The 56,959-nt window shown below is 67.2% G+C and carries 49 protein-coding genes and 1 tRNA gene (2 of these 50 cut by a window edge); 26 read left to right on the top strand and 24 right to left on the bottom strand.

From position 1 onward, the window contains the following. On the top strand, positions 1-565 hold the 3' portion of the coding sequence (locus tag ABE485_RS03725; protein ID WP_346513550.1) for a Bug family tripartite tricarboxylate transporter substrate binding protein. The gene continues 404 nt to the left of window position 1, outside the view; 565 of the gene's 969 nt are visible here — the last part of the coding sequence; the start codon falls outside the window, past its left edge; it ends in the stop codon at positions 563-565. A gap of 87 nt (positions 566-652) precedes the next feature. Further along, positions 653-1,057 (top strand): GCN5 family acetyltransferase, encoded by a 405-nt coding sequence (locus ABE485_RS03720; protein ID WP_346513548.1) that lies wholly within the window; start codon positions 653-655, stop codon positions 1,055-1,057. A gap of 30 nt (positions 1,058-1,087) precedes the next feature. On the opposite strand, the gene ABE485_RS03715 is transcribed toward ABE485_RS03720, so the two are convergent. Both ABE485_RS03715 and ABE485_RS03710 read right to left on the bottom strand, forming a co-directional pair. Further along, on the bottom strand, positions 1,088-1,828 hold the full coding sequence (locus ABE485_RS03715; protein WP_346513546.1) for an SDR family oxidoreductase: 741 nt from the start codon (positions 1,826-1,828) through the stop codon (positions 1,088-1,090). A 39-nt stretch (positions 1,829-1,867) separates the two neighbouring features. Continuing rightward, positions 1,868-3,208: a CitMHS family transporter gene (locus tag ABE485_RS03710; RefSeq protein ID WP_346513544.1), complete on the bottom strand. Its 1,341-nt coding sequence runs from the start codon at positions 3,206-3,208 to the stop codon at positions 1,868-1,870. Between the two features lie 175 nt (positions 3,209-3,383). On the opposite strand from ABE485_RS03710, the gene ABE485_RS03705 reads away from it, so the two are divergent. The 3 genes from ABE485_RS03705 (at position 3,384) to ABE485_RS03695 (ending at position 6,603) form a co-directional block, all read left to right on the top strand. Continuing rightward, positions 3,384-4,088 (top strand): response regulator transcription factor, encoded by a 705-nt coding sequence (locus ABE485_RS03705; protein ID WP_346513542.1) that lies wholly within the window; start codon positions 3,384-3,386, stop codon positions 4,086-4,088. Between the two features lie 72 nt (positions 4,089-4,160). Continuing rightward, positions 4,161-5,525, top strand: a complete 1,365-nt coding sequence (locus ABE485_RS03700) for a sensor histidine kinase N-terminal domain-containing protein (RefSeq protein WP_346513662.1) — start codon at positions 4,161-4,163, stop codon at positions 5,523-5,525. Next, positions 5,518-6,603, top strand: coding sequence for an ABC transporter substrate-binding protein (locus ABE485_RS03695; RefSeq protein ID WP_346513540.1), 1,086 nt, complete (start codon positions 5,518-5,520; stop codon positions 6,601-6,603). Before ABE485_RS03700 ends, ABE485_RS03695 begins: the two co-directional genes overlap by 8 nt. 35 nt (positions 6,604-6,638) lie before the next feature. On the opposite strand, the gene ABE485_RS03690 is transcribed toward ABE485_RS03695, so the two are convergent. Beyond that, a complete protein-coding gene (locus ABE485_RS03690; protein ID WP_346513538.1) occupies positions 6,639-7,400 on the bottom strand; it encodes an SDR family NAD(P)-dependent oxidoreductase in 762 nt (253 codons plus the stop codon). 24 nt (positions 7,401-7,424) lie between these two features. Further along, on the bottom strand, positions 7,425-8,165 hold the full coding sequence (locus ABE485_RS03685) for an SDR family oxidoreductase (RefSeq protein ID WP_346513661.1): 741 nt from the start codon (positions 8,163-8,165) through the stop codon (positions 7,425-7,427). 169 nt (positions 8,166-8,334) lie between these two features. Here ABE485_RS03685 and ABE485_RS03680 point away from each other — a divergent pair, with 169 nt between their 5' ends. From ABE485_RS03680 to ABE485_RS03650, 7 genes are all read left to right on the top strand, one after another. After that, positions 8,335-9,279 (top strand): AraC family transcriptional regulator, encoded by a 945-nt coding sequence (locus ABE485_RS03680; RefSeq protein ID WP_346513536.1) that lies wholly within the window; start codon positions 8,335-8,337, stop codon positions 9,277-9,279. Between the two features lie 62 nt (positions 9,280-9,341). Continuing rightward, a complete protein-coding gene (locus tag ABE485_RS03675; RefSeq protein ID WP_346513534.1) occupies positions 9,342-11,042 on the top strand; it encodes a DUF6138 family protein in 1,701 nt (566 codons plus the stop codon). A gap of 297 nt (positions 11,043-11,339) precedes the next feature. After that, on the top strand, positions 11,340-12,425 hold the full coding sequence (locus ABE485_RS03670) for a LuxR family transcriptional regulator (RefSeq protein ID WP_346513532.1): 1,086 nt from the start codon (positions 11,340-11,342) through the stop codon (positions 12,423-12,425). 307 nt (positions 12,426-12,732) lie between these two features. After that, positions 12,733-13,089 carry a DUF4148 domain-containing protein gene (locus ABE485_RS03665; protein ID WP_346513531.1) on the top strand — a complete coding sequence of 119 codons (357 nt, stop codon included), beginning with the start codon at positions 12,733-12,735 and terminating at the stop codon, positions 13,087-13,089. A gap of 161 nt (positions 13,090-13,250) precedes the next feature. Next, the gene (locus ABE485_RS03660) at positions 13,251-13,700 is read left to right on the top strand and encodes a hypothetical protein (RefSeq protein WP_346513530.1); all 450 of its coding nucleotides are present in this window, start codon (positions 13,251-13,253) and stop codon (positions 13,698-13,700) included. 7 nt (positions 13,701-13,707) lie between these two features. Further along, on the top strand, positions 13,708-14,259 hold the full coding sequence (locus tag ABE485_RS03655) for an NADAR family protein (protein ID WP_346513529.1): 552 nt from the start codon (positions 13,708-13,710) through the stop codon (positions 14,257-14,259). Further along, entirely contained in the window at positions 14,256-15,077 is an 822-nt protein-coding gene (locus ABE485_RS03650) for a hypothetical protein (protein WP_346513528.1), read from the top strand. The genes ABE485_RS03655 and ABE485_RS03650 overlap by 4 nt, the downstream gene beginning before the upstream one ends. A gap of 18 nt (positions 15,078-15,095) precedes the next feature. Here the strand turns inward: ABE485_RS03650 and ABE485_RS03645 are convergent, their stop codons facing one another. After that, positions 15,096-16,145 (bottom strand): hypothetical protein, encoded by a 1,050-nt coding sequence (locus ABE485_RS03645; RefSeq protein WP_346513527.1) that lies wholly within the window; start codon positions 16,143-16,145, stop codon positions 15,096-15,098. A gap of 330 nt (positions 16,146-16,475) precedes the next feature. On the opposite strand from ABE485_RS03645, the gene ABE485_RS03640 reads away from it, so the two are divergent. Then, a complete protein-coding gene (locus ABE485_RS03640) occupies positions 16,476-18,938 on the top strand; it encodes a penicillin acylase family protein (RefSeq protein ID WP_346513525.1) in 2,463 nt (820 codons plus the stop codon). Positions 18,939-19,061: 123 nt separating this feature from the next. Continuing rightward, positions 19,062-19,505 carry a CopD family copper resistance protein gene (locus ABE485_RS03635; RefSeq protein ID WP_346513524.1) on the top strand — a complete coding sequence of 148 codons (444 nt, stop codon included), beginning with the start codon at positions 19,062-19,064 and terminating at the stop codon, positions 19,503-19,505. A gap of 10 nt (positions 19,506-19,515) precedes the next feature. Here ABE485_RS03635 and ABE485_RS03630 read toward each other — a convergent pair whose 3' ends face one another. The 8 genes from ABE485_RS03630 to ABE485_RS03595 form a co-directional block, all read right to left on the bottom strand. Beyond that, positions 19,516-20,238, bottom strand: coding sequence for an META and DUF4377 domain-containing protein (locus tag ABE485_RS03630; protein WP_346513659.1), 723 nt, complete (start codon positions 20,236-20,238; stop codon positions 19,516-19,518). 336 nt (positions 20,239-20,574) lie between these two features. Further along, positions 20,575-26,622 (bottom strand): DUF3320 domain-containing protein, encoded by a 6,048-nt coding sequence (locus tag ABE485_RS03625; RefSeq protein WP_346513523.1) that lies wholly within the window; start codon positions 26,620-26,622, stop codon positions 20,575-20,577. A 156-nt stretch (positions 26,623-26,778) separates the two neighbouring features. Then, on the bottom strand, positions 26,779-27,600 hold the full coding sequence (locus tag ABE485_RS03620; RefSeq protein WP_346513522.1) for a lysozyme inhibitor LprI family protein: 822 nt from the start codon (positions 27,598-27,600) through the stop codon (positions 26,779-26,781). Between the two features lie 98 nt (positions 27,601-27,698). After that, complete coding sequence (locus ABE485_RS03615; protein ID WP_346513521.1) at positions 27,699-29,783, bottom strand: DUF4387 family protein; 2,085 nt, start codon at positions 29,781-29,783, stop codon at positions 27,699-27,701. Between the two features lie 134 nt (positions 29,784-29,917). Then, positions 29,918-30,844, bottom strand: coding sequence for a LysR substrate-binding domain-containing protein (locus ABE485_RS03610; protein ID WP_346513519.1), 927 nt, complete (start codon positions 30,842-30,844; stop codon positions 29,918-29,920). Positions 30,845-30,857: 13 nt separating this feature from the next. Continuing rightward, on the bottom strand, positions 30,858-31,286 hold the full coding sequence (locus ABE485_RS03605) for a VOC family protein (protein WP_346513518.1): 429 nt from the start codon (positions 31,284-31,286) through the stop codon (positions 30,858-30,860). 201 nt (positions 31,287-31,487) lie between these two features. Beyond that, positions 31,488-32,087 carry a nitroreductase family protein gene (locus ABE485_RS03600; protein ID WP_346513517.1) on the bottom strand — a complete coding sequence of 200 codons (600 nt, stop codon included), beginning with the start codon at positions 32,085-32,087 and terminating at the stop codon, positions 31,488-31,490. Positions 32,088-32,301: 214 nt separating this feature from the next. Continuing rightward, the gene (locus ABE485_RS03595; protein WP_346513516.1) at positions 32,302-32,820 is read right to left on the bottom strand and encodes a hypothetical protein; all 519 of its coding nucleotides are present in this window, start codon (positions 32,818-32,820) and stop codon (positions 32,302-32,304) included. A 127-nt stretch (positions 32,821-32,947) separates the two neighbouring features. Between ABE485_RS03595 and ABE485_RS03590 the strand changes: the two genes are divergently transcribed. Further along, positions 32,948-33,319, top strand: a complete 372-nt coding sequence (locus ABE485_RS03590; protein ID WP_346513515.1) for a tRNA-binding protein — start codon at positions 32,948-32,950, stop codon at positions 33,317-33,319. Positions 33,320-33,342: 23 nt separating this feature from the next. Here ABE485_RS03590 and ABE485_RS03585 read toward each other — a convergent pair whose 3' ends face one another. Genes ABE485_RS03585 through ABE485_RS03575 form a run of 3 tightly spaced genes read right to left on the bottom strand, consistent with a single transcriptional unit; the run spans position 33,343 to position 36,100 of the window. Further along, positions 33,343-34,308: a Bug family tripartite tricarboxylate transporter substrate binding protein gene (locus ABE485_RS03585; RefSeq protein WP_346513514.1), complete on the bottom strand. Its 966-nt coding sequence runs from the start codon at positions 34,306-34,308 to the stop codon at positions 33,343-33,345. Between the two features lie 44 nt (positions 34,309-34,352). Next, positions 34,353-34,838: a DUF3237 domain-containing protein gene (locus ABE485_RS03580; RefSeq protein ID WP_346513513.1), complete on the bottom strand. Its 486-nt coding sequence runs from the start codon at positions 34,836-34,838 to the stop codon at positions 34,353-34,355. Beyond that, the gene (locus ABE485_RS03575; protein ID WP_346513512.1) at positions 34,835-36,100 is read right to left on the bottom strand and encodes a flavin-dependent oxidoreductase; all 1,266 of its coding nucleotides are present in this window, start codon (positions 36,098-36,100) and stop codon (positions 34,835-34,837) included. Before ABE485_RS03575 ends, ABE485_RS03580 begins: the two co-directional genes overlap by 4 nt. 135 nt (positions 36,101-36,235) lie before the next feature. On the opposite strand from ABE485_RS03575, the gene ABE485_RS03570 reads away from it, so the two are divergent. Then, complete coding sequence (locus ABE485_RS03570; RefSeq protein ID WP_346513510.1) at positions 36,236-36,727, top strand: MarR family winged helix-turn-helix transcriptional regulator; 492 nt, start codon at positions 36,236-36,238, stop codon at positions 36,725-36,727. 55 nt (positions 36,728-36,782) lie between these two features. Here the strand turns inward: ABE485_RS03570 and ABE485_RS03565 are convergent, their stop codons facing one another. The 3 genes from ABE485_RS03565 to ABE485_RS03555 are packed head-to-tail and all read right to left on the bottom strand — an operon-like array spanning position 36,783 to position 41,468. After that, complete coding sequence (locus tag ABE485_RS03565) at positions 36,783-37,886, bottom strand: patatin-like phospholipase family protein (RefSeq protein WP_346513509.1); 1,104 nt, start codon at positions 37,884-37,886, stop codon at positions 36,783-36,785. Further along, positions 37,879-38,808, bottom strand: a complete 930-nt coding sequence (locus ABE485_RS03560) for a diguanylate cyclase regulator RdcB family protein (RefSeq protein ID WP_346513508.1) — start codon at positions 38,806-38,808, stop codon at positions 37,879-37,881. The genes ABE485_RS03565 and ABE485_RS03560 overlap by 8 nt, the downstream gene beginning before the upstream one ends. Beyond that, positions 38,805-41,468, bottom strand: coding sequence for a dynamin family protein (locus ABE485_RS03555; RefSeq protein WP_346513506.1), 2,664 nt, complete (start codon positions 41,466-41,468; stop codon positions 38,805-38,807). Before ABE485_RS03555 ends, ABE485_RS03560 begins: the two co-directional genes overlap by 4 nt. Before the next feature lie 297 nt (positions 41,469-41,765). Between ABE485_RS03555 and ABE485_RS03550 the strand changes: the two genes are divergently transcribed. The 10 genes from ABE485_RS03550 to ABE485_RS03505 all read left to right on the top strand — a co-directional run bounded on the left by ABE485_RS03550 (position 41,766) and on the right by ABE485_RS03505 (position 52,692). Beyond that, positions 41,766-42,902 carry an NAD(P)/FAD-dependent oxidoreductase gene (locus ABE485_RS03550; protein WP_346513504.1) on the top strand — a complete coding sequence of 379 codons (1,137 nt, stop codon included), beginning with the start codon at positions 41,766-41,768 and terminating at the stop codon, positions 42,900-42,902. 26 nt (positions 42,903-42,928) lie between these two features. Further along, on the top strand, positions 42,929-43,342 hold the full coding sequence (locus ABE485_RS03545) for a RidA family protein (protein ID WP_346513502.1): 414 nt from the start codon (positions 42,929-42,931) through the stop codon (positions 43,340-43,342). Positions 43,343-43,458: 116 nt separating this feature from the next. Next, entirely contained in the window at positions 43,459-44,904 is a 1,446-nt protein-coding gene (locus tag ABE485_RS03540; protein WP_346513500.1) for a M81 family metallopeptidase, read from the top strand. 55 nt (positions 44,905-44,959) lie between these two features. Continuing rightward, complete coding sequence (locus ABE485_RS03535; protein WP_346513498.1) at positions 44,960-46,531, top strand: ABC transporter substrate-binding protein; 1,572 nt, start codon at positions 44,960-44,962, stop codon at positions 46,529-46,531. Positions 46,532-46,583: 52 nt separating this feature from the next. Then, complete coding sequence (locus ABE485_RS03530; protein WP_346513495.1) at positions 46,584-47,519, top strand: ABC transporter permease; 936 nt, start codon at positions 46,584-46,586, stop codon at positions 47,517-47,519. A gap of 13 nt (positions 47,520-47,532) precedes the next feature. Continuing rightward, positions 47,533-48,408: an ABC transporter permease gene (locus ABE485_RS03525; protein ID WP_346513493.1), complete on the top strand. Its 876-nt coding sequence runs from the start codon at positions 47,533-47,535 to the stop codon at positions 48,406-48,408. Positions 48,409-48,416: 8 nt separating this feature from the next. After that, positions 48,417-49,424, top strand: coding sequence for an ABC transporter ATP-binding protein (locus ABE485_RS03520; protein WP_346513491.1), 1,008 nt, complete (start codon positions 48,417-48,419; stop codon positions 49,422-49,424). A gap of 8 nt (positions 49,425-49,432) precedes the next feature. Further along, positions 49,433-50,431, top strand: a complete 999-nt coding sequence (locus tag ABE485_RS03515; RefSeq protein ID WP_346513489.1) for an ABC transporter ATP-binding protein — start codon at positions 49,433-49,435, stop codon at positions 50,429-50,431. Positions 50,432-50,453: 22 nt separating this feature from the next. Continuing rightward, positions 50,454-51,914, top strand: coding sequence for an N-acyl-D-amino-acid deacylase family protein (locus ABE485_RS03510; protein ID WP_346513487.1), 1,461 nt, complete (start codon positions 50,454-50,456; stop codon positions 51,912-51,914). A gap of 148 nt (positions 51,915-52,062) precedes the next feature. After that, positions 52,063-52,692, top strand: coding sequence for a helix-turn-helix domain-containing protein (locus ABE485_RS03505; RefSeq protein WP_346513485.1), 630 nt, complete (start codon positions 52,063-52,065; stop codon positions 52,690-52,692). 4 nt (positions 52,693-52,696) lie between these two features. On the opposite strand, the gene ABE485_RS03500 is transcribed toward ABE485_RS03505, so the two are convergent. The 5 genes from ABE485_RS03500 to ABE485_RS03480 all read right to left on the bottom strand — a co-directional run. Beyond that, the gene (locus tag ABE485_RS03500) at positions 52,697-53,401 is read right to left on the bottom strand and encodes a YrbL family protein (RefSeq protein ID WP_346513483.1); all 705 of its coding nucleotides are present in this window, start codon (positions 53,399-53,401) and stop codon (positions 52,697-52,699) included. A 48-nt stretch (positions 53,402-53,449) separates the two neighbouring features. Beyond that, on the bottom strand, positions 53,450-54,595 hold the full coding sequence (locus tag ABE485_RS03495; protein WP_346513481.1) for a glycosyltransferase family 4 protein: 1,146 nt from the start codon (positions 54,593-54,595) through the stop codon (positions 53,450-53,452). Between the two features lie 345 nt (positions 54,596-54,940). Then, a tRNA-Leu gene (locus tag ABE485_RS03490) sits at positions 54,941-55,025 on the bottom strand. Positions 55,026-55,161: 136 nt separating this feature from the next. Next, a complete protein-coding gene (locus ABE485_RS03485; RefSeq protein WP_346513479.1) occupies positions 55,162-56,151 on the bottom strand; it encodes a Bug family tripartite tricarboxylate transporter substrate binding protein in 990 nt (329 codons plus the stop codon). An 86-nt stretch (positions 56,152-56,237) separates the two neighbouring features. Beyond that, positions 56,238-56,959 carry the 3' portion of an alpha-hydroxy acid oxidase gene (locus ABE485_RS03480; RefSeq protein ID WP_346513477.1) on the bottom strand. It continues 472 nt past the right edge of the window, so 722 of the gene's 1,194 nt are visible here — the last part of the coding sequence; its start codon lies off the right edge, out of view; it ends in the stop codon at positions 56,238-56,240.

The following is a 56,959-nucleotide window of genomic DNA, read 5'->3' as shown; positions in this document are numbered from 1 at the left end:
CAGCCTGCAGGACGTGCTGGCCGACGCGAAGCGCCGGCCCGAGGCCTGGAGCTACGGCAGCTCCGGCAACGGCACGTCGCAGAACCTGGCCGGCGAATTGCTGAACCAGTACGCCGGCACCCGCATCGTGCATGTGCCGTACAAGGGCGGCGGGCAGGCGGTGGCGGACGTGGCCGGCGGCCAGATCCCGCTGGCCATCCTGGGTTCCGCGCCGGTCATGCCGCAGATCAAGGCCGGCGCCTTGAAGGCCTACGCGGTGACGACGCCCTATCGCCTGGACAGCCTGCCGGACGTGCCCACCGTGGAAGAATCGGGCTTCAAAGGCTACGCCGCCACCCAGTGGTTTTCCGTGGCGGCCAGCAACGCAATCACCGGCGAGCAGCTTGAACCCATCAATGCCGCGCTGCGTGCCGCCGTCGCGACGCCGGAGTTCAAGGCCGCGGTCGACAACGCCGGCATGCTGGCCGGCGGCGGATCGCGGGAAGACCTGCTGAAGTTCATCCAGGCCGACAACGCCAAATGGAAAGAACTGATCGACAGCGGCGCGGTGAAGCTGGTGAACTGAGCCGCGTGGCCCTGCGCCGCATAAATGGGCTAAGGTGTCGCCCTGCCCATTTCCGCGGCGCACCTACAGCCGCCGCCGTTCACCGCCATGACGTCAGATTTTTCTTCCGCCCATCCCATCGCCATCGATCCCGACCAGATCGGCGAGTACCCCGCCATGACCAAATCCGGCGGCGGCTATTTCTATGACGACGTGCTGGAATACCGCGTGTGGGTGCACCCGCATGCGGGCGGCGAAGACCTGCACGAGGGCGACGATTATTACTATGCCTTCGTCACCTTCGAAGACGCCGCGGCGTTTTCTGATGAAACGCCGGGCGCGGAAAGGCCTCTGGTGCTGGTGCGGCAGATCGAGTCCATCAACGAACCGACGCCGGGCGTGTTCGAGCACTACACCGCTGAACGCATCACCGAATGGCGCGTGGAATGGCTGGCGGACAGCAAGCGCACCGCGGCTTCCATTCCGGACTTCCTGAAAAGCCACGGCCATTGAGCCGTCCGCCGGCCCCGTCCCGCCGCCGCGTCAGCTCATGTACACGCCGCCGTTGATGGCGTAGTTGGCGCCCGTGACAAAGGCCGCCTCGTCCGACGCCAGCCAGGCGCACAGGCCGGCCAGGTCCTTGGCCGTGCCCAGCCTGCCCACGGGCACGCTTTCCACGATGCGGTCCAGCAACGCGGGCGGGAATGCCTTGACGGTATCGTCGGCGATGAAGCCCGGCGACACCAGGTTCACCGTCACGCCGCGCGCCGCGACCTCCTGCGCCAGCGACCGGGTGAAGCCGATGACCGCGCCCTTGGCCGTGGCGTAGTTGATCTGGCCGATCTGGCCTTTCTCCGCCGCGACCGATCCGATGTTGATGATGCGCCCCCAGCCCCGGTCCGCCATGCTGTCGACCACCTGCTTGGTGCTGTTGAACAGCGTGTCCAGGTTGCTGCGCAGCACCGCCGACCAGTCCGCGTGGCTCATCTGGCGAAAGCGCATGTCCAGCATCGAGCCGGCGTTGTTGACCAGCACGTCGATCTGGCCGACTTCGCGCCGCACCTTGGCGAAGGCCGCCTCGGTGGACGCCCAGTCCGTGGCGTCCCCTTCCGATGCGATGAAGTCATATCCCAGGGATTTCTGTTCCTTCAGCCAGTGGTCCTTGCGGGACGAGCGCGGCCCGCAGCCCGCGACGACGCGATGCCCCGCGTGATGCAGCGCCTGGCAGATCGCGGTGCCCGTGTGGCCCATTCCGCTGGTGACGTAGGCAATGCGCAAAGCCATGGATGTTCCTTTGAAAGTTGTGCGGCGGGCGCCGCGGGATCAGGCGGCCGAACCGACCAGCGGGAACAGGCCGAAAGCCAGGGCGGCGGCCAGCATCACCAGGCAGACCATCGTGGCCCATTTCAGCGAATAGCGCTGGTGGTCGCCGAACTCCACGCCGGCCAGGCCGACCAGCAGATAGGTCGACGGCACCAGCGGGCTCAGCAGGTGCACCGGCTGGCCGATCAGCGAGGCGCGCGCCATCTCGACGGGCGAAATGCCGTAGCCCTGCGCCGCTTCGCTCAGGATGGGCAGCACGCCGAAGTAGAAGGCGTCGTTGGACATGAAGAAGGTGAACGGCAGGCTGACCAGCGCCGTGATGCCCGCCAGATAGGGCCCCAGGGCATCCGGAATCACGGCGAGCAGGCTGCGCGACATGGCTTCGACCATGCCCGTGCCGGACAGGATGCCCGTGAAGATGCCCGCGGCGAAGATCAGCGACACCACCGACAGCACATTGCCCGCGTGCTGCGCCACGCGGCGGCGCTGCTCGGCCAGGTTGGGATAGTTGATGATCAGCGCGACCGCGAAGGCGATCATGAACAGCACCGGCAGGGGCAGCACGCCCAGCACCAGGCTCACCATCAGCGCCAGCGTCAGGCCGGCGTTCACCCACAGCAGCCTGGGCCGGCGCAGGTCGTGGTCCACCTCGATCTCGGGCAGGTTCTTGGGGCCGTCCTCGTCGTAGCCGGCATGCAGCGACGCGCCCTCGGGCAAGGACAGGACGCCCAGGCGGCGGCGCTCGCGCAGGCCCAGGAAGACGGCCAGCACCAGGATCGCCACGATGGACACGCCCATCACCGGGACCAGCGGCACGAAGATGTCGCCGGCGTCCACGTGCAGGGCGCTGGCGGCGCGCGCCGTCGGCCCGCCCCACGGGGTCAGGTTCATGACGCCGCTGGCCAGCATCGCCAGGCAGGTCATGGACAGCGCATTCATCTTCAGGCGCCGGTACAGGGGCAGCATCGATGCGACCACGATCATGTAGGTGGTCGAACCGTCGCCGTCCAGGGAGATCACCAGCGCCAGCACCGTGGTGCCGACGACGATCTTGAGCGGATCGCCCTTCACCGCGCGCAGGATGCGGCCCACGATGGGGTCGAACAGGCCGGCGTCGATCATCACTCCGAAGTACAGGATGGCGAACATCAGCATCACGCCCGTGGGCGCGATCTTGCGGATGCCGTCCAGCATCATCTTGTCGATGCCGGCGCCAAAGCCGCCCAGCAGGGCGAAGATAATGGGGACAAGGATGAGCGCAACCAGGGGCGACAGGCGCTTGGTCATGATCAGCGTCATGAACGTGATCACCATGCCGAAGCCAAGCAGGGTCAGAAGCATGAGGGTTATCTCCGGCTAGTCGTTGTTATGTGTGGCTGCCTCCGGCGGGGGAAGCAGGACCGCAAGACTAGGAAGAAAAGCTGTCTGGAACCTGTCGTTTTTGTACGCACCCTCCGGGGGCAGCAAGCGCAAAGCGCGCGGCGTGGGGGCCCTTCCCTCATGCGACAATCGCCGCATGCGCATCCTGGTAATCGAAGACGACGAGGACCTGTCCGACGCACTCGTGCGCCGGCTGCGTCGTCTCGGCCATGCGGTCGACAGCCAGAGCGACGGCCTCAGCGCCGACGGCGTCCTGCAGTACGAGACCTTCGATCTCGTGATCCTGGACATCGGCCTGCCCCGCATGTCGGGCTTCGACATCCTGCACCGCCTGCGCGACCGCGGCAGCAAGACGCCCGTGCTCGCGCTGACCGCGCGCATCGACATCGAAGACCGCGTGCACGCCCTGGACACGGGCGCCGACGACTACCTGGCCAAGCCTTTCGACTTCCGCGAACTGGAAGCCCGCTGCCGCGCCCTGCTGCGCCGTCCCAGCGCCCAGGCGGCGGGCGTATTGCGCTTTGGCGAGCTGGTCATCGACAGCGCCGCCCGCCAGGTCACCCTGGCCGGCCAGCGCATCGAGCTGCCCAAGCGGGAATACAGCCTGCTGGAGATCCTGCTGGCCGGCATGAACCGCGCCGTCAGCAAGACCGAAATCGCCAACAAGCTGTTCGCGTTCGACGACGAGGCCGCGCCCAACGCCATCGAGGTCTACATCGCCCGGCTGCGCCGCAAACTCGAAGGGTCGCCGCTGCGCATCGAAACGCAGCGCGGCACCGGCTACCTGCTGACGGCGACGGACGGCGCGGACAGCGCGCCGCCCGACGAGCCGCGCGGCTAGGAGTCCTGCCGCGTGAACCGAACGCCTGGGGCGCAGCCGCGCCGAATCTCCGTCCGCCGCCGGCTGCTGGCCATGCTGCTGGCGCTGTTCGTGGCCGGCCTGGGCGCGATCTACCTGCTGGTGCGCGGCTATGCCCATCAGACCGCCGACACCACCTACGACCAATTGCTGCGCGCGTCGGTCCTCTCCATGGCCGACAGCCTGCAGCTGGTGCAGGGCGAATGGCAGATGGACATGCCCTATGCGTCGCTGGCGCTGCTGGAACAGGCCCCGCGCGACCGCGTCTTCTACCGCGTCGCCGCCGCCCGGGGCGCGCTGATTTCGGGATATGGCGACCTGCCGGCCCCGCCCCCGCGCGGCAACGCCGGCGCGGCGGACTCGCCCCGGCTCTATGAAGCCGTCTACCAGGGCCAGCCCGTGCGGATCGCGTGGATGGAGCGCAAGGTCGCCGGCCCCCTGGAAACCGAGACCGCGGTCATCCAGGTGGCGCAGACGCGCGAAGCGCGCAATGCGCTGGCCGAAGGCATCCTGTGGCAGGGCACGCTGGCGCTGATGGGCTTCACCGCCGCCGCGCTGGCGCTGGCCTACTGGGGGCTGCACCGTTCCCTGTCGCCCATCCAGCGCGTCGAGCGCGAACTGGCCGGGCGCAGCGCGTCGGACCTGCACCCCATCGCCGCCCCGGTGCCCGAGGAACTGGACATGCTGGTGCATTCGCTGGACGGCTTCATGGCGCGCCTGTCCGAGAACCTGGACACCCTGCGCCTCTTCATTGCGGAAGCCGCGCACCAGCTGCGCACGCCCCTGGCCGCGCTGCATGCGCAGATGGAAGTGGCGCTGGACGAGGACGATCCCGCCGAGCAGCGCCGCAGCCTGCTGGCCGTGTTGCGCAATGCCGAAAAGCTGTCGCGGCTGGTCAACCAGCTGCTCAGCGACGCCAGCGTCATCCACCGCAGCAACGTCAGGCAGTTCCAGCCCGTCGACCTGGCCGAACTGCTGAGCCAGGCCGTGTACGACACGGTGCCGCAGGCCGATCCCCAGCCCGACGTGCGCCTGCGCCTGCCCGCTGCCGCCGGCCATCCGCCGCGCGTCCTGGGAGACAGCCTGATGCTGCGCGAAGCCTTCAAGAACCTGATCGACAATGCCCTGCGCCACGGCGCCACGGAAGACGGCCACATCGAAGTCCGGCTGGACCGGCAAGGCGCCGACTGGCGCGTCACGGTGTCGGACCAGGGGCCAGGCATTCCACCCGCGCTGGCCAACACCGCCTTCGAGCGCTTTGCGCGCGGGCCCAATCCCCGCGCGCCCGGGGCCGGCCTGGGGCTGTCCATCATCAAGCGGGTCGTCGACATCCACCAGGGCAGGCTCAGCCTGAGCAACCGGGTGGGCGGCGGCCTGGACGCCGTCATCGCGCTGCCGGCGCTTCCCGATCATGCCTAGCGCCCTGTCCAGCCTTCGCCGCCTGGCCGCCGCGGCCGCCCTGGCGCTGGGCGCGGCCGGCCACGCCGCCGAAGTCAGCGGGAGCGGCCTGAGCCTGGGCCCCGCCGACAGCGGCAACGTGCTGGTCGTGCACGCCTCCAACAGCGTGCAGGTGTTTCGCGGCGTGCTGGAAGACTTCAGCCGCCTCAATCCCGGCGTGCGCCTGGAATACACCGAACTGTCGACGCAGGATCTCTACGCCCAGGCCGTGGCCCGCGCCGCCAAGGCGCCGGCGGCCCGGTCCGGGCCGGACCTTGTCATCAGCAGCGCCATGGACCTGCAGACCAAGCTGGTCAACGACGGCTACGCCCAGGCGCACGTGTCGCCGGAAACGCGGGCCTTGCCCGCCTGGGCCAATTGGCGCGACGAGGTCTTCAGCATCGGCACCGACCCCATCGTGATGGTCTACAACACGCGCAAGCTGGATCCGGCGCGCGTGCCGCACACGCGCCGCGAACTGCTGTCGCTGCTGCAGGCGCCCGACCAGCCCCTGGCGGGCCAGATCTCGACCTACGACGTGCAAGGCAGCGGCATCGGCTATCTGGCGGCCACGCAGGACACGCGCCTGGACAGCATGGCGGGTGCGCTGCTGGCAGCCCTTGGCCGCAACGGCGTCGCCATCCACGAATCCACGGAGCACGCGCTGGACAGGCTGGAACGCGGCGAAATCACGCTGGCCTACAACCTGCTGGAGTCCTACACCCGGCACCGCATCGCCCAGGGCGCGCCGCTGGCCATCATCTACCCGCAGGACTACACGCTGATGCTGTCGCGCTCGGCCATCATTCCCCGGCAGGCGCCGCGCGGCGACCTGGGCGCGCTGTTCCTGGACTACCTGCTGTCGCCGCGCGGCCAGGAGATGCTGGCCCGGCAGTCCGGCATGCGGCCCGTCAGCGCGTCGGTCATACCCGCCGCAGGCGTGCGCCCCGTGGGGCTGGGCGTCGGCCTGCTGGTGTACCTGGACCCGCTGAAGAAGCGCCACTTCCTGGACCTGTGGCGGGCGGCGATCCTGCCGCCTGGCCAGGCCCCGGCGCGCTGAAGCGCGACTCCGCAGATGCTGGCCGCCTTGCTCGGCTATCTCAGCGCCACGCTCATGCCGCCGTCCGCCATCACCACCGAACCCACCAGGTAGCTGGCCTTCTCCGACGCCAGGAAGGCGATCACCTCCGCGATCTCGCGCGGCTCGGCGGCGCGCCGGATCGGCGCGTTCCTGCCGTGCTCGGCCAGGAACTTCTGTCCATCCCCGTGTATGTGGTTGGCGATATTGGTGACCACGTCGCCCGACCCCACGGCGTTCACGCGGATGCCATGTTCGATCGCTTCCAGCGACAGCGCGCGGGTCAGTTGCGCCAGCGCGCCCTTGGATGCCGCGTACGCGGCCAGCGTCGGAAAGGCCTGGTAGCACGCGTACGAACCCACATTCACGATCGCGCCCTGCCCGGCGGGCACCATCACGCGCATGGCCTCGCGGGAAAACAGGAATGCGCCGGTGGCATTGACGGCCAGGACGCCGTTCCACTCGTCCAGGGTCATCTCGATCACAGGCTTGTTCAGCAGGATGCCGGCGTTGTTCACCAGGATATCCAGCCTGCCGTAACGGTCCACCGCCGTGCTGGCCGCCAGCGCGGCGCTCGCTTCGCTGGCCACGTCGGCCACCAGGGGCTCGACGCCGGGGCGCGCCAGGGCGAGCACATCGCCGTGCCTGTCCACGGCCACCACGCTGGCGCCCCGGGAATGCAGCAGTTCCAGCGTCGCCAGGCCGATGCCGCTGGCCGCCCCGGTCACGATGGCCACCTTGCCGGCGAAAGTGTTATCCACGGAATTCAATGTTGTCATGATGCTTGCTCCTTCAGTTGATGATCAATACGGGCTGGCGGTCGGACGGACGACCACCTCGCTGACGTCGACGTCGTCAGGCTGTTCAATGGCGTAGGCGATGGCGCGGGCGATTGCGTCGGGGTCCAGCGCGACACGGCGGAATTCCCGCATGGCCGCGGCGGCCGTCGCGTCGGTGATGGTGTCCGCCAGCGCCGACTCGACGACGCCCGGGCAGATCGAGGTCACGCGGATCTTGCGGGTCTCCTGGCGCAGTCCGTCGGAAATCGCGCGCACCGCGAATTTGGTCGCGCAGTAGACGGCGGCCGTCGGCGACACGCTGAGGCCCCCGATGGACGACACGTTGATCACCTGGCCATGCCCCTGCCGTTCCATCACCGGCAACACCGCGGCGATGCCGTGCAGCACGCCGCGGATGTTCACGTCGATCATGCGGTCCCATTCGTCCAGCTTCAGCGACGACAGCGGCGAAAGCGGCATGACGCCGGCGTTGTTGACGATGACGTCGACCCGTCCGCAGGCTTGCTCGGCGTGCCGCACGAAGGCCTGCACATCCTCGGCCGACGTCACGTCCAGCGCTCGGAAGTCGGCCGCCCCGCCGTTTGCCCGAATGTCTTGAACCAGCGTTTCCAGCTTGCCGGTGCGGCGCGCGCCGGCGAACACGCGGTGGCCCTGGGCGGCGAGCAGCCGCGCGGCCGCTTCGCCGATGCCGCTGCTGGCGCCGGTGATCAGCACCACCTTGGGATGCTGCGTTTGCGAAATCATGGTCATGGTCATGCTCCGATTGGTTGCCATGACGCCATGCTAGGAACTACGGCCCGGCGCGCGAATACACGCGCCTATCGTGGGATTGCCCATTCCTATCGGACGCCGCGTGAGCCGGGTTGGGAGCCGGTAGAATTCCCTGCACCCCAACCGGATTCAGGGACACCCGATGACAACCGCGTCCAACCCGCTTTCCCGCGAAATGGTGGCCTTGATCGACCGCCTGGCGCCCAACGAGGGCTACAGCCTGTCGGCCCTGGACGGCGTGCGCTTGATGCGTTCGGACCGGCCGCTGGGACGCACGCCGGTCCTGTACGAGCCCAGCATCGTCATCGTGTGCCAGGGCCGCAAGCTGGGATTCCTGGGAGACCAGGTCTACGTGTACGACGCCCAGCACTACCTGGTGCTGTCCGTGCCCCTGCCTTTCTCCACCGAAACCCAGGCCAGCAAGGAAGAGCCCATGCTGGCCGTGGCCATCCGCCTGGATCTCACCGACGTGGCCGACCTGGTCCTGGCCGTCGACGCGCGCAACGGCGCGCCCCCGGACAGCGCGCCGCTGGGCATCGTTTCCACGCCGCTGGCGGGCGATCTGGCTGAAGCCACGGTGCGCCTGCTGCGCGCGCTGTGCGTGCCCCTGGACGCCGAAATCCTGGGCCCGGCGCTGGTGCGCGAGATCTGCTTCCGGGTGCTGGGCGGCGAGCAAGGCGGCGCCATCCGCGCGGCGCTGGCCCACCAGGGCCGCTTCGGCCGGGTCGCCAAGGCGCTGCGCCGCATCCACACCGACTATTCCCGGCCCCTGGACGTCGCCCACCTGGCCCGCGAGGCCGACATGAGCGTTCCCGCCTTCCACGTCAATTTCAAGGCAGTCACGCAGACGTCACCGATCCAGTACATCAAGTCCACGCGGCTGCACCACGCCCGGCTGATGATGATCCGCGACGGCCTCACCGCGGCGTCGGCTTCGGCGCGGGTCGGCTATGAAAGCCCGTCGCAGTTCAGCCGCGAGTTCAAGCGCTTCTTCGGCCGCACGCCGGTCGAGGAAGTGCGCGACATGAAGGCGTCGTTCTCCCTGTCGCCCGCCGTGGCCATCGACGAGTTCGCCGTCAGCCACTGAAGGCTGGGGGCTCTGGCGCCTTCGTGTAGCATGCGGGCCAGTTTCCGCAACAAGCCCGCATCATGACTTCTGAAGCTTCCGGCGCCATCGGCCTGCACCACAAGACCGCCCAGCAGATACAGGACGAGACGCTCGCCGCCATCCATGGCTGGTTCGACCAGCTGGAAGGCCGCCAGGACATCGACGCCATCGTGGCCCGCACGCCGCTGCAGGCCGGCATCCACGATGAAATCCTGCTGGAATACGAGCCATCGCGCATCGTGTTCGATGTCATGCCCGGCTGGGAACCCGACGATGAGGACGGCCTGCGTTCCGAGGGCCGCAACGGGCCGCTCAGCCCCGAGCAGGTGCGGGACGAGCTTGCGCCCGTGCTGGGCGAGGCCGTGCGTGCACGCATCGCGCGCCTGGCGGGCAAGCCCCACCTCAACCACCACTTCCGGTTCCGCGCGCAGTTTCCCACCACCGGGGGCCGGCTGCGCCTGACGCTGGCCGACCACACGGACGCCGGCAAACAGCAATGGCTGCGCGAACGCGTGACGCAGTACGTGGACGACACCCTGTTCAATGGCAGCCATCCCACCAAGCGCCTGCACATCAGCCTGCTGTGCCGGCACCTGCTGGACGAGCACCTGTTTCCCGAACCGGGCGCCGCCTGGCTGATCTCCGTCTTCAAGCGGGTGCTGGAGCTGAACGCGGGCCAGCAGTCCCTGGCCGAGCAGCGCGGTTCCATCATCCACGCACTGCGCCGCTGGTCCGAGGAGCAGTACCTGCCCCGCTACTTCGACATCGCGCAGAACGCCTTCCGGCAGAATACCTACACGGCCAAGCCGGGCGCGACGCTGGATCCCTCGGACACGGACGTCGACCTGCTGCTCTTTGCCGCCACGCTCATCCTGCGCCATGAACCCGGCTATTCGCGCCCCACGGGCCTGGGCTTCCTCGAGCTGGCGCGCGATCTGGGCAGCCCGCGCGCGGCCGGCATGCTGACCGACGGCAGCGGCGCGCATCCGCCCGAACACACCCGCCTGGCCAGTTCGGATGTGGACTGCACGGCGAACGACGTGCTGTCCACCGTGACGGTCCGGATCCGCAACGAGACGCCCGCGGCATACATCCACGCGCTGGACTTCATCGCGCGCCTGTTGCGGGAGGGTTTCCCGGCCGGCTACCGCATCGCGCTCAAGAGTTCGGCGCGGCATTACCTGCCCATCAAGGGGCTGGCCAAGTCCGACACCCACCGCTTTTTTGCGAATGCCGCGCAACACCCCGGGACGCACGAGGCGATGTCCGCCTACGCCCGCGCCGCGATCCAGCCCTACGAGTGGTACGCCGACGCGGAAGCCGACAAGGCCTGCCTGTCGGGCACCTACGCGGCCTTTGCGCTGGGAATGGCCGATGCCGGTCATTTCCCGCTTCTGCGCCACTACATGGAACTGGTGGACGACGAACATCAATCCGTGCAGGACCGCTACACGGCGGCGTTCATCGAGCACCACGGTCTGACGCCCGCCACCATATCCACGGTCGTCGCCTGCCTGCGCCGCTGCACGGACAATTTCAAGCTGGCCGCCAAACCCGCGCTGGATGATGCGCCGACACTGACGCTGCTGGCCGAGGCGCTTGCCGAATTGCCCGATTACCTGAGGGCGCCCGTGCGCGAGCGGCTTTGCGGCCCGGACAAGAAATTGGCGGCGCTGGCGCGCAAGGCGGACGGCCCGATTCAGGCGCTCCTGTGGCGGCTGCTGGATCAGTCGGAAGGCTGATCCCCGAAGCGTCGAGGCAGCCCGCCGGCGTGCTGGTTGAATTATCCCGGTATCGCCGCATTACGGTGTTGCGCGCGGCGATTCATGCGTTCAAAAAGCGCAGGGTTTTTCGCCTTGCGCGCAAATTTGCGACGATAATTTCCGCTTGGACCCGCCGCCTTATCGCCCGACCCGCGGCGCGTCCTGCCGCTTTGATCCGCAGCAGCGGTGCGCCGCCACGCCATTTCTCCGGCGCCACCTACAACCATCTGTGACACGTAGCAGCGTTTACGTTTGACCCAGAGTTGGAGGCTCGCCATGCCCGATCATAGAATCGCCTTGCGCCGCGCCATCGAGGCCGTCGACCACCTGACCGACCCCGAACCGCCGTGGCAGGACATCCTCAGCACGGCCCGCGATCTGGTCGGCGCCGAGAGCGGCACGCTGATCGTGTTCGACGCCCGGAACAAGCTGCTGACGCTGTCGGCGATCGGTTTTTCGGACGCCTGCTTTTCGGACTACCAAGAGCATTACTACAGCTGCGACATCCTGGAACAGGACTCCCGCAATGCGCCCGCGGGCACCTGGCTGGACACCGCGCGGATGTACGACGCCGCGCACCTGCGGCGCACGGAATTCTATGCGGACTACATGGCCAAGCACCGCATGGCGCAACTGCTGTCGCTGATCATCGAATCGAACACCGTGCTGCACGCCGCTATCGGCTTTCAGCGCGCCTCGGTCGACCCCAAGGCCAGCGATCGCCTGCAATCCGGCGACTTCGCCCGCTATTTCCTGGCCCTGCGCAGCCAGCTCTCGCAGCGCGAACGCAACCAGGCCATCGGCTGGCGCTCGCTGGAGAGCGCCTTCTCCGAGGTCCAGGAAGCCGTGCTGCTCATCAGCAAGGACTCCCTGGTCGACAAGCTGTCTCCGCTGGCCGTCGGCTACCTGGACGACGCCGGCGGCTGGATCCTGCATGGCCGCAAACTGCATCACGCGGACCCCAAGGTGCAGCGCCTGTTCGAAGCCCACTGCGCCGCCGTGGCGCGCGACGGCCAGATGCGCTCCATGGCCACGGCGTCGGGCTGGGGCGAACTCTTCTGGGTCGACATCAGCGTCGCGCCGCATGCGCTGAGCCTCATCGGCGGGCGCATGCTGCTGGTGCGGATGCGCAAGAAAAGCGCGTTCTCCATGCCAGACGTCGCCAAGCTGCAGACGGTGTTCGCCATCACCCACGCCGAGGCCGCCGTGCTGGCCGGCCTGGCCGCCGGCCACAGCGTCGAGGAAGTGGCCATCCTGCGGCACGCGTCGGTGCTCACGGTGCGCAAGCAGGTGGCCTCGTTGCTCAACAAGATGGAATGCAGCCGCCAGTCGGAACTGGTGAGGCTGGCCTCGCTGCTGTAGCGGCTGCCCACCGAGGGATCTACTTACAACTCTGGCGTACTCAATTTTGAGTATGTGGGCTGCACCCATCCGGCCCTTACGATGACCACGAAGGCATGAGACCGCGGCGGCGGCACGCACATCCGGATTACGACCCGGCCCGCGCCTGCCGCGACACGAGGCTGCTTCCCGAGCCTGGGTTTGCTCAAGCAGAACATGAACACGCCAATCCGGTCACGCAGCTGCCCTCGGCCCAGGCCGCGCCGCGGCGCGCTCCGAGGACACCGGCCCGAACGCTGCGCCCCCATCCGTCCTCAAGGAGCCATTCATGAATCCTGTCCTATCGGCCCGCGCCCTCATACCGGTCGCGCTGGCGGCTTTCGCCCTGCTGTCCGGCCCGGCCGGCGCACAGCCCGCCGCCGGCACCGTTCCCACCACCGCCGCACCGCCCTCCAGCGCCGCGCCTAGCCGCGCCGACGTCGAACGCGATCTGGCCGCCTGGAAGGAGTCCGGGGTGGAAAACCAGTGGAACGGCGACGAAAGCCCCGATCTCTACAGTCCGCAATACACCGCCGACTACAGCAAGTACGTGAGCACGCGGCCGCCCAGCATGGCGCAGCCGTGGAATCAAATGCCCGCCGGGTATCAATCGCAGCCTGCTTCCGGATCGCAGCGCAAGTGGTGACGCCGCCGCGTCGCCCCGCACGGGGCGCATGCGCGAGGTCCGCCTCGCCCATGCGCCCCGCTTCATTTTGTAAACATTGATCCAGAATATTCTTGTTTTGAAACAGCCCCGGAACGTTCCCCATTTATGCTCCAGCCCTTACTCACCTGGAGCGCAGCGCCATGACGAACACCCCGCAGGACGTGGAAAGGTATCTGGCCAAGTCCCACCCCAGCGAACTCTACGTTCACGCGCTGACCCTGTTTGAGCAAGGCCACAAGGACGAAGCGGTCAAATGGTTCTATGCCGGCCAGCTGCGCTTTCGCTACCTGCTGGCCGCCAACCCCGGCCTGCCCCAGGACGACGAACCCGCCGCCATGGACGCGCTGAACGCCACCGTGGGATCCAGCATCAACGAATGGGCCGGCGGATCGCCGCAGGACTGGGCCGACGCCATGCAGTCCGCGCTGGACTGGGACGCCGCAACGCCCAACCCCACCACCCCCAAGGACCGGCATGCCGACGCGCTGCGCGAAACGCGCGCGGGCCTGGAATCGCTGATCGGCCAGATCCGCGACAACGTGGACCTGATCCGCGAGCAGCGCACGCAGGCCGGCCTGGAGAACCGATAATTCCGGCATGACCGATACCCGCTACATCGCAGACCTGCGCCGTCGCTACAACACCGGCGCGAAACTCAAGTTCATCTACTTCTGGGGCCACCAGCCCGGCAGGCACGGCGTCACCGCCTCCTGCTTCAGCCAGTGGTATGGCGCGCCCTTCGAGATCGAAGGCCAGCGCTATCCCACCGCGGAACACTACATGATGGCCGAGAAGGCCCGCCTCTTTGGCGACGAAGCCACCCGGGCGCTGGTGTTCAAGGCGCCGAATCCCGGCGCGGCCAAGGCCCTCGGCCGCCAGGTGCTCGGCTTCAGGGAAGACACCTGGCTGGCCCACCGCTACGACATCGTGGTGCGCGCCAACCAGGCCAAGTTCGGCCAGAACCCCGAACTGCGCGAATTCCTTGCGCAGACGGGCAATCGCGTCATCGTCGAGGCCAGCCCGGTGGACCGGATCTGGGGCGTCGGCATGGCGCAGGACGACGAGCACATCGCCAACCCCAACCTGTGGCGCGGCTTGAACCTGCTGGGCTTCGCGCTGATGCAGGTGCGCGATCAAGGACGCCCATGACCGCCCCCTCCCACGCCCAGGCGCTGAAGAAGCTTGCCGCGGATATCCTGGTCCAGACGCTGGACGACGACCTGTCGCGGCTGCTGACGAACGCCATGGCCCGCGCCAGGCATGACCCCGCCATTGCCGCCAATCTCGCGGCCCACGTCCTGCCCCCCCTGCTGCGCCGCTGGAATTGCGTGCTGCAGGCCGCGGACGACGCGGCCTCCCCCCTGTACCGCCACAAGACCGCCGTGGCCCTGGCCATCCTGCTGCACAAGTACGGCATCGCCGACGCCGCCATCGCGGCGCGCGCCGACGCCGGCATCGACGCGCTGAACGATGCCGTCGCCCTGAGCGACGACTTCCACCGCAAGACGGACGACATCAAGACCGCCTTCCTGCGCACGCCGCCCGCGCCGCTCAAGCGCGCGCCCGGCCTGCCCGACAGCCTGACCTTCCACCGCGCCGGCGACGTGGTGTCCTGCCAGCTGGACGGCCGCTACTACGCGGCCTACGTCCACCGCTGCGCGAGCACCAATCAAAGCCCCGTCATCGAGTTCTACGACGCGGTCCACGACCATGTGCCAACGATTGAGGAACTACGGGACAAGCGCGCCAGGGGACGCCGCTTCAACGACGGCAGCGTGCGGATCGAACACCTGTCCGTTGCCGGCATGAAGTTCATGCCCGATCCCGCCGGCCAGATCGTGCTGGTCAAGGCCTGCGTGGAAACCCCGCCCGACAACAGCCACCTGGGCAAGCGGGTCGGGCTGTATGTCGTGTCGGACATCTTCGACCTGCAGGACAGCGTGGACGGGATGTTCACGCAGGACTGAAACGCTGCCCCGACGGCCTCACGCCAGGTACGACGCCACCTCTTCCGGCGTCAGGTAGCGCTTGAACGTCATGGACGGCTGCTGGGCCTCGTGGATGATGCCGTTGAAGCCGGACCAGTTGCGTTTCGTGCCCTCGTCGGTTTCCAGCGCGATCAGCACCCGCTTGCCGTGCCGGGACGCGTGGTCGCGCAGCGCCGCCTCGCCCCAGGCCCACTGCAGCATGTTCTTGAGCTCGCCATCCGCGTACGCGCCGGCCTGCAGCCACTGGAAGTCGGCGGTGTCGCCGTCCATGTCCGGCTCGCGGGCGGCGATCTCGCGCTTCACGCCCAGCGCCCGCGCGTGTTCGCCGATGATTATCTGCAGCAGCGTGAACGCATGGAAGGTGTTGTTGATGGCGTGGGCTTCCGCGATGAATCCCGTCCCGGAAGCCGGCAGCACCACGACCAGTTCGTCCTCGTAGCTGAGCTGCGAGGCCAGCCACAGGTAGTGCAGCTGTTCGAACGGCAGGCTGTCGTTGAGCGTGGCCATCGGGTGCAGCATGGCCATCAGTTCGCCGTCGGCAATGAAGGCCTGGTGATTGCCCCGGTGGCGCATCAGCATGGTCATCATGGGCAGGACCAGGAGGTCCACGGCCTGATGCAGGGTTTCGACCTGCCAGCGCTCGTCCTTCGGCACGTCGGCCATCCGGGCCTGGGCGTCCAGCCACGCCTGGCGGTCCGCCTCTTCGACCTCATCATCGTCGTCTTCCACTTCCTGCGCGCAGAAGGGGCGCAGCGTCCGCAGCCATTGGGCCAGCAGGGTGTGGAGCACGGGGAAGAGGATCGCGGGGTCCGCGCCGTCTTCCACCAACGAACCGCCCATCAGGGCCAGGGCCGCGGCCCGGGACGGATGGATCCCGGGCAGCAGGCCGGCGCAGGCCTGCAGGTTCGCCGCCGTGTGGGCCGGGTCCCGCGTCTGGGCAAGGAAGGCGCCCACCTCCGGACGCTGGAAGAACTGTTCCAGCGTATCGAGATCGCTGGCGGCGAGAATCGGAGGGGTCAGGGCGCGGGTGAGGTCTGTGATCGGCATGCCGCGCAGTGTACTGAAAGGAAGCGCCCCCGATTTGTCGTCACCAAAAATATCAGCCGACGCCTGCCCCCCGCGTGCAGGGCTGGTCCACGGAATCCGGGCGGCGTCGGCGCGGACAATCGCTGAGCCGCTTGCGCACGATGCGCGGAGCCGCTTCCCCCAGGGCCAACCCAGGACATCTCGTTACATGTCCTGCCAGATTTAGCCAAATAAAACAGTTCTTCGGCCGCTTCCGGTTTAGTTCTACTTCTTGCCTGCTGTTGGTCCGGCGCGACTCCCGCGTCTGCCACCCGCTGGCATATACAAAATCAATAATCGGAGGAGGAGTCTATGCGCACATTCAAACGCAGGGCCGCCGCATTCCTGGCGAGCGGCCTGATCGTCCTGGTGGCGGGCTGCGCCGCGCCGGGCGGCAAAAAGGACACGATCGCCATGCCGGGGCTGTCGCAGCCCGTGGAGATCGTCAGGGACAAGCACGGCGTATCCCACATCTATGCCAAGAACCAGGCGGACCTGTTCTTCGCCCAGGGCTTCAGCGCCGCGCGCGACCGCCTGTGGCAACTGGACCTGTGGCGCCGCCAGGGCGAAGGCAAGATGGCCGAGCAGTTCGGCCCGCGCTTCATCGAGCAGGACCGCGCCGCGCGCCTCTTCCTGTTCCGCGGCGACATGCAGGCCGAATTCGCCAGCTACCACCCCGAAGGCAAGGCCATCCTGACCGCCTTCGCGAACGGCATCAACGCCTACGTGAACTGGGTCAAGGCCAATCCCGACCAGTTGCCGCCGGAGTTCAAGCTGACCGGCACCGAGCCCGGGTACTGGAGTCCCGAGACCTCGCTGATCCGCATCTATGGCCTGACGCGCAACGCCAGCGAAGAAGTCAGGATGTCGCAGCAGATCGCCGCGCTGGGGCTGAACGCCGTGCAGGGGCTGAGCACCTTCGAGCCTCCCCTGGCGCTGCAGGTGCCCGCCGGCCTGGACGTGCGCCAGATCGACAAGACGGTGCTGGACACCTACAGGCTCGCGCGCGATGGCCAGAAATTCGAGGCAGGCGACTTCCCGCGCAGTCCGCTGGCGGCCGACGATCGCGCCAAGCTGGCGAGCGCGCTGTCCGAAGGCAGGCTCGCGTCGCTGGACCCGGCCTTCGATCCCATGGCGCCGCGCTATGAAAGCAACAACTGGACGCTGGGCGGCCAGCACACCGCCACCGGCAAGCCGATCCTGGCGGGCGATCCGCACCGCTCCATCACCATGCCGTCCCTGCGCTACATGGTCCACCTGAACGCGCCGGGCTGGAACGTGATCGGCGCCGGCGAACCCGCGCTGCCCGGCGTATCGATGGGCCACAACGACCGCATCGCGTTCGGGCTGACCATCTTTGCGTTCGGCGACGAAGAGGACCTCTACGTCTACGACACGAACCCCGCGAATCCCAACGAATACCGCTACCAGGGCGGCTGGGAAAAGATGCGCCAGGTCGACGAGTCCATCCCCGTGCGCGGCGGCGCCGCGGCCGTGCGCAGCCTGAAGTTCACGCGCCACGGCCCGGTCATCTACGAAGACCCGGTGCGGCGCAAAGCCTACGCGCTGCGCGCCGCCTACCTGGAATTCCCCGGGACCGCCGCCTACCTGGCCAGCCTGCGCCTGAACCAGGCGCAGAACTGGAACGAGTTCGTGGCCGGCATGGAAAAGCACTACACGCCCAGCGAAAACATGGTGTACGCCGACGTCGACGGCAACATCGGCTGGTTCGGCGGCAGCATCGCGCCGATCCGGCCGCGCGCCGACTGGTCGGGCATGCTGCCGGTGCCCGGCAACGGCGATTTCGAATGGCGCGGCGTGCTGCCGGGCAGTTCGCTGCCCAGGGTGTACAACCCGCCCGAAGGCTATGTCGCCACCGCCAACGAGTACAACCTGCCGGCCGACTTCCCGTACAAGGACATGTCGGCGCGCACCTGGGCGGAACCGTTCCGCGTCCAGCGCATCCGCGAGGTGGTGGCCGACGGCAAGGGCCTGACGGTTCAGCAGTCGCAGGATCTGCAGTTCGACAACCTCTCGATTCCCGCGCGCACCCTGGCGGGCTACGCCAAGTCCCTGAACTCCGCGGACCCGGCACTCGGCCCGGCGCTGCGCCTGCTGAAGGACTGGGACTACCGCATGGAAACCGATTCGCGGGCCGCGACGGTCTATGCGTTCTGGCTGCCCGAAGTCGTCAAGCGGGTCACCGATCTCTACGTGCCCGCCAGCGGGCGCGCGGCGTTCGGCGAGCTGTCCACCCGCAAGACCCTCGAAAAGCTGGCCACGCCCGATGCCGCCTTCGGCACCCGGCCGGACCAGGGGCGCGACGCCCTGCTGCTCCAGGCGCTGGCCGACGGGCTGCAGAAGCTCAGCGCCAAGCTGGGCCCGGATTCGAACCAGTGGCAATGGGGCAAGCTCCATCACATCCAGTTCGAGCACAGCCTGGCCAGCCTGCTGCCGCCCGACACCGCGAAGAATTGGGCGACGCCGCGCTATCCGGTCAGCGGGGATAACGACACGGTGCATCGCGCCACGTTCCGCAAGAGCGACTTCCGCGTGACCAGCGGCGCGTCGTACCGGCAGGTGATCGACGTGGCGGATTGGGACAGGTCGATGGTCCAGAACGTGCCCGGGCAATCGGCCGACCCGCGCAGCCCGCATTATCAGGACCTGCTCAAGGGCTGGGCCACCGGCGAGTACTTCCCCATGGCGTTCAGCCGGGCGAAGGTGGACAGCCAGCGGGCCGACACGCTGACGCTGCAGCCGTCGGGCAACTGACGCCTGGGCAACGGCGGCGCGCAGGCCCGCGGCGACAGCATGCCTGGCCCCGCCTTGACGTTTGTCATTCCGCCCGGTTGCGGCCGGGTGGGAAAATCCCGAACAGATACTCCGGGACCGGCTATGACTCTCTACCCCGCGCTGCTCATCTTGCACCTCCTGGCCGCGTTTCTTTTCGTCGGCACGGTGGCCTTCGAGGTGCTGTTCCTGGAACCCGTGCACCGGCGGCTTTCCCCCGATGTGCGCAAGGCGCTGGGCAGCCAGCTGGGACCGCGCGTGCGGTCAGTGGTGCCCTGGTCCGTGGTCGTGCTGTATCTGGCCGGCCTGGGCCTTGCCTGGCAGCATCGCGGCGCGCTGGCCGCCCCCCTGGCCTCGTCGTTCGGGATCCTGCTCAGCATCAAGATCGCGCTGGCCGCCAGTGTGCTGGTTCATGTGGCCACCGCCTTGATGCTGGCGCGCCGCCGCCGGCTCACCGGGGCGGTGCAAGGCCGCCTGCACCTCAGCGTGTTCTGCCACATGGTTGTCATCGTGGTGCTGGCCAAGGCCATGTTCTACGTCACCTGGTGACACGGGACAGTTACTTGCCCGAGGCGTCCTGCTCCACCATCATGTCCAGCACGTAGACCTTCGAGGGCGCGTCCGCGGGCGGGTTCTTCCAGTCATAGCGCTTCACGCGCAGCACGGTGCGCACGCCGTCCTGGTGCTCGAATCCCTCGATGGATTGATACAGCGGATGCCACTTGTCCTGCGCCGGCAGCGCGATGCCCGCTTCATTGAATTTGCGCTCGCGCACCATCAGGCACTGGTAGTGCGGAATCATCGGATGGCTGCATTCGGCGCGCTTGGCCGCGACTTCCAGGAACATGATCTGCCCCGTGCTGCCGTACAGCGTTTCCGGCGTGGGCTCGCCCACGAACTTCAGCACGGTGCCGTCCTGCGCAGCCAGTTCCAGCATGGGTTCGGCCTTGTCGCCGGTCAGCGTCGCGCGCAGATCGCCCTTCATGCGCTGGCCGATTTCGGCATCGAGCTGCATCAGGCTCTGTTCGCACGCCTTCATCGTGGAGGCCAGGTTCGCGATGGTCAGCACGCCGTTCTTGTACGTGTATCCGCCGAACTGGGCGTTGCAGCCGCCGCGGATGTTCAGCGCATCTTCCGTGAAACTCAGGCGCAGCTGGTGATCGATGCCCTTCTGCAGGGCGGCGATCGACTTGCCCGAGGCGTCGGTGGCGGAAGCCAGGCGCCAGTAATAGGCGGTCAGGCTCGATTGGGTGGCGGCAGCAGCGGCGGCGGGAGCGGGCATGGAGGACGATCCTTCGCGAGGGGTGGAGGTCGGCGCGCAGGCGGAAAGCAGCGCGGCGCACACGGATGCAAGAAGGATGGTTTTTTTCATGATTGGTTCCTGACAGCCGGCTGGCCTTGATGAAAAGCGGCATTCTACGTCCGTGGCGTGGACGGATCTGGCGGATGCGCCGGCAGACGGTTTCCAAATCTTGCCGAACGGCCGTCCCTCAAAGCGGGGCGCCGGCAGGCCCCGGCGGTCGTGTGCCATACGGCATCGGGCGCGCCAGCGCAGGCCGAAACCGGCCGCGGGTTGTCAGGCCTGCGATTACAGTCTGACACTTACGCGCGGCGAGCTTCACGCCGCGCGCAGCACCCCGGCCTCTTCCCGCAGCACGCCGCGCGCCGTCAGCCCGGCCACCGCCAGTCCGATGCGCGCTTCCGCGTCGGCCAGCGTCCGCGCCATCCCGAGCAGCCGCGAGACCGACCTGACCACGTCCGCCTTCGGCGCATTGCCGGCCTGCGCCAGCACGTGCAGCACGCCGTTGGCCAGTTCCTCGATGCAGACGTCGTCGACCCGGCGGCGCGCGGACTCGTCCGCGCCCGCGCCGCGAAAGCCCTTCCAGTCCTGCGGCGCCACGCCCGCGGGCCAATAGAACCTGACATGGCCTTCGTCGGTCTGCCCCGCGTCCTCGGGCGTCAGTGCGCGCAGGCGCTCCACGATCCTGGCCCCGGTCCGTTCCAGGCCCCAGGCTCGGGCGACGCGCCGGTGCAGCGCGGTTTCGGAAATCGGCCCCTCGATGTCGATGGCGGCGCGCAACTGCTCGACCAGCAGAGCGTCGCTACCGCGGCCGTAGAACGCCTCCGGCGCGCCGCCGTCCAGCGCCGCCAGCCGGTACGTCTCGGCGCCACCGGCTGCGCCGTTCGCGGCCGGCGCTTCCTCATGCGTCGTGATCACGAACGCCACGCCGCCTGGCCCGGCATCTTCGGCCTGCGCCTCGGCCTGCCCGGCATCTTCCAGGCCTGCCTGCGGCGCGCCCTCGGGTTCCCCTTCCGGCTCGTCCTGCGGTGCGTCCTCGGGCTCGCGCTCCAGTTCCGCGTTCAATCGCGCCAGCAGCTTGTCCACTTCGCGCTCCGGATTGATCCACCAGTCGGTGGACCACACGCGATGCAGCCGCCAGCCCAGCCCTTCCAGCACCACCTGCCGCAGGCGGTCCCGGTCGCGCGCGGTGGCGCCGGAGTGGTACGCCCGGCCGTCGCACTCGATGCCCAGCAGGTACCGTCCCGGCGCGCGCGGATCCACGACGCCCATGTCGATCCGGTAACCCGAGCAGCCCACCTGCGGATGCACCGTCCATCCGTGCTGGCGCAGCACCTGGATCACCTGCGATTCGAACGGGCTGTCCGGTTCGCGGCCCGTGGGCAGCGACTGCTCGGCCAGCGCGCGCGGGCCCTTCAAGGCGAATTCCAGGTAGTGCTTCAGGTCCCGCACCCCCGCCGCGCGCACGCGCGACAGGTCGATCTGTTCCGGCATCAGCGTGCTGTAGATCACCACGCCTTCGCGCGCCCGCGAGATGGCGACGTTCAGGCGGCGGTGTCCGCCCTCGCCGTTCAGCGGACCGAAGTTCATGGTCATCTTGCCGGCCGCGTCCGGGCCGAAGGTGATCGAAAAAAAGATGACGTCGCGCTCGTCGCCCTGCACGTTCTCCAGGTTCTTGATGAAGAGCGGCTCGCGCGATTGCGCCGAGATGGCCTTGTCCAGCTCGGCGTTGGCGCGGCGGCGCGCGTCCAGCAGGGTTTCGATCAGCGATTGCTGCGGCTGGTTGAAGGTGACGACGCCCAGGGTCTGGCGCCGGCGGGCCTTGTCCAGGTAGTGCTGTTCGATGCCCTGCACGATGGCTTCGGCTTCGCGGCGGTTGGTGCGGCTGCCGCCGCGGTCGTAGACGCCGGCGACCTGCGCGAGGCGCACGGCGATGTCGTCGGTGACGGGCGACGGGAAGGTGATCAGCTGCGAGTCGTAGTAGGTGACGTTGCTGAAGGTGATCAGGCTTTCGTGCCTGCTGCGGTAGTGCCACTGCAGGCGCAGGCGGTTCATGTCCGCGCCCAGGCATTCGTCCAGAATGCTCTCCAGGTCCTCGACCTGGCCGTCATCGCCCGCCCCGTCCTCGTCGGGCGCGGACTTGCTGAAGAAGCTGGTGGGCGGCAGCTGCTTGGTGTCGCCCACCACGACCAGCTGCTGGCCGCGGGCGATCGCGCCCACGGAATCCCACACGGGAATCTGCGACGCCTCGTCGAAGACCACGACGTCGAATTGCGAATGGCCGGCGTCCAGGTACTGCGCGACCGACAGCGGCGACATCAGCAGGCAGGGCTTGAGCTTGGGCAGCAGCGTCGGCAGCCGCTGCATCAACTGGCGCACCGGCACATGGCGCGCCTTCTTCTGCAGTTCCCGCCGCAGCAGGCCGAGCTCGCTGTCCGGACTGACCAGGACGCCGTTGCCGGCAGGCACCTTGCCCGCCAGCACGGCCGCGATGTAGGCGCTGGTCAGTTGCTGGAAGCGGTCGTCGGCCTGGCGGAATTCCCGGATCTTGCGCTCGTGGTCGGCGCTGGAGAAAGACCGCAGCACGGGGGTCTGGTCGATGACTTTCTTCACCCACCAGTTGCGGTAGCTGAACTCGAAATGCGGCTCGACCTGCTCCAGCGGGACGCGGCCCTGCTCCAGGGAATCCACCAGCCCGTGCAGGTTGAGCTGCGTGGCCTCATTGCGCGCTTGACGCCACACGCACCAGGGCATCAGCAATTGCCGGTTGCCGCGCCACTGCGCGATGATCCCCTGGATGCGCGCCAGCGCACCATGCGCATCGGATTCGCCCGCCAGGGGTTGCGTCGGCCGGGCCTGCGCGTCGACCTCGGCCAGCCTGTCTTGCAGCGCGCGCCAGGCGTCCCGGTAGTCCAGCAAGGCCTTGCCCAGCGCGGCCGCGGGTTGCAGGAACGCCCGGTTCTCGCCCACCAGCGGCGCCAGCCGCGTGCGCAGTTCGGAGGCGCCCGCGGGGTCGCCCGCAGCCAGCGCCACGGCGTCCGTGAACCGCTGGGCCCACTGCTCATGGCCCCGGACCTGCTCCCAGTCGGTGTCCAGGCCCGCATAGGCGTCCTGCAGCAGGCGCTTCGCGTCAGCCTTCAGCCCGGCCAGCTCGCGGTCTTCGGCATTGACCTGGGCCAGCGGCGCCAGCGCCGCCTCGATCGCGGCGTCGTCAGGACGCTGGCCGTCGCGGCGCAGCGCCGCCAGGCGCTTGCGGATGCCGCGTTTGGCAAAGACGGATTTGGGCCACCACGACGCGCAGGCCGCCAGCCAATCCGCCTTGAGCGCCGCCGCGTCCACCTCCGCCAACTGCGCATTCCACTGCGCCTGCAGCGGTTCCCAATGCGCGTTGCGCGCCAGGCCGTGGCGGGCCATGGCCTGAACCTGGAAACGCGCGGCGGCGTCATGCGCCTGCGCGGCCAGGCCGGCCGGCACCCGCGGGGCGGCCAGCAGCACGTCGGCCAGCTGGTCCAGCCTGTCGTACGCATCCAGGCTCATGCCTGCCGCCGCCAGGCCCAGCGCATCGCCCACGGCGGCGGCGCGATCCTTGAAGGCCTGCGCCGCCTGATCCAGCGCCTGGGCGGCCGCCAACAGCGCGTCCTGCCAGCTGGGACTCCATTCGGCCATGCCGATGTGCGCCAGCGGATGGCCTTGCAGCCTGCCCAGTTCGCCCGACAGGGTCGCCATGCGCCGGGCCGTCTCGCGCAGATGGGCGAGCTCCTTGCGGTCGTGCGCCTGCGCATCGGGCCACGGCAGGAACGACGGCTCCTTGCCGGCGTTCTGGATGCAGGCGCCGATGGCGTCGAACACCGTCAGGCCGTTGCGGTGCTCCTGGTGCAGCGCTTCCACCAGCCCGTTCAATTCCTGGCGCAGCACGGCCAGGCGCTCGGCTTCGCGGGCCCAGTCGTCGGACGTGCGCTGGCCGCCGTGGTCCAGCGCCCGGCCCAGCTGCTGCAGGACTTCCGCCTTGCGCGCCTTGGACGAATGCAGTTCCAGGCAGAACGGCCCCAGCCCGATGTTGGCCAGGCGCCGATGCACGACCTCCAGCGCGGCCATTTTCTCCGAGACGAACAGGACCGTCTTGCCGCGCGCCAGCAGGTGCGCGATCAGGTTGGTGATGGTCTGGCTTTTGCCGGTGCCCGGCGGCCCTTCCAGCACCAGGTCGCGCCCGGCGTCGACCGCGCAGATGGCCTTGAGCTGCGACGAATCGGACAAGAGCGGCGTCAGCAGGTCCTGCGGCTGGTAGCTCTCGTCCAGGCGGTCGAAGCGTGCTTCATGCGGCTCCCGGGCAAACGCCTGGCCCGGGCGGTCGATCAGGTGCTGGACGACGCGATTGGCCTTCAACTGGGCGGTGCGGTCCTGCAGGTCCTTCCACATCAGGTACTTGGTGAACGAGAAAATGCCCAGGTGGGCCTGTTCCAGCACTTCCCAGCCGGCGATCTCGCGCACCGCCAGCCGGAAGGCCTGCAGCACCCGCGCCACGTCCACGCCCTTGTCGTCGGCCGGGGCCGCGACGTCCAGCCCGGGCACGCGCAACTCGTAGTTGTTGCGCAGCATCTGCAGCAGCGTGGGGTTGATGATGGTCTCGTCGTCGTGCCGCACCAGCCGGAATCCGCTGCGCACCGACTGGCGCTGCAGGGACACGGGCACCAGGATCAGCGGCGCGAGATGGGCGTTTTCCGCGCCGGGCGTTTCCGTCCAGCGCAGCATGCCCATGGCCAGGTACAGCGTGTTGGCGCCGCCCTCTTCCAGTCCGGTCCGGGCCGCGCCGAAGATGGCCAGCAGGTTGGCGTCCAGCGCCTCCTGCGGCACGCGGGCGATCAGTTCCTGGTTCGACAGCGCCTGCAGCGCCATGTCGTCCAGCGGCGCGCGGCCCCCGCGGCCGACGTGAACCTGCGCCATGCGCGGGTCGCTGCCTTCCATCAGCGCGGCGGGCAAGGGGCGGATGCGGAACTCGCCGCCGTCGGCGATGGCGTCCTCCAGCCGCGCCAGATCGGGCACGACCAGCGGCAGGGTGGACTTGGTGGGCTTGAAGTTGAGCAGGCGGTTGCGCAGCGTCAGGTCCAGCAGGCGCGACTTCCACTTGGCCAGGCGGCCTTCGGGCGTATCGTCGGCCGGCTCCAGGCTGATGACGAATTCGGGATCCAGCGGCGGCAGGTCGGGCGTGGGCTCGATGGCCGCCGGCTGCTCCACGGGCGCCGCATCGCCCGGCGCGGCAGGCGCCACGCGCGAGGGCAGCGGCTTGATCTGCAGTTCGCGCGCGCGATGGATGTCGATGGCGTAGCGGAACGTGCCGTCTTCGCGCAGGTGCGCGGCGCCCTGTTCCAGCGCCAGCCGAAGCGAAGGACGATGATTCGGATGCCGGGCAATGCCCGTGGTCTCGAACACCAGGAATTCGCCGCTGTCCACGCGCTTGCGCACGGCTTGCACGTCGTCGGTCAGCGGATCCGCGAAGCTGGCCTGGTGCAGCCACACGCCGACCCAGGCGTGGCCGTCCTTCATGAGCACGACCGGGCGCAGCCCCGCCTGCTCCAGGCAAGACGAGAACAGCATGGCCAGGTCCAGGCACGTGGCCACGCGGGCCTCGATGATGCGGTCCGGCGTGCGGATCTTTTGGCCGTCCACCCCGAACGACGCGGGCGGCTCGGCGTAGTGCAGAGTCTGCGCGGCCAGCGTGCTGTAGATGGCCGACACCTGCTTCCAGACGACGTCGCGGCTCCTGGACTGGTAGCCGTTCATCGTCAGCTCGCTGTGCTGGCTGCGCAGCAGCGCCGACGCCTGGCCGATCAGTCCGTCCACGGCCGCGTTGTTCGGCATGGAAAAGGCGGCCAGCAGTTCGGGCAGCGCTCGCGTGCCCGCCCACTGGTCATAGGCCAGGACTTCGACCGGCCGCGACGCCCGGCCGACCTCGCGCCCCGCGGACCGCGCAACCACGGTGATGCTGGCGCGCGCCGCCTCCTGCTGGTCGGCCACCCAGGCGTGGTCCGGGCTCAGGTCCAGCGGCGAGATGCGGCGGATCTCACCGGACTCCAGGCTGTCGAAACGCAGCGTGACGGCCTGCGCGAAGGCGGGGTTGCAGGCGACGTGGACCTCGATGTCGTCGCAGGCGTGCGGCGCATGGTTGGTCAGGCGCAGCGACCGCACGATCGGGACCGCGTTCTGGAGCGACGCGTAGCCCAGCGTGGGATCGGCTTCGATGTCGATGACGATGCACGGCGCCTCGCCGGCGCGGGCCTCGGAAAGCGCGGATTCAGGCGCGGGCCCCGCCGCGACGTGCGCCGCCCCTTCCAGGATCGGGGGCAGTTCCAGGTCTTGTCGCTTGTCCATCCATCTCTCTCGGTTCGATGCGTCGTCAGGTACGAATTCTAAGACGATGCGGCGCGACGGAACTTCGAAACGGCGGCAGGGCGGAATCTTCGCCGCCCGCTGCCCCCGGGCGGCAGGGCCGTGTTCAGAACGCTGGACAGGAAGACCGACCGGGGATCAGCGGGGAAAGGCCGGGTCGGCCAGGCAGGCCTGCGTCCATTCGAAATCGTCGTCGTCCGCGATCTCGCCGTCGATCTTCGGCAGCGGCCCCGCGGCATACAGATTCTCGGGCTGCGCGGGCTTGCGGTTCCATTGCGTCTTGCCCCCGGCGTCGAAGCAGGCTGCGTCGTCGCCGTTGAACGAGCAGGTCGCGATGACCTTGGGCTTGCCGTCCACGACGTCGGCGACGTAGCGCCGCGTGTAGACGCTGCCGGATGCCCAGTATTCGTCGACCGAGCACACCCGGTCATTGTTCTGGTAGTGCCGGGTTGCAAAGCAGGCGTAGTAGGCGTAGTCGCGCGGGAGCACGTCGCACGAGGTCGAGTAGCCGGCGAACTTGCCGCCGGTGAACTGCGCCTGGAACCGCTGCTGCGCGATCGCGCGGCTGATCATGCCGGGCACGGTTTCGCCCTTGGCCGTTTCCTTGAACTCGGCGCTACGGCTGCGGATCAGGTCGCGGGCGATGCCGGCCGCGGATTTGCCGTCCGGCAGCGCGTCGGGCGTTCCGATCAGCGTTTCCAGTGCCTGGTCCCGCGCCGCCAGCCAGCGCTTCTGGCTCTGCACCAGCATGGCGCGGATGTCGGCATCGGGCGCCTGCTTCAGCAGGGCGGCGTAGCTGCGATTCAATTCGGCATCGGCGGAGACGGCGCCCCGATCCGAGCAGATCAGCTTCTCGACCGCCGTGGCCGCCTTCTTGCAGTCAATCGCGAGCGCGGGCGCGGAAAGCGCGAACGTGCCTGCCAGGAAAAACAGCCGTAGCGCGGGATATGCAGGTTTCATCTGATCCTTTCGTGGATTCGGGTGGCGGACCCGCCAGGCTTGGCGGCTGATGAGCCGGGCAATTTTTGCATGAAAACGGGTCCGCTTCCCGGCCCGCGCTACAAGGCCGAGGCCAGCGCCAGGCGTTCGGCGTAGCGCGGAATCGCCAGGCGCTCGATGACCGCCTGCTGCTGCGCGCCGAACACGTCGCGCTCGTCGGGCGACGCGGACAGGTTCGGGCGGTCTATCGTCAGCTTGATGGCATTGCAGCTGTCCACGAAGAACGCGCCGACCACGCGCTCGGGCGCCAGATGCAGCACCCGCGCCACGTTCGCGGGGCAGAACACGTTCGACCTGAGCGCGGTCTCGTAGTCGCCCGCGGAATTGAACACAATGTCGAAGGTGAGCCGGTTGATGCCCGCATCCTTGCTGCGGATCACCACGGCCATGTCCAGCAGCGGCTCCTCGCCCAGCGGGTCGCCCTCGGGCGGCGCGTCGGCGATGAGCGACAGGGTACGGTCATCCAGGTTGCCGTCGTAGCCCGTCACGCCGATCTCGGCGTAGCGCGGACGCTCCGTGCCGGTTTCGGTCCAGTCCGCCCCCTGCGCGCGGAAGTAGGTGATGGGAAACATGCGGTGCTTGATGATGTCTTCGTTCTGCAGCAGGTGATAGAGCGTCCATTCGTAGGCATCGCCCGCGTCCATCTCCAGGCGCGAGCCCGCCTGGGCCGGCGCCAGCGCCAGCAGCCGGTCCAGCGCCGCACGATGGCGCCAGGCAAGCTGCGCGGGATCGCGGTCGATGCTGCGGACCAGCGCCACCGGACGGCTTGCGCCGGCCTCATGGATCTGCCAGCTTGCGTCGCGCAGCGCATCCGGAAATTCCGCCTGCACCAGCTTGATCACGGCGTCCTTGATCTTCGCGTAGCTGGCCTGGAACACCGGATCGCGCGTGCCGCTGGGAACAACGGCGCCGTACTGCCCGTCTTCGCGCCGGAAGCTCACCAGGTTCGGCGACAGCGGATAGGCGATATTGCCGGCGGTGGCCTTGCGGCCGGGATAGCCGTAGTGGATCAGGTAATGCGTGAGCAGGCTGGCCAGCGTTTCCGCCGCCTCGGCCGTGGCCGCGCGGGTTTCCACGATCAGGCCCAGTTCGTTTTCCCCGTCCCGCACGGGCGCGGCCTGCACGCCGTTGCGGCCATACACCAGCACGTCGGCGGGCACGCGCGGCAGATCCGCGGGATCCAGGTTGACCAGCGACACCTTGCGCTTGCCCAGGCAGCGCGCGCCTTCCAGCTTGATGCTCCAGGGCCAGGGCTTGCCAGCGCGGACGAACAGGCTGTTGCGGATGCCGGCGCTGCGGGCGTCGCGCGCGAAGAACTCCGTGTGCTCCATCGCGAGGATGCCTTCCGGATAGAACTGCAGCTGCGGATGGCTTTCCTCGTAGAGCGAGTGCGCCGCGATCGAATACGGGGTGCAGCGCCGCGCGGGGTCCGGCGCGACGAACAGCGCGGTGCCGTCGTCGTAGATCTCGGCGACCAGGCAATCGGACGGCGAGCCCGGGTCGCAGGCCAGCGCTCCGCATTCCAGCACGTGGCCCACGTGGTAAGCCAGCCCCGGATCGATGCCGCGCCGGATCATGTCGGAGGCGAACAGCGCGATGTCGCACGAGCGCCCCGCCAGGATGTACTTCGCCCCCCCTTCCAGCGCCGTGATCAGCGGATGGATGCCCATCTGGCCCACGATGGTGCTTTCCGCGAGCGCCGCCTCGTCCAGCTCGGGGCCCGCGCCCGTCGCCCGCAGCGCCCCGGCGCGCAGCTCCCCGATGACGCTGGCCGGGTCCAGTTCGGCGCGGATGACAGCCACCGCGCGGTCCTTGACGCCCAGCTCGTCGAACACTTCCTTCGCGACGTCGATCATCCAGTCCAGGTTGCGGTTGCCTCCCGCCATGCCGCAACTGCCCAGGATGACGGGCCCGTCGATCCGCTCGCCCGCCTGGACCATGTGGCGGAAATCCGCCTTCACGGCCTCGCGTTCGAAGTACTCCTGCCCCGTGCCCAGGTAGTAGGGGCCGGCATCCATGGACCCGGCGTCCGAGATCACGGCGTCGATGCGCCCTTCCAGCGCCTTTTGCAGCGATTCGTTGGGGAATCCGTAGCCCAGCGCGCCGCACGCCGACACCACCCGATAGATCAATTTGGCCATCATCACTCTCCTTGTCGCGCAGTCCGCCAAAGCGGCGGTTTCTGCCTGGGAGTGAAGCTTGCGCTTGCCGGCCGATCCGAAAAAATACTATGTCGATATGCGGGTATAGGCGCTGGATATGGTGCGCCAGGAGGGGTTCAGGACGCGAGCGGCTCGGCGCCCGCCAGTCCCTTTTCCTGCACCTGCTGCATGACGAAATCGGAGAGCAGCGTGCGCACCGCCTCGGCGGGCGGCGCCAGCGGCATGTCGTTCGATGCGATGAGCGTCGCCGTCAGGTAGACGGGCGGTTCCAGCAGCACGGCCCAGACCATGGCGTGCCCCGGCACGCCCGAGAAATCCCCCAGCGGCAGGATCGTATTGCCGATGCCGGCCTGCACCGCCGACAGCATCCCCGAGAAGACCTCGGTTTCCGCCACGATCTGCGGCATGATGCCCGCCTGCGTGAACAGCCGGTCGAGCATGCCGCGCGTGATGTTGGGGTGCGCCGGCAGGATCAGCGGCATGTCCGCCAGCTGCTCGAAGCGCATGCCCGACGGACGCCGGCCCGGCCTGCGCGGGCTGACCACGAACAGCCGCTGCCTGAACAGCGGCTGGCGCTGAAAGCCGGTGACCGGTTCGTCCTCGAACACCAGGGCCAGGTCCAGCGAACTGTCGCGGATGCGCGAGCCCAGCTGGCCGCTGGCATCGCTGCTGAAGCGCAGGCTGATCCTGGGCAGCGCCGCCCTGCACTTCTCCATCAGCTCCCCCGCCAGGAACGACGCCAGGGTCGAAGACATGCCCACGCGCACCACCCCCTGGATCTCGCCGCCCAGCGACCGCACGATTTCGGGTATGCGTTCCATGCGGCTGAGGATGGAGGCCGCCTCCGTGTAGAACGCGGCTCCCGCCGCGGTGGGGCGCGCCCCGCGGGCGCTGCGGTGCAGCAGCGTCACGCCCAGTTCTTCTTCCAGCGCGGCGATCTGCTGGCTGAGCGCGGGCTGCGCCACGGGGATGAGCGCGGCCGCGCGGGAAAAACTGCCCGCCTCGACAATCTTCACGAAATACCGAAGGTGGCGCAGTTGCACGGGCCAGCCCCGGTCAGAACGTCACTTTGACCGATGGCGCGCTGCGCTCGGCCTCGCCGTGGAACACGGCTTCGATGTTGTTGCCGTCCGGGTCCAGCACGAAGGCGCCGTAATAGCCCGGGTGGTAGTCGCGGAATCCCGGCGCGCCGTTGTCCTTGCCGCCGTGGGCCAGCGCCGCCTTGTGGAAGGCGTCGACCATGGCCTGGTCCCGCGCCTGGAACGCCAGGTGATGGCGTCCGGTCAGCGTGCCCAGCGCGGCGGCGCTGTCGGCGGTGGATACGAACAGTTCGTCCGCCCAGAAGTAATCCTCCGCGGCGCCGCCCATCGGCACCTCCAGCGCGTCGAACACCGCCTGGTAGAACCGCTGGCTGGCGGGAAGATCGCGCACGACCAGCTGGATGTGATCGATCAGGCGGCCGCGATGGATCTCGTTGGTCTGCATGATGGCTCCTTCCTGGTTGGGGGCTCGCTTGACTATAGCGCCATCCGCCCCGGTGAAAGACGGCATCGGACATATGGCGGGCGTCCGGTTGCAAACCGAAAATGCGGCCCCGAAAAACGACAGGCCCGCATTCCCTGGTCGGGAAATGCGGGCCTGCGAGCCGTCGTCATGCGGGGCGCCCGAGGACGCCCCTGGCGCCGGTCAGCCGAACACGCGGAAGCGCTCGGCGTCGTCCATGAAGGGCTTGTCGCCAAAGCCGGCTTCGTTCGAGCCGAACGGCATCTGCGCGCGCAGCTTCCACCAGGCGGGAACGTTCCATTCGCGCGCCACGGCGGCGTCGATCAGCGGGTTGTAGTGCTGCAGGCTGGCGCCAACGTCGGCGTTGGCCAGGGCGGTCCAGACCGACAGCTGGGCCATGCCGCCCGCCTGCTCCGACCACACCGGGAAATTGTCGGCGTACAGCGCAAACTTTTCCTGCAGGCTGCGCACCACGTCCTGGTCTTCGAAGAACAGGATCGTGCCCACGCCGGCGGCAAAGCTCTTGAGCTTGGCTTCGGTCTTGTCGAAACCTTCGGCGGGCGCCACCTTGCGCACTTCCTCGATCGCCAGGTTCCACAGCTTTTCGCTTTCGGCGCCGAACAGGATCACGGCGCGCGAGCTTTGCGAATTGAAGGACGACGGGCTGTGCTTGACCGCGTCCTGGATCAGGGTCGCCAACTCTTCCTTGGAGGCCGACAGGTTGCGGCCCAGCGAATACTGTGTGCGGCGCTTCTTGAGTGCGTCGAGATATGCGTTGCTCATGAGAATATGACCTTTCGACTAGTAGATAGAGGGACTATGGAAGGGAATTCTACCGGCTGACCCATGACACGAACACCCGTTAAGGCGCACTCAAGCTGGAACAAACTGTTCCATCCATGAGGCGAATGCGGGTTTCAGTGGTTGCAGACGCGAAGAATGCCGCGTTTGCAGGCGCCGTTTGGCCGGGACTCAGGCCCCTGGCAGGACCGGCGGCCTACAGGTCCATGTCCAGCACGCGCGACACCGTGTCGCACGACACGCACCGGCCCGACACGATGAGGTTGCTGAAAAAGTTCTGCACGGTGGCCGGGTCTTCGTCCCACAGTTCATCCGTGCCGTCGTAATCGAACTGCACGAAGACGGCAAAGCGCGTGCCCTGGCAGGCCGGGCAGGCGAAAGCCTGCGGCGCGCCCTCACCGCGGATCTTGGCGGAGCAGTCCAGCTCACCGTGATAGCCGTGGATGTCGCTGTCGAACACGACCACGCCGTCCGCCGCGCCGTCCCACTTCACCGCCAGCGGCGAAACGAACTCGTAGCCATCGACGTGCTCGTTGTAATCGCGCAGGTCGTAACCGAGGATCTCGCCCGTCGTTGCGCCGTCCAGCCCCTGCAGGCGGAACGCCACGGACACCTCGCCGCGGTCTTCCTCGATGGCGGGGGCAGGCGTGACGCGCACCGCATCCAGGCAGCGGGGCGGATGGGCCAGGACGTGATCGTAGGTGGGATCGGACATGCTGCGGAGACTCCTTGGATGCGCCGGGAAAAGGCGAGCGCGTGACTATAAACAATTGGGGCGGCATCATGTGGGGCGCAATGCCGCCGCCATGCCTGAGCGAGCCCGGCCCGAACCAAGGAATCCCATGCACGTCACGCCAGACCCGAATGCCCCCGCCGCCGCGCTCATCGGCTTCGACGACTTCATGAGTGTCGACATCCGCGTGGGGACCATCCTGTCCGCGGAAGCGTTCCCCGAGGCGCGCAAGCCGGCCTACAAGCTGACGATCGATTTTGGCGAGGGCGTGGGCACGAAGAAGAGCTCGGCCCAGATCACGGCCCGCTATGCCGTCGAAGACCTGCCCGGCAGGCGCATCATGGCGGTGGTGAATTTCCCGCCGCGCCAGATCGGACCGATGCGATCCGAGGTGCTGGTGCTGGGCTTTGCCGATGCTGACGGCGCCATCGTGCTGGCCGCCCCGGACGACGCCGTGCCCAACGGCGCACGGCTGACCTGAGGGCGGACTGTCGGGATGCCGGTTCAGTCCGCTCGGAAGCCCGTCGCTTTCACGACTTCTGTCCATCGCCTGGTCTCCGTCGCCAGGAGCGCCTGCAGCGCCTGGCGGTCCGAGCCCACCACCACGAACCCCGCCTCGCCCAGCGTGCGCACCGCCGCCGGCTGGCGCAGCGCCGCCGCGCTGTCGGCCTGCAGGCGCGCCAGCACCGCGTCCGGCGTGCCCGCCGGCGCGAACAGCGCGAACCAGGCGCCGAAGTTGACGGCAGGCAAGCCGCGCTCCGCGAACGTGGGCACGCCGGCCAGGGCGGACGAACGCTGCGCGCCGGTGGTGGCCAGGGCGCGCAGCTTGCCGCCCTGCACCTGGGGCGCCGCCAGCGCGGTCGTCACGAAGGCCGCCTGGACGCCGCCTGACACCAGCCCCGACACGGCGTCGCCGGTCGACCGGTAATGGATGGCCTCGATCTTCAGGCCCGCTTCCCGCGCAAACAGTTCCGCGCCGAAGTGCCCGGGCGTGCCCGCGCCGAACGTCGCGAAGTTCAGGCGATCGGGCGCCTTTTTCGCCGCGTCGATGAATGCGGCCAGGTCCTGGTAGGGCGACGTGGCGGGAACCACCAGCACGAAGTCCGCCCGCACCACCTCGGAAATCGGCGCGAAATCACGCGGCGGATCGTAGTTCAGGTTGCGGTAGGTGGCGGGCGAAATGCTGATCGACCCGACCTCCCCCAGCAGCAGGGTCTGCCCATCCGCGGGACTGCGCGCCACCGCCTGCGCGGCGATCTGTCCGCCGGCGCCGACCTTGTTTTCCACCACGACGCTCTCGCCCAGCAGCGGCCCCATGTGCTGGGACAGGGTGCGGGCCACGATGTCCGGACCCGTGCCGGGCGGAAAGCCCACGTTCAGCCGCACGGGGCCGTTGGGAAACTGCGCCGTCGCCGCAAGCGGCAGGCACAGCAGGAAGCCGCCCAGCAGGCGGCGCAACAGGGTGTTCATGGTTGTCTCCTCGTTTTTTTATTGCCGCGGCGTATGCCCCGGGTTCAGCAAATGCGGTAGAAGCGCAGCTCCACGCGGTCCGGATAGCGCGCGCCGGTGCCGATGAAAAGGCTCTCGTTCATCCAGCCCAGCGCGGGCGCCGCGGTCTCGAAGCGCGGGTAGCTGCGGAAGTAGATCCGGGCGGGATCCACGGCCTCGCCGCGCGCCAGGCGCGCGATGTCCTCGGCGCTGCCCGTGCGGATGCCGGTGTTCTCCACGTAGACGCGCTCGCCAGCCGGCGTTTCGATGACGTAGCGCGCGTGGATGTCGGTGAACGTTTCCGACCGGATGATCTGGAAGTCGGCCCCGCCCGGCAGCACCTTGCCGCGCAGGAGCGGCCCGTCCACCGAGCCTCCCGTGATCGGGATGACCCGGCGGCGGCCCTGCGGCGTATCGCCCACTTCCTGCGGCGCACCCACGTCGACCACCACCGTGGCCACGTGCTCCAGCCGGGGCGCCAGGAAATCCGCCGATGCATCGATGCCGCTCATTGCTGTTCTCCACGGGCAAGGCGCAGCGCGGCGGGGTCAAAGCCCGCAAGCTGCTTGTAGCGCAGCGACACCGCCGCCAGTTCCTCTTTGGGGATCACGTCGTTGATATCCGCAAAGCCCGCCGGCGCGCGTTCTTCAGCCATCTGCATGACCTGTTCGGGTCCGTTCAGGCGGTTGCGCAGCACGATGCCGGCGGTGCGCGGCAGGCGCTCGGCCTCGTATTCCAGCAACGCGATTTCCGCCGAACGCGTCCGGCCCCGCTGCGCGTGGTCCAGCCAGTCGGCCAGGCAGCGCGCATCCAGGATCGCCTGGGCCGATCCGTTGGAACCGATCGGGTACATCGGATGCGCGGCATCGCCCAGCAAGGTGATGCGGCCCCGCGTCCAGCGCGGCAAGGGATCGCGGTCCACCAGCGGAAATTCGTATATCGCCTGCGCGCCGTCGATGATGGCGGGGATGTCGATCCAGTCCCAGCGCCAGTCGGCAAAACGGCCGGCAAAGACCGACTTGTCGACCTTGCGGTTCCAGTCGGTGGCGGGCAATTCGGCGCCCGGGACGGACAGTTCGGCGATCCAGTTGATCAGCGAACGCCCCTGTTGGCGCAGCGGCTCGGAGATCGGATAGCAGACGAACTTCTGGTCCTGGTGGCCCGCCATGAACATGCTGCGCCCGTCCAGGTACGGCGGCGCCTCGGTCACCGCGCGCCACAGCATGCGGCCGGAAAACCGCGGCTCGTCGCCCACCGGGTGCAACTGGCGCCGCAGCGCCGAATGAATGCCGTCGGCGCCCACCAGGATGTCGCCGCGCACGGTCTGCAGCGCGCCGTCGGCGCGGCGCCGGAACTGCGCCGACACGCCCGCGGCGTCCTGGGCGGCCGACTCCAGCGCCATGCCCGAGACGATGGCATCCGGCCCCAGGCGATCGCGCACCGCTTGCGCAAGCAGCATCTGGAACTCGCCGCGATGCACGGAATACTGGGGCAAGGGATAGCCCGCCTCCAACCCGCGCGGTTCGCGCCAGATGGGCTGCCCAAGCTTGTTGTAGTAGTGCAGTTGCGAAGTTTCGATGGCGCGTTCGGCCAGGGCGGGCATCAGGCCCAGTTGCTCGATCTCGCTTACCGCGTGCGGCAGCAGGTTGATGCCGACGCCCAAGGGGCGCAATTCCTGCGCGCTCTCGTAAATGCGGCAGCCGATGCCGCGCCGGTGCAACATCAGCGCGAGGGTCAGCCCGCCGATACCGGCGCCGGCAATGACGATTTGCATGTCTACTCCTGGTCTTATTTGTTATGCAACATAACAAAATCATGTTCCATTTCGCACCGGGGATTTCCCGTAATCCGGTGGCGCGGCGACAATGCCTGCATTAGTGTTGAGGCCCCCGAGCCGCGATCCGCCCCCATGTCCAGAGCTTCAGTCCAACATCCTCGCCGTCCTGCTGCCCGCGGCGAACATTTCAACCCGCACGTGCCCGGCGTCCAGTACGGGGCGCTGGACGATCTGGTCGGCTATGCCATCCGCCGCGCGCAGATCCTGATCTACGAAGACTTCCTGGCGGCGCTGGCTCCGTGGGACATCACGCCGCAGCGCTATTCCGCGCTGACCCTGATCGCCGCGAACGAAAACCTCAAGCTCACCGACCTGGCGCGCATCCTGGGCATCGCACGTTCGGGCGCGGTGCAGATCGTCAACCAGCTGCAGGACCTCGGCTACGTGGAACGTCAGGAAGCCGAGCGCGACAGGCGCGCCTATGCGCTGGCCATGACGCGGTCCGGCCACGCCGCCCTGGCCGCCATCACCGAGGCGGTGCAGGCGCACGATGCGCGCATCAGCGCAAAACTCGGCGCGGCCGAACGTCGCAAATTGATCGGATTGCTGGGCAGGCTGGGTTAGCGCACGCCCATCAGGGCATTCCTGTTATTCCCACGCCGTCAAGGACGGTCGCGTATCAACCCTCGCGCAAGCGCTTCATCGCGCGCGCCAGATCCGCTTCCCCCGTTCTGGCCAGGCTTGCATCGAGCGCGCCGCGCGCAGCCGACAACGACGTATGAGCATCCAGCGTTTCGCGAATACGCCCCAGGCAAGCGAGCGTATCTTCATAGCCCTGCTCGATCCAATCCGGGATGCGCTCAGCGTCGAATCCCAGTAAGTCGCTGAACGTATTCCCCCGGCTGATACCCGAAGGCCGTATTTCAATAATCGAAGCGTCTGGAAAACGATGACGCTCCCAGGCCGAACCATCAGCCAGATGCGTCACGATGACGTGACTGCAGCCTGCATCCAGTAACGGTTGAATGGGGGTATTTCCCTGCACGGAACGCCAACCGCCCTGGCCACCATCCGTATACAACTTGCCGTCCAGGCGTTGGGGCGTAAATAGCAGAGGCAGCGCCGCGGAAGCAAACAGTACTTTTTTCTGCTCCCGCACCGGCAGGGCCTGAACATGCATGAACTCGGAGTCGGCAGTATCGGTTAATCCCAGTCCCGAACCAACGATGGAGAGGATGTCGCGGAAGGCGCCCTGCGTGGGAAACACCGAAACATGCAGGGGGAGCCTGTCCGGTAACCCCCCTTCGGGCAGATACTCGTCTATCAGGCTCGTAATGCGCTTGTTGCACACCAGGCCGTCGTTGTCGCCCTCGAAAACCTGCAGCGCCGGAATGACGTCCACCACCTTGTCCCACACCGACCTGGCCATCATCGTCGCCCGCAAGGCGGCCGCCAACCCCGCGCCCGCGCGCAGAGGCAATCCGAATGACATCAAAGCAGCCACATACGCCGGCACTTTCAATAGGCGTCCACCAAAGCGGATAGGCGGGACCTGGGCCAGCTCCTCCCAAAGCGCCTGCAGACGACGCACCGCATCTTCCTGCGAAGAAGCGGCAGAAACAATCGCACCGTTGAGTGCCCCTATGCTTGCGCCGGCCAAGCAGCCCACACTGATGTTGGACTCGGTCAAGGCGCTGAGCACGCCCGCCTGATAGGCGCCTTTGGCGCCTCCGCCCGACAATACCAGTCCAACTCCCGCGCCAGCCCGATTTTGTTCAGTCATGCTCCGCCTTCCTTTCCAGGCCGCCAAAAAAGGCAGTGTCCATCATGCCGGCCAACCGGCGCGCGCTGGGAATTCGAGGCACCGTTGGCGGCAACTCCGGCGCGCGGGGCAACACCTGCCATTGCGTGCTGAGATATAGGATCGGCGCTTTCCCAGTCAGCCTGGCCTGGTCGCCAAGCCAGGCCAGGGCCTCTCCGTCGCCTCGCCGAGTCTCGGCCGCGATTGGAGCAAGCCAGCGCTCAAGGCTCACCGGTTCATCCAGCGGTACGCCCGCATCGTGGCGGAGACGTTCAGCCGTTTTGGCGACAGCGAGCGTTCTCAGGTTTCTGCTGCGCTCATCCTGAAAGCGGCGGCAGTATTCGCCGAATACGCCGTGGTCCAGCTCATTCAAGGCGACGTAGCAGCGCGCTGCCATGGCATAGCCATCCCATTGACCGGCGCTCCACAAGCTGAATATATGGTCCAACTGGTCTCTCGCCGCCGCATGCATGTCCAGCCGGCCCAGCGCGTCATCCACGCGGAGCAGATTCTGCCGGACTTGACCCGAGAAGTCGCGCAGCGCCGCGCGCTGATCTGCCACCGCGTTTGCTATCCCTGCAAGGCTGCGCTCAAGGTGGGTCACCCGGTCGCTGACTTTCGCCAACGTGTTATGGCCGTACGCCACTTCCCGGCTAAGCACGTTAGTCACATCCAACATCTGGCGCAGCGTTGTCTGCTGATTCTGTGAAATCGCATGTTGACGCTGCTGCGTTTCGCCAGAGAACAGCCCGATGACGCGCCCGAGAAACCCCTTTTGGCTCGACACCGAGACGCGGAGGTGGTCATCGGCGACATCCAGGCAGTTGACCATGTCAATCAGAGCCTTTTCCCTGGCGGCGGGCACCGCCTGAAAGAAGTGTTCGGGGTCGTGGGTCGTCATCATGCCGCCTCCCGCTGCGTCGCTTCACGCAATAGCCGCACCCGCGTGCCGACGGTGCGCGACAGCGTTTTCAGGTCATCTTGCATGTGCGCCTTCTGGACATCCAGCTCCGCCAGGAAACGAGCAATGTCGGCGCGCGTCTGTTCGCTCTCTTCATGATCGCGCAGGCCTTCCTCCAGGCTTTCCTGAATCAACGCAAAGCGGCCCTCGATTGCCTCGAAGAATCGCTGTCCCGCTCGCGTTATCGGCTCGGCGAACTCTTCCTGCACCACGTGCTTCTGCATCGCAGACTCATCGGCCAACATGGCTGTCCAATGCGCCTGCAGTTTGTTCATGTCAATAACGAACCGGGATTCGGTGCTGCCGCGCTCGTCGTAGCCCCAGTCGCCACCAAAATAATCCACTCTGCGCTTTAGCCAGCCAAATATCCCGGATTGCTCGACCCGATGTCTAACGCGACGGGACTGGTCATCGATCAAGCTCGCCTTATGCTGTGCCAGCGCCTGCGGCGCTCGAATCAGCGGCACTTCAGGGACGTCGAATTTCAGGGCAGCCACCCCGGCGATCGCTGCATTGTCTGAAAATTGACTGGTCCGCGCGGTAATGTCGGCGGTCAATGCCTGCATTTTCTCGTGCAGGTCGCGATGCGCATCCTCAAGAAGGAGTTCCAGGCTCGCGCGCGATCCGTTCAGAAGCTTTCTGAGCGCGCCTTCGACTTCGGTCAGTTTTTTCTGTGCTTCTTCCCGGCTGCCATAAACCGCGTCGCTGCTGATGACCTGCACCTCTTTCTGGCGGCTGCGTTTTCCGCCCATCAGGATAGAGATCCCGGCAATCCTTATTGCGGCTGGCGCGTCAGCCTGCTCTTGAGAAAAAAAAACACGCAGATCCTCGAGGGAGGCTGTCTTCTTCTTTTTCTTGAGCCGTTCCAGCGCGATGTCGAATTGCTCCAGGTCCAACGAGGCCGATTCAGCGACATGATTCAGCATCGCTTCCCGCTCATCCCTGCCGGCGTCCTGAAAGGCTTTGAAGCTTTTCAACGCCGCAGCCAACTCCAGGCGGATCTTCGCCCGGATCTCCAGCGCGCCTTTCTTCAGAAAATCCTGGATGGCTTTCTGAACCTCCTTGCCCACCCGGCCTTGCCCCGCGGCAACGGATTTACTGACGTCGCTGATCTGTGTGCGCAGATCTTCCTCCGCGCTCGCACGGATCTTGCTCAAAGCTCTGATCTGCGATTTGCTGACTTTCAACAACTCCTTGATATCAGCGGCGTCCGCCTTGAGCATCTGTTGGCGGCTCGTCACCACCAGGTCCAATTCCCTGGCGTGTTGGGCAAGTCGCGCCGTTGCCGCGTCAATGGCCTGGAAGGCGGCACTGGCGTAGCCGAAATGAATGACGTCTTGCAGAGGGTCTGCAAAATTTGACTCGTTCCACAACGATTCCGCAGCCGCTTTGACTATCTGGGGATCCGCAATCTGCCGCTCCCAGAAAATGCCGAGAACTTCCTTGCCGAAGTCCGGAATCCATCGATCATTTGCCGATTCCGCGTTCCATTCGAGCCGACCGTGTTGCTCCACCGCCAGGAGCGCCTGCTGGGCCAGATACGCCCTGCGGGCCGAGACGGGGTAAATGTTCTCCGGCTTGATGCCGGCATTGTCCAGGAGGTGATTGGCGACATAGGCACGCGTCTTGGACGCATCGGCGGAATTGCGGTCGTGCGCGTCGAATTTGTTGACCAATGCAAACATGCGGCCACCGGCGGTGCTGGCGATTGCATTCAGTTCCTCGCGCAGATCCTCTTCAGAATCCGATTTCAATTGCGTGTAGTCAAGCACCGCAAGAACGGCGGAGGCCTTCTCCAATTGATCCCGCATCATCGGCAGCAGCGTATCCTTTTGCCCCGCCTCATTGAAACCCGGCGTGTCCAGAATGCTGAATCGGCCGCTCCCGTCGCTGCCCAATCCGGACAAGTGAAAAAACTCGACCTCGATAACGGGAAAGTCCTCGATTGAAGCGTATTTGCTGAAAGGAAATGGCACATCCAGTTCGGCCGACAACCGGACCAAATCATTCAAGTACGACAGGAAGCGATAAATGCCGTCCTCGCCCTGATATTTCGCCTTGGGTAGGGCGCCGCGTCTCACCTGCCGTAGGATTTCTTCAAGGTTCTCGTCTTCCGCTGTGCGTTTTTCGAGGGTTTTCTCGCTCAGGCCATCCACTCTGGTCTTGAGCTTTTTGACCAGATCCGCAATCGGCTGTCGATTTTCGAACTTCAATACGGGTTCGATCTGACCCGGGCAATGGCGGATAAGGGTGGGCAGCGCCGTCATGGGCCGGTTTCGATTAGGCAGGATTTCGCGACCGACGATTGCATTGATAGTGGTCGATTTTCCCGCCTTCATGGTGCCGACAACCGCCAGCACCATGTCCAGCCTTTCGACCTTTATGCGGTGCTCTTCCAGCACTTTCTTCTTGGCATGGATTGCTTCGACCGAAAGCATATTGGCATCAACGTCCGGTTCCACGCTCTTTACCGCCTCGCGGTTAGCTTTCTTGCCAGCTATTGATGCGTGCTCGGTCCGCTGCTCAATCTTCGAAAGAATTTCCGTTTGAAGAGCGATTAGACGAAGGGTTTCTTGCTGCAGGTCGTTGATACTGACGTCCACTTTTGCCACAACTCCAGAAAAATAATCGGACCACCGGGTTTCTCCATTTGCCGATGAACAGAGACCCGCCAACTGGTATTCGTGAGATTTGGCAGCAATGATAACAACTTGAAATTAATTTTCTGTCCTTGACACTTTTTCGATACGTCGTGTCTCGCCAGCCTGCTGTGCCGGGATTCACCCTTCTTCTCTGGCTCCCTTCGCGCTCCATCAGGGCATTCCCCTATTACCCCCACCCAGCCAAAAAACTATCGTATTCGAGAATTATCAAATAAGAGAATTCTCGCTTCCGACAAAATGACTGCTGAACCCCTATACGATTTCGCCGTGGTCGGCGCCGGCATCGCCGGCGCGTCCGTGGCCTACCGCCTGAGCGCCTCGGCGTCCGTGGCAGTGCTGGAACGCGAGTCCCAACCGGGTTACCACTCCACGGGCCGCTCGGCGGCCATGTTCATGGAAACCTACGGCACGACGCAGATCAAGGCGCTGACGCGCGCCAGCCGGGCCTTCTATGAACACCCGCCGGAAGGTTTCTGCGAGCATCCCCTGCTCAGCCCGCGCGGCGTGCTGTACATCGCCACGCCGGAACAGAAAGACCTGCTGCAAGAAGTGTTCGAAGACTTCCACAGCCAGTCGCCCAACGTGACGCTGATCGACGCCGGACAGGCCGTGGCGCGCGTGCCCTGCCTGCGCGAGGACCAGCTCTGCGGGGCGATCGAAGAGCCGGACGCGCGCGACATCGACGTGCACGCCCTGCACCAGGGCTTCCTGCGCGGCATGACCCGCCAAGGCGCGGTGCTGCACAACAACGCCGAACTGGTGTCGGCCGCCTACGACGATGGCGCCTGGACGCTGACGACGGCCGATGGCCGCACGATCCGCGCCCGCGTCGTGGTCAACGCCGCCGGCGCGTGGGCGGACCACGCCGCGGCGCTGTGCGGCGCCGCGCCCGTGGGCCTGCAGCCCTGCCGCCGCACCGCCTTCACCTTCAGCGGCCCGGACAACCTGGATTTCTCCCACTGGCCCGCCGTGGTGGGCGTGGATGAAAGCTACTACTTCAAGCCCGACGCCGGCCAGCTCCTGGGCTCGCCTGCCAACGCGGACCCCGTGGCCGCGCACGACGTGGTGCCCGAGGAACTGGACGTGGCGACCGGCATCTACCGCATCGAGACCGCCACGTCGCTGACGATCCGCCGCCCGAAGCACACCTGGGCCGGCCTGCGTTCGTTCGTGCGCGACGGCGACTTCGTGGTGGGCTGGGACGCGGACGCGCCGGCCTTCTTCTGGCTGGCGGCGCAAGGCGGCTACGGTATCCAGACCGCCGCGGCCACGTCCGAACTGGCCGCCGCGCTGCTGACGCGCCAGCCCGTTCCCGATCACCTGCACGCGCATGGCGTCAATGCCGACGCCGTGCGTCCCGAGCGCCTGCGCTGACCAGAACTCCCACGACCGAGACCCCCATGACCGCCATCACCCGTTACCCCAGCTCCCTGCCCCTGCCGTTCTCGCGCGCCACCCAGGCGGGCGGCTTTCTGTTCCTGTCGGGCCAGATCCCGATGGACGCCGCCGGGCAGGTCGTGCGCGGCGACATCGCCGCCCAGACGCATGCCGCCATCGAGCGCATCAAGGAAACGCTGGCGCTGGCAGGCGCTGGCCTGAAGGACGTGGTGCGCGTGACCGTCTGGCTGTCCGACCTGGCGCTCTTCGCGCAGTTCAACGAAGCCTACCGCAGCCACTTCTCGTCCGATTTCCCGTCCCGTTCCACCGTCGAGGCCAAGCTGGCCATGGAAGTCGACGTGGAAATCGAAGTGCAGGCATGGCTGGGCGACGCCCAGGCCCGGGGTTACGCGCCCGGCCCGACCTCCGAAGCCTGAAGCCGCAACTGATCGATTGCATGACACCGCCAGGCCCCGCGCCTGGCGGCGCGACACCCCCACGCGCGCGCGTCGATGCCCGCGCCCCCAGTCCTCTCTTGCGCGGAGCGTCATCCATGAAGATATTTTCCGGGTCCCTGGCGACCGAGACGAACACCTTTTCTCCGATCCCGACCGGCCTGTCCGCCTACCGTTCCCGCGGCTATTACCCCGCCGGCCAGCACCCTGACCGCATGCAGATGTTCTCGGGCCCGCTGTGGGCCGCGCGCCAACGCGCCGTGGGCAAGGACTGGACGCTCATCGAAGGCCTGACCGCGGGCGCGACGCCGGCCGGCATCACCACCCGCCACGCCTACGAAACCCTGCGCGACGAACTGCTCGACGACCTGCGCCGCGCGGGCAAGGTCGATATCGCCCTGTTCGGCCTGCACGGCGCCATGGTGGCCGACGGCTACGACGACTGCGAGGGCGACCTGCTCGCCCGCGCGCGCGAGATCGTCGGCCCCGACACCGTGATCGGCGCCGAACTGGATCCGCATTGCCATCTGACGGACGCCATGGTGAACAGCGCCGACTTCCTGGTCTGTTTCAAGGAATACCCGCACACCGACATCCTGGACCGCGCCTACGACCTGGTGGACCTGTGCGTGGCGCGCGCCGAAGGCCGCACCAAGCCCGCCCGCGCCGTCTTTGACTGCGAGATGATTTCCATCATGCACACCAGCCGCGAGCCCATGCGCGGATTCGTGGACCGCCTGCTGGCCATGGAGGGCAAGGAAGGCGTGCTGTCCGTGTCCATCGCGCACGGCTTCCCGTGGGGCGACACGCCCGACATGGGTTCGAAGGTGCTGGTCTACACCGACGGCGACCCGGCCCAGGCCGAAGCCCTGGCGCGCGCGCTGGGCGAAGAGCTCATCGGCTTTCGCGACCAGCTCGCGCCGCCGTACCCCGGCGCCGACGAGGCCCTGGACCAGGCCCTGGCGCACAAGGAATTTCCCGTGGTGCTGGCCGACTCCGCCGACAACGCGGGCGGCGGCGCGCCCAGCGACGCCACCTTCATCCTCGAGCGCGTGCTGGCGCGCGGCATCACCGACGTCGCCACGGGCCCGTTCTGGGACCCGGTAGCCGTGCAGCTCTGCTTTGAAGCCGGCCAAGGCGCGCAGATCAAGCTGCGCGTGGGCGGCAAGGTGGCGCCGGTGTCGGGCCAGCCGCTGGACCTGGACTGCGAAATCCTGGCGCTCAAGCGCGACGCCGTCATGACGGGCCTTGCCGGAACCCCCGCGCTGCTGGGCGACACCGCCGTCGTGCGCACCCGCGGCGTGACCCTCGTGATGACCACCAACCGGACGCAGGCCATGGGCACGGACCTCTTCACGCAGTTCGGCGTGGACCTCGCCGCGATGAAACTCATCATCGTGAAATCCTCCCAGCACTTCTACGCCTCGTACTCGCAGGTCGGCCGCCACGTCATCTACGTCGAGACGCCGGGCGCCATCACGAATGACCTCAACACGCTGCCATTCGTCAAGCGCAAGCTGCCGAAATGGCCGTTCAAGGCCTGAGGCCACATCCATTTGCCGCCCGTGACGGGCACATAGAACCAACAAGGGGAAAACGATGATCAGACGATTCAGCCTGCTGGGAGCCGCCGCGCTCCTGGCCATGACCGCCGCCACCGGCGCGCTTGCGCAGACCAAGACCCTGCGGCTGGTGCCGCACGCGGACCTGAAGACGCTGGACCCGCTTTTCAATACCGCCTACATCACGCGCAACCATGGCTACATGGTGTTCGACACGCTGTTCGCACAGGACAGCAAGGGCCAGGTGAAGCCGCAGATGGTGGACACGTGGACAACGTCCGAGGACGGCAAGACCTGGACCTTCACCCTGCGTCCCGGCCTGAAGTTCAACGACGGCACGCCCGTCACGGCCGAGGACTGCATTGCCTCGATCCAGCGCTGGGCGAAGAAGGACACGCTCGGCCAGGCCATGATGGCGGCCGGCGCCGAGCTCGCCGCCACCGGCGAGAACACTTTTACGCTGACGCTGAAGGAACCCTTCGGCCTGGTGCTGGACGCCCTGTCCAAGCCCTCCGGCATGCCGCCCTTCATCATGCCCAAGCGCCTGGCCATGACGGACCCGAACACCCAGGTCACCGAGATGGTCGGGTCGGGCCCGTTCCTCTTCAAGCGCGATGAATGGGTGCCCGGCAACAAGGTCGTCTATGTGAAGAACCCGGCCTACGTGCCCCGCTCGGAAGCGCCGGACGGCCTGGCGGGCGGCAAGAACGTGAAGGTGGACCGCGTGGAGTGGGTGTACATCCCCGACGGCAACACCTCCACCGCCGCCCTGATGAACGGCGAAGTCGACATGATCGAACAGGTCACGCCCGACTTCCTGCCCGTGCTCGAAACCAACCCGGACATCACGCTGAGCACCTCGGTCGCCTCGCAAGGCATGGTGATCCTGAACTCCCTGCATCCGCCGTTCAACAATCCGCTGGCCCGCCAGGCGCTCTACCACCTGGTCAGCCAGAAAGAGATGCTGACGGCCATGGGCTATCCGGACAAGTACCGCGTCGACTACTGCGCGACGATGTACATCTGCGGCTCGCCCCTGGCGACGGACGCGGGCGCCGCCCCCTACGCCAAGACCGATGCGGCGCGCGCCAAGCAGCTGCTGCAGGAGGCCGGCTACAAGGGTGAAAAGGTCGTGCTGCTGTACCCGACCGACCACCTGAGCGCCCCCGCCGTGATGGTGCTGGCGCAGAACATGAAGAAGGCCGGCATGAACGTGGACGTGCAGTCCATGGACTGGGCCTCGCTGGCCGGCCGCCGCCTGAAGAAGGATCCGCCCGCCCAGGGCGGCTGGAACATCTTCCTGACCTGGGGCGGCTACTTCGACGCCAGCACGCCGGTCACCAACCCCTGGCTCTCGGCCGCCTGCGGCAACAGCCTGCCGGGCTGGCCCTGCGACAAGGAACTGGACACGCTGCGCACCAGCTGGATCCGCGAAACCGACGCCGCCAAGCGCAAGGACCTCGCCGCGCAGATCCAGGCGCGCGCCTACCAGACGGTGCCGTACGTGATGTGGGGCGAGTTCAAGCCGGTCTTCGCGGTGCGCGGCCTCAAGCACACCGACCTGATCAAGTCCGGCATTCCGGTGATGTGGAACATCGAAAAACCGTAAGGCAGACGCCGGGCGCCTTGCGCGCCCGGCCGCAAGCCGGGGGGAATCCAGCGTGAAATTCATCCTGCGCCGCATCGCGGCCGTCATACCTGTCATGGCCGTCGTGGCCGTCGTGGTGTTCCTGCTGATACACCTGTCGCCGGGCGATCCGGCCGCAGTGATCGCGGGCGACAACGCCACCGCCGACGACGTCGAGAAAATCCGCCAGAACCTGGGGCTGGACAAGCCGCTGCTGCAGCAGTTCGGCATCTGGGTCAGCCATATCGCCGTCGGCGACCTGGGCACCTCGATCGCCACGCAGATGCCCGTCTCGCAGCTCATCGCCCAGCGCATGGGCCCGACGATCTCGATCGCCCTCTTCACCATGCTGTTCGCCGTGCTGGCGGCGATTCCCCTGGGCGTGCTGGCCGCCTGGAACGCCGGAAAGTGGCTGGACCGGCTGGTGATGGTGGGCGCGGTCTGCGCGTTCTCGGTGCCCGTGTTCCTGATCGGCTACAGCCTGGTCTACGGCTTTTCCATCAAGCTCGGCTGGCTGCCGGTGCAGGGCTACAAGCCGATGGCCGACGGCGTCGTGCCTTACCTGCGCCACCTGGTGCTGCCCTGTCTGTCGCTGGGGCTGGTGTACATGGCGCTGCTGACGCGCATGACGCGCGCCACCATGCTGGAAGCCCTGTCCGAGGACTACATCCGCACCGCGCGCGCCAAGGGGCTGTCGGCAGGCCCCATCGTGTGGCACGCGCTGAAGAATGCCGCCAACCCGATCGTCACCACCATCGGCGTGGGCGTGGCGCTCCTGATCGGCGGGGTCGTCGTGACCGAGACCGTGTTTGCGATACCGGGCCTTGGCCGCCTGACCATCGACGCCGTGCTGCGCCACGACTATCCGGTGATCCAGGGCGTGCTGCTGGTGGCCTCCGGCATCTATGTGCTGATCAACCTGCTGGTCGACCTGAGCTACCGGCTCTTCGACCCCCGCATCCGCTACTGAGAAGAGGCAACGCATGAACACGACCACCCTGCCGCTTCCCGTTGCGCGCCCGCGCCTGCGCCGCGCGTTCCGATCGCTGCGCCGCCACCCCATGCTGTATGCGGGCGCCGCGATCCTGCTGCTGCTGGCGGCCATCGCCCTGGCCGCGCCGTGGCTCGCCACCGTCGACCCGCAGGACATCAACCCGATGGCGCGCATGAAGCCGCCTTCGGCCGAGCACCTGTTCGGCACCGACGCGCTGGGCCGCGACGTCTATTCCCGCACCATATGGGGCGCCCGGATATCGCTGCTCGTCGGCATCATCGTGGCCGTCGTTTCCACCGTGGCCGGCGTGATGCTGGGCATGCTGGCCGGCTACTTTCGCCGCATCGACGCCGTCATCATGCGCATCATGGACGGCCTGATGGCCATTCCCGGCGTGCTGCTGGCGATCGCCCTGATGGCCACGCTGAAGGGCGGCCTGGGCACCGTCATCATCGCCATCGTCATCCCGGAGGTGCCGCGCGTGGTCCGCCTGGTGCGCGCGCTGGTGCTCACCATCCGCGAACAGCCCTACATCGAGGCGGCCGTCTCGGTGGGCACGCGGGTGCCGTCGATCCTGCTGCGCCACATCCTGCCCAACCTGTTCGCGCCCCTGATGGTGCAGGCCACCTTCATCGCCGCCTCGGCCATCCTGACCGAAGCCGTGCTGAGCTTCCTGGGCGTGGGCATTCCGCCGCACATTCCCAGCTGGGGCAACATCATGGCCGAAGGACGCAACTTCGTGGCCGTGGCGTTCCACATCATCCTGTACCCCGGCCTGTTCCTGGGCGTGGCCGTGCTGGCCGTCAACCTGGTCGGCGACGGGCTGCGCGACATGCTCGATCCCCGCCTGGCCAAGAAGCTGTAGGAGCGCACATGCAACCCGATCCCGTCCTGCGCGTACGCGACCTGACCACCTGTTTCGACGGCGACGACACGACCGTCCTGGCCGTCGACAAGCTCTCGTTCGACCTGCTGCCCGGCGAAACCCTGGGCCTGGTCGGCGAATCCGGCTGCGGCAAGAGCGTCACGTCCCTGTCCATCATGCGCCTCTTGCGCGCCCCCGGGCGCGTCGCGGGCGGCAGCATCGAGTTCGACGGCCGCGACCTGCTGGCGCTGCCCGAAAAAACCATGCGCGCCATCCGCGGCAACCAGATCTCGATGATCTTCCAGGAACCCATGACCTCGCTGAACCCCGTGATCACGGTGGGCAAGCAGATCTGCGAATCGCTCATGCTGCACCAGGGCCTGTCGCGGCGCGACGCGATGGCGCAGGCCGAGGCCCTGCTGGACCTGGTGCAGATTTCGGACCCGGCGCGCCGCGTGCGCGAGTATCCCTACCAACTGTCGGGCGGCATGCGCCAGCGCGCCATGATCGCCATGGCGCTGGCCTGCCAGCCCAAGGTCCTGATCGCCGACGAGCCCACCACCGCGCTGGACGTCACCATCCAGGCGCAGATCCTGCACCTGCTGCGCGACATCCAGGCGCGCCTGGGCACCGCCATCGTGCTGATCACGCACGACCTGGGCGTGGTCGCGCAGATGTGCCAGCGGGTGATCGTGATGTATGCGGGGCGCAAGGTCGAGGAAGGCAGCGTAGACGACGTGCTGGACCGCCCGCAGCATCCCTACACCCAGGCGCTGATCCGGTCCTTGCCCGACTTCGTCGACGGCCAGGACCACACGGCGCGGCTGGCCGAGCTGCCCGGCATCGTCCCCGTGAGAACGCCCGAATCGCGCGGCTGCGCCTTTGCCGCGCGTTGCCCGCAGGCGCTGCCGCGCTGCGCCGAAGAGGCCCCGTCCGCCACCGAAACCGGCGCCCGCCACCGCGTCTGGTGCTGGGCCCGGCAGGCCGAACCCGCGCCCGCCGCCCTGACCGCGTGAGACCCGCCATGAACCTGCACGACATCCCCCTTGCGTCTTCAGTCGGCGCCTCCACCGCGGTGCCCATGCTGGAAGTCATCGGCCTGAAGAAGCACTTCCCCGTGGACAGCGGGCGCGGCGCCAAGGTGCTGCGCGCCGTGGACGGCATTTCGCTGTCCGTCCCGCGCGGCCAGACGCTCAGCCTGGTGGGCGAATCCGGCTGCGGCAAGTCCACCACCGGCAAGTGCCTGATCCGCCTGACCGATCCCACCGAAGGCCGCATCCTGCTGGAAGGCGAAGACCTGGCGACGATGAACAGCAGCCAGTTGCGCGCCATGCGCCGCCGCATGCAGTTCATCTTCCAGGACCCGTTTTCGTCCATGAACCCGCGCATGCGCGTGCGCGACATCATCGGCGAGCCGCTGCGCAACTTCGGCCACGACCGCGCGGCCATCCGCGAGCGCGTGGCGCAGCTGCTGGCGCGCGTCAGCCTGCGCCCCGACGCCGCCGACCGCTATCCGCACGAGTTCTCGGGCGGGCAGCGCCAGCGCATCGTCATCGCACGCGCCCTGGCCCTGGACCCGGGCCTGATCGTCTGCGACGAGCCGGTGTCGGCGCTGGACGTGTCGGTGCAGGCGCAGGTCATCAACCTGCTGATGGACCTGCAGCGCGACCTGGGCCTGACCTACGTGTTCATCTCCCACGACCTGAGCGTGGTGCGCCACATCAGCCACCGCGTGGCCGTGATGTACCTGGGCAAGATCGTCGAGATCGGCACCCGCGACGCCATATTCGACCGCCCGGCCCATCCCTACACCCGCGCGCTGCTGGCCGCCGTGCCGTCGGCCCGCCAGGGCGAGCGCACGCCCGTCGAAGTCCTGAAGGGCGAGATACCCAGCCCGCTGTCGCCCCCGTCGGGCTGCGCGTTTCGCACCCGCTGCCCGATGGCGCAGCCGCGCTGCGCCGAAGAAGCCCCCCAGCCCCGCCAGGTCGCCGCCGAACAGCAGGTTGCCTGCCACTTTGCCTGACCCCTTCCAGCCGGAGAATCGCATGTCCCAGCCCGACGCCACCCCGTTCGACTACATTCTTTCCGGCGGCACCGTCATCGACGGCACCAACGCCCCCGGCCAGCGCGCCGACGTGGGCATGCGCGGCGACCGCATCGCCGCCGTGGGCGACCTGGCCGCCGCTGCCACCCGCCGCCGCATCGACGTGTCGGGCAAGGTCGTCGCCCCCGGCTTCATCGACTCGCACACCCACGACGACAACTACCTGCTCAAGCGCCGCGACATGACGCCCAAGATCTCGCAGGGCGTCACCACCGTCGTGACGGGCAACTGCGGCATCAGCCTGGCGCCGCTGGCCCATGCCCACGCCAGCCCGCCCGCGCCGCTGGACCTGCTGGACGAAGGCGGTTCCTACCGCTTCGAGCGCTTCTCCGATTACCTGGATGCGCTGCGCGCCACGCCCGCCGCCGTCAACGCCGCCTGCATGGTGGGCCACTCCACGCTGCGCGCGGCCGTCATGCCCGACCTGCAGCGCGAAGCCACGCCGGACGAAGTGCAGGCCATGCAGGCGCTGGCCGACGACGCGCTGGCCAGCGGCGCCATCGGCATCTCGACCGGCACCTTCTACCCGCCGGCGGCCCGCGCCACCACCGAGGAAATCATCGAAGTCTGCCGTCCGCTCAACATCCACGGCGGCATCTACGCCACGCACATGCGCGACGAGGGCGAGCACATCGTAGAGGCGCTGGAAGAGACCTTCCGCATCGGCCGCGAGCTGGACGTGCCCGTCGTGATCTCGCATCACAAGGTGATGGGCCAGCCCAACTTCGGACGCTCCGCCGAAACCCTGCCCCTGATCGAAGCCGCCATGGCCAGGCAGGACGTCTCGCTGGACGCCTACCCCTACGTGGCGGGCTCCACCATGCTCAAGCAGGACCGCGTGCTGCTGGCCGGCCGCACCATCATCACCTGGTGCAAGCCATACCCCGAACTGAGCGGGCGCGACCTGGACGAGGTCGCCGCCGAACGCGGCAAATCCAAGTACGACGTGGTGCCGGACCTGCAGCCCGCGGGCGCCATCTACTTCATGATGGACGAGCCCGACGTCCAGCGCATCCTGAAGTTCGGCCCCACCATGATCGGCTCGGACGGCCTGCCCCACGACGAACGCCCGCATCCCCGGCTGTGGGGCACCTTCCCGCGCGTGCTGGGCCACTACTCGCGCGACCTGGGCCTGTTCCCGCTGGAAACCGCCGTCTGGAAGATGACGGGCCTGACGGCCGCCAAGTTCGGCCTGGCGGAACGCGGCCAGGTGCAGCCCGGCTACTACGCCGACCTGGTGGTCTTCGACCCCGCCACGGTGGCGGATGCCGCCACCTTCGAGCGTCCCACCGAACGCGCCGCCGGGATCCACTCGGTCTACGTCAACGGCGCCCCCGTCTGGGAAGAACAGGCCTTCACCGGCCAGCATGCCGGCCGCGTGCTGCACCGGATCGCCGCATGATCGCGCGCGGGAGCGCGCGTAACCGCCTTGCGTGCCCCTGCCCGGGCGGGCTTTCCGCCTGACCAGCCCCACCCCTTACAATCCGGCTACACGCGGCGGGGCTTGCGGGCCCTGCCCCAGCCCTCAACCCTTGAAGCCAGACCGCTACATGGCCCCAACCGGCAATACATCCCCGCCCGAAATCGTGGGCAAGGAAGAAATGGGCGCCCGCCTGCGCGCCGAGCGCAAGGCCAGGAAAATGACCCTGCAGGCGCTGTCCAAGGCCAGCGGCATTGCGGTATCGACGCTGTCGAAGGCGGAACTCGGCCAGATCGCCCTCAGCTACGAAAAATTCGCCGCCCTGGCCCGCGCGCTCGACATCGACATGACCCGCATGTTCATGCTGCGCGACGCCTCCCAGGCCGCCGTCGCCCCCACCTACGTCAAGAACAAGCTCAGCGACGCGCGCGACTACATCACCGAGAACTACCACTACCGCCTGCTGATGGGCGAATACCCCGGCAAGAAAATGCTGCCGATGGTCGCCATGATCGACTCGCGCAAGGTGGTGGAATTCGAAGACTACATCCGTCACCCGGGCCAGGAATTCGTCGTGGTGCTGTCCGGCAAGGTCCGCATCCAGTTCGAAAACGGCGACAGCGTCGTGCTCGGCCGGCTGGAGTCGGCGTATTTCGACAGCAGCATCGGGCATGTGTATCTGTCGCTCAGCAGAAAGCCCGCCGAGGTTCTGGCGGTGTGCAGCGATATGGAGGATGTGCCGGAACGGCTGAAGGGATGACGTTCTAGTTCAGACGTGCGCTCGCCGCCATGAGCTTTTTGGCCATCGTGTCGTATCTGCGCAGGATGCGCCGGCCATTGAGCGCCTTGCTCCAGGAATACACCGGAACAAGCTGCTTGGAGCCAAATCCGTCCACCAGATATAAGCCTTCCCGCCCACTGGCGTTAAAGCCCAGGACGATATTCCTGGCGCTGACGTCGTTGAAGACCACGTGGGAATCGACCAGGGCCATGATGAAATCGTGCACGCGGCCGCGCAGTTCGGTGTTGAAACCCTGTCGCGCCACGACTTCCTTCAGCGTGGGAGCCAGATTTCCGTGGGCATCGACAATGCGTTCCACCACGAGGCCCAGTCCCTTCGAAGTCAGGGCCAGGCCGAAGATGCGCGCCATCGGCACATTGCCCGATTTTGCGTCCAGGCGCGCCGCGGTGGCGATGTACTCGTTGGTTTCCGCGATGAATACCCGATGCGCATTGCCGCGCTGGAAGCGCTTGTACCAAGGGCGTTTCTGTTGACGCTCGCTGCTGCGCACGCCATTGACGATCTTGATAAGCAGCGAATCGTCCGTGGGGTGCAGGTACACATCGCGCTCGCTACCTGCGGCGGCTACGGCGAGCGGCCTGAGGTCCAATACGTCGAAAGGGCCGACCGACTGCGAAGGAGCAAGCTCCAGCCGGGGCCGCAGTTCCAGACCCTTGATGGGAATCACCGTATTGGCGAGGTCGCGACGGACAGAGGCATTTAGCATGGCAATCTCTTAACTCGATTGCTGCAGCGCGGCCGGGCTCGGGGATCCCCGCTCGGCGAGCCATGTTTCGTAGACCTGCTCGGTGCGTAGCGCCAACCCTGCAAGGGAGAATTTTCCCTCGGCATACACCATGCGCTTGCCCGCCTGTCCCATGCGTGCCCGCAGCTCGCCGTCGTCGATCAGGCTGGCCAGCGCCTGCCTGAGTTTCCCGATGTCGCCAGGCGGCACCAGTATTCCGGCCTCTCCGTCACTCACCATTTCGCTGACTCCGCCCACATCGACGCCGATGACAGGCAGGCCGGCGGCCGAGGCCTCGACGTATACCGTGCCCGACGCCTCTTTCTGAGTCGCAAGCGCAAAGATGTCGCTGCCGGCCAGAATGCTTGCCACGTCATTGCGAAAGCCCAGCATATGGATGCGGCTGGCCAGGCCGATTTCCGCGATAAGCGCCTGCAACTGACCGAACAGCGGGTCTCCGTTGCCGACCAGGACCAGATGCACATGCGGCCGTTGCGTCATCAGGGGCCGCAACGCTTCGATCAGCTCGCGGTGCCCCTTGGTTGCCCTGAGAATGGCCACGCAGCAGACCACGATGGCGTCTGCGGGCAGGTTCAATTCCTGCCGCAGAGTTGACTGGATGCCGGGCGCCGGCAGATTGATGGGAGAGTAGACCGTCTCCACGCGATCCGCGGGGACGCCGCGCTCGATCAGATAACCCCTGACGTGATTGCTGACCGTGGTGATCCGATGCGGCACCCAGGTATACGCCAGCATGGAATTGACACGGTTGGTCAGGTGCCGCGTGCGCACGATCAGCGGGGTGCCCGCCATGCGCGCGCCCAGGCCCGCCAGCAGCGTGTCTATGCGGCTATGGGTATTGAGGACATCGAAACGCCCCTTGCGCAGGATGCGGGCCACTTTCGGCGCGCCGCGCAGCAGATTCAGCAATCCCCCCATGGGCAGCGTATGGACGGTGATGCCGGCGTCCTTCGCGGCCTGCACGAGTTTCGCCTGCGGCCGGCATATCAGTTCCACGTGATGCCCGCGTTCACGCATGGCCTGCATTTCTTTGAGGATTCGGCGTTCCTGCCCGGCAAAGCCCAAAGCGGCTTCGGCATGCGCAATGCGCAAGGATCGTGGAGTTTCGGAAGGCATAGGGAGATAGAGAGGCGCCCCTCGGTTCAAACGAGGACAGCGGAATGTCTTGATGGCGTAGTGGCCACATGGTATTCGCGCGATCCCAACCGCACAAGCGAAGCGTCACGCGCAAAACGGCCGATTTCCAACAGAATTGTCGTGTTCCCGGGGTACGCGCCACGCCAGCGGGGTTTGTTCCCCAATATGGAAATGTGTTTTCCATGGCCATCATGGCGTCCCTGACAGCGGCTTTCGTTGCGTCGGGGTCACAGTAGGCCAGTCCCGGGGACAACAAAAAACCCGCATCCTCGTGCGAGAAATGCGGGTTCTTTGCGCTTCCAGGGATGCCCTGGAACAAATTCTTGGTGCCGACGGCGAGACTCGAACTCGCACAGCTTTCGCCACTACCCCCTCAAGATAGCGTGTCTACCAATTTCACCACGTCGGCTTGACCACTCCAGAAAGGCATGGCTTCCTGGAAAGTCGAGCATTCTATCACGTAAATCGGATTGCGGGGAGCCCGTCCCGTTTTACCCAGGAAACTGCCCCGCGGCCAGATCTTGCCGGTCCGCAGGGCAGCCCGATCAGTTGATCTGCAGATTGGTCGCCTTGACGACCTCGCCCCACTTGCGGGTCTCGCTTTCCATGAAGGCCTTGAAGGCCTGCGGTGTGTTGGGCGGCGGGGGCAGCAGGAAGCCGTTGGTCTGGTAGCTGGCGGCCAGGGCCGAATCGGACGTCAGCGCCTTGTTGATGGCGGCGTTGACCTTCTGCACGATTTCCGGCGGGGTGCCGGCCGGGGCGAACAGGCCGAACCAGGCCGCCACGTCGAATCCCGGCACGCCGGATTCGGCGATCGTCGGGATTTCAGGCGCGAACGGCACGCGGCTGCCGGTGGTGACGGCCAGGCCGGTCAGCTTGCCGGCGCGCACGTGCGGCAACAGCGGCGGCAGGTTGTCGAAAATGGAATCCACCTGCCCGCCCAGCAGGTCGGCCACGGCCGGGCCGCTGCCGCGGTACGGCACGTGCAGGATGTCGATGCCCGTCTTCATCTTGAACAGTTCGCAGCCCAGGTGGGCGGACGAGCCGTTGCCGGGCGACGCGCAGGTCAGCTTGCCGGGATTCTTCCTGGCGTAGTCGATGTACTCCTGCACGGTCTTGACCGGCACGCTGGCGTTGACCGCCAGGATGTTGGGGACCACGTTCAACAGCGCGACGGCGTCCAGGTCCTTGAGCGCGTCATAGGACATCTTGGAGTAGAGCGACTGGTTGATCGCGGTGGAGATCGAGCCCACGAACAGCGTGTAGCCGTCCGCTGGCGCGCGGGCGACGGACTCCGCGCCGATGTTGCTGTTGGCGCCCGGCTTGTTCTCCACCACGAAGGTCTGGCCGAATTCCTTGCCCAGCACGTCCGCGATCATGCGGGCGCTGATGTCGGTGGTGCCGCCGGGGGCATAGCCCACGACCAGGCGGACCGGCTTGGTGGGATAGGCGTTCGCCTGGGCCTGGACGGCCCCGGATGCGAAGCACGCCAGCACGGCGGCAGCGCCAGCCAGTTTGGAATAGATTTTTCTCATGTTTCCTCCTTTTGAGAACGGTCGGGCGCGACGGATCCGTGCGCGCCATTTTTTTGTTGTTGTCCGGGCCGGGCGGCCCGGCGGGGTTACGCGGCAGCCTGCGGGCGCCAGGAGCCCGCCGCGCTTACCGGCGCGATCAGGTCGGGCGTGACGTCGGCAAGCGTGCTGCAGCCGAGCAGCGCCATGTTGGTGGAGATTTCGCTGCGGAAGATGTCGGCGACCTTGCGGATGCCGGCGGCGCCGGCCACCGCCGCGCCGAAGAGCTGCGGCCTGCCGGTGAAGACCATGCGCGCGCCCTGGGCCACTGCCTTGAGCACGTCGGAACCGCGCCGGAAGCCGCCGTCCACCATCACGGGATACCCGGCCGGCACCGCCGCCACGATGTCGGGCAGCGCCTGCAAGGGCGAAATGCAGCCGTCGAGCTGGCGGCCGCCGTGATTCGACACGATCACGCCGTCGGCGCCCGCGGCGCAGGCCAGCCGCGCATCATCGGGATGCATCACGCCCTTGAGCACCAGCGTGCCCGGCCAGTTCTCGCGGATCCAGCGGATATGCTCCCACGACAGCTTGTCGCGTTCGCCCCGAAAACCGTTGGGCGGATCCTGCGTGATGGGCGGGCCGATGTCTTCGTACAGGTTCGAGAACCGCGGCACGCCGCTGCCCAGCAGCGTGCGCATGAAGACGTTCAGGCTCCAGCGCGGATGCAGCATGCCGTCCAGCACGACGCTTGCGCTCATCTTGAACGGCACGGTAAAGGCCAGGCGCTGCAGGTTCTCGCGGTTGGCGCCGACGCAGGTGTCGATGGTCA

The sequence above is a fragment of the Achromobacter spanius genome (assembly GCF_039673305.1).
Lineage (GTDB): Bacteria > Pseudomonadota > Gammaproteobacteria > Burkholderiales > Burkholderiaceae_B > Achromobacter > Achromobacter spanius_F.
Note: the sequence above shows the minus strand (reverse complement) of the source record. Positions and strands in the feature narration are given on the sequence as shown.

Bases quoted from the DNA above. Each gene is read 5' to 3' on its own strand.
- ABE485_RS03720 (WP_346513548.1), top strand. From the start codon at position 653: ATGACGTCAGATTTTTCTTCCGCCCATCCCATCGCCATCGATCCCGAC.
- ABE485_RS03715 (WP_346513546.1), bottom strand. From the start codon at position 1,828: ATGGCTTTGCGCATTGCCTACGTCACCAGCGGAATGGGCCACACGGGC.
- ABE485_RS03710 (WP_346513544.1), bottom strand. From the start codon at position 3,208: ATGCTTCTGACCCTGCTTGGCTTCGGCATGGTGATCACGTTCATGACG.
- ABE485_RS03705 (WP_346513542.1), top strand. From the start codon at position 3,384: ATGCGCATCCTGGTAATCGAAGACGACGAGGACCTGTCCGACGCACTC.
- ABE485_RS03700 (WP_346513662.1), top strand. From the start codon at position 4,161: ATGCTGCTGGCGCTGTTCGTGGCCGGCCTGGGCGCGATCTACCTGCTG.
- ABE485_RS03695 (WP_346513540.1), top strand. From the start codon at position 5,518: ATGCCTAGCGCCCTGTCCAGCCTTCGCCGCCTGGCCGCCGCGGCCGCC.
- ABE485_RS03690 (WP_346513538.1), bottom strand. From the start codon at position 7,400: ATGACAACATTGAATTCCGTGGATAACACTTTCGCCGGCAAGGTGGCC.
- ABE485_RS03685 (WP_346513661.1), bottom strand. From the start codon at position 8,165: ATGATTTCGCAAACGCAGCATCCCAAGGTGGTGCTGATCACCGGCGCC.
- ABE485_RS03680 (WP_346513536.1), top strand. From the start codon at position 8,335: ATGACAACCGCGTCCAACCCGCTTTCCCGCGAAATGGTGGCCTTGATC.
- ABE485_RS03675 (WP_346513534.1), top strand. From the start codon at position 9,342: ATGACTTCTGAAGCTTCCGGCGCCATCGGCCTGCACCACAAGACCGCC.
- ABE485_RS03670 (WP_346513532.1), top strand. From the start codon at position 11,340: ATGCCCGATCATAGAATCGCCTTGCGCCGCGCCATCGAGGCCGTCGAC.
- ABE485_RS03665 (WP_346513531.1), top strand. From the start codon at position 12,733: ATGAATCCTGTCCTATCGGCCCGCGCCCTCATACCGGTCGCGCTGGCG.
- ABE485_RS03660 (WP_346513530.1), top strand. From the start codon at position 13,251: ATGACGAACACCCCGCAGGACGTGGAAAGGTATCTGGCCAAGTCCCAC.
- ABE485_RS03655 (WP_346513529.1), top strand. From the start codon at position 13,708: ATGACCGATACCCGCTACATCGCAGACCTGCGCCGTCGCTACAACACC.
- ABE485_RS03650 (WP_346513528.1), top strand. From the start codon at position 14,256: ATGACCGCCCCCTCCCACGCCCAGGCGCTGAAGAAGCTTGCCGCGGAT.
- ABE485_RS03645 (WP_346513527.1), bottom strand. From the start codon at position 16,145: ATGCCGATCACAGACCTCACCCGCGCCCTGACCCCTCCGATTCTCGCC.
- ABE485_RS03640 (WP_346513525.1), top strand. From the start codon at position 16,476: ATGCGCACATTCAAACGCAGGGCCGCCGCATTCCTGGCGAGCGGCCTG.
- ABE485_RS03635 (WP_346513524.1), top strand. From the start codon at position 19,062: ATGACTCTCTACCCCGCGCTGCTCATCTTGCACCTCCTGGCCGCGTTT.
- ABE485_RS03630 (WP_346513659.1), bottom strand. From the start codon at position 20,238: ATGCCCGCTCCCGCCGCCGCTGCTGCCGCCACCCAATCGAGCCTGACC.
- ABE485_RS03625 (WP_346513523.1), bottom strand. From the start codon at position 26,622: ATGGACAAGCGACAAGACCTGGAACTGCCCCCGATCCTGGAAGGGGCG.
- ABE485_RS03620 (WP_346513522.1), bottom strand. From the start codon at position 27,600: ATGAAACCTGCATATCCCGCGCTACGGCTGTTTTTCCTGGCAGGCACG.
- ABE485_RS03615 (WP_346513521.1), bottom strand. From the start codon at position 29,783: ATGATGGCCAAATTGATCTATCGGGTGGTGTCGGCGTGCGGCGCGCTG.
- ABE485_RS03605 (WP_346513518.1), bottom strand. From the start codon at position 31,286: ATGCAGACCAACGAGATCCATCGCGGCCGCCTGATCGATCACATCCAG.
- ABE485_RS03600 (WP_346513517.1), bottom strand. From the start codon at position 32,087: ATGAGCAACGCATATCTCGACGCACTCAAGAAGCGCCGCACACAGTAT.
- ABE485_RS03595 (WP_346513516.1), bottom strand. From the start codon at position 32,820: ATGTCCGATCCCACCTACGATCACGTCCTGGCCCATCCGCCCCGCTGC.
- ABE485_RS03590 (WP_346513515.1), top strand. From the start codon at position 32,948: ATGCACGTCACGCCAGACCCGAATGCCCCCGCCGCCGCGCTCATCGGC.
- ABE485_RS03585 (WP_346513514.1), bottom strand. From the start codon at position 34,308: ATGAACACCCTGTTGCGCCGCCTGCTGGGCGGCTTCCTGCTGTGCCTG.
- ABE485_RS03580 (WP_346513513.1), bottom strand. From the start codon at position 34,838: ATGAGCGGCATCGATGCATCGGCGGATTTCCTGGCGCCCCGGCTGGAG.
- ABE485_RS03575 (WP_346513512.1), bottom strand. From the start codon at position 36,100: ATGCAAATCGTCATTGCCGGCGCCGGTATCGGCGGGCTGACCCTCGCG.
- ABE485_RS03570 (WP_346513510.1), top strand. From the start codon at position 36,236: ATGTCCAGAGCTTCAGTCCAACATCCTCGCCGTCCTGCTGCCCGCGGC.
- ABE485_RS03565 (WP_346513509.1), bottom strand. From the start codon at position 37,886: ATGACTGAACAAAATCGGGCTGGCGCGGGAGTTGGACTGGTATTGTCG.
- ABE485_RS03560 (WP_346513508.1), bottom strand. From the start codon at position 38,808: ATGATGACGACCCACGACCCCGAACACTTCTTTCAGGCGGTGCCCGCC.
- ABE485_RS03550 (WP_346513504.1), top strand. From the start codon at position 41,766: ATGACTGCTGAACCCCTATACGATTTCGCCGTGGTCGGCGCCGGCATC.
- ABE485_RS03545 (WP_346513502.1), top strand. From the start codon at position 42,929: ATGACCGCCATCACCCGTTACCCCAGCTCCCTGCCCCTGCCGTTCTCG.
- ABE485_RS03540 (WP_346513500.1), top strand. From the start codon at position 43,459: ATGAAGATATTTTCCGGGTCCCTGGCGACCGAGACGAACACCTTTTCT.
- ABE485_RS03535 (WP_346513498.1), top strand. From the start codon at position 44,960: ATGATCAGACGATTCAGCCTGCTGGGAGCCGCCGCGCTCCTGGCCATG.
- ABE485_RS03525 (WP_346513493.1), top strand. From the start codon at position 47,533: ATGAACACGACCACCCTGCCGCTTCCCGTTGCGCGCCCGCGCCTGCGC.
- ABE485_RS03520 (WP_346513491.1), top strand. From the start codon at position 48,417: ATGCAACCCGATCCCGTCCTGCGCGTACGCGACCTGACCACCTGTTTC.
- ABE485_RS03515 (WP_346513489.1), top strand. From the start codon at position 49,433: ATGAACCTGCACGACATCCCCCTTGCGTCTTCAGTCGGCGCCTCCACC.
- ABE485_RS03510 (WP_346513487.1), top strand. From the start codon at position 50,454: ATGTCCCAGCCCGACGCCACCCCGTTCGACTACATTCTTTCCGGCGGC.
- ABE485_RS03505 (WP_346513485.1), top strand. From the start codon at position 52,063: ATGGCCCCAACCGGCAATACATCCCCGCCCGAAATCGTGGGCAAGGAA.
- ABE485_RS03495 (WP_346513481.1), bottom strand. From the start codon at position 54,595: ATGCCTTCCGAAACTCCACGATCCTTGCGCATTGCGCATGCCGAAGCC.
- ABE485_RS03485 (WP_346513479.1), bottom strand. From the start codon at position 56,151: ATGAGAAAAATCTATTCCAAACTGGCTGGCGCTGCCGCCGTGCTGGCG.